The organism is Sphingobium sp. Ant17, assembly GCF_000588875.1.
Classification (GTDB): Bacteria; Pseudomonadota; Alphaproteobacteria; order Sphingomonadales; family Sphingomonadaceae; genus Sphingobium.
On sequence record NZ_JEMV01000029.1, the window covers coordinates 1 to 57,671 of the forward strand.

The 57,671-nt window shown below is 64.2% G+C and carries 45 protein-coding genes and 4 pseudogenes (1 of these 49 running past the window's edge); 26 read left to right on the plus strand and 23 right to left on the minus strand.

Annotation, left to right across the window (positions count from 1 at the left end):
* Positions 1-54 precede the first annotated feature (54 nt).
* Positions 55-2,664, plus strand: coding sequence for a nitrate reductase (locus tag BF95_RS13800; RefSeq protein WP_043151994.1), 2,610 nt, complete (start codon positions 55-57; stop codon positions 2,662-2,664).
* Positions 2,651-3,481: a uroporphyrinogen-III C-methyltransferase gene (cobA, locus tag BF95_RS13805; RefSeq protein ID WP_043151995.1), complete on the plus strand. Its 831-nt coding sequence runs from the start codon at positions 2,651-2,653 to the stop codon at positions 3,479-3,481. The genes BF95_RS13800 and cobA overlap by 14 nt, the downstream gene beginning before the upstream one ends.
* On the opposite strand, the gene BF95_RS31070 is transcribed toward cobA, so the two are convergent.
* The 8 genes from BF95_RS31070 to BF95_RS13840 all read right to left on the minus strand — a co-directional run bounded on the left by BF95_RS31070 (position 3,455) and on the right by BF95_RS13840 (position 10,179).
* Entirely contained in the window at positions 3,455-3,559 is a 105-nt protein-coding gene (locus BF95_RS31070) for a DUF2474 family protein (protein WP_152542727.1), read from the minus strand. The two genes, cobA and BF95_RS31070, sit on opposite strands and share 27 nt — an antisense overlap.
* On the minus strand, positions 3,559-4,557 hold the full coding sequence (gene cydB, locus BF95_RS13810; protein ID WP_043151996.1) for a cytochrome d ubiquinol oxidase subunit II: 999 nt from the start codon (positions 4,555-4,557) through the stop codon (positions 3,559-3,561). Before cydB ends, BF95_RS31070 begins: the two co-directional genes overlap by 1 nt.
* On the minus strand, positions 4,554-5,957 hold the full coding sequence (locus BF95_RS13815) for a cytochrome ubiquinol oxidase subunit I (protein ID WP_043151997.1): 1,404 nt from the start codon (positions 5,955-5,957) through the stop codon (positions 4,554-4,556). Before BF95_RS13815 ends, cydB begins: the two co-directional genes overlap by 4 nt.
* A gap of 63 nt (positions 5,958-6,020) precedes the next feature.
* On the minus strand, positions 6,021-6,812 hold the full coding sequence (locus BF95_RS13820; RefSeq protein WP_043151998.1) for a sulfite exporter TauE/SafE family protein: 792 nt from the start codon (positions 6,810-6,812) through the stop codon (positions 6,021-6,023).
* Positions 6,809-8,389, minus strand: coding sequence for a bifunctional protein tyrosine phosphatase family protein/NAD(P)/FAD-dependent oxidoreductase (locus BF95_RS13825; protein WP_043151999.1), 1,581 nt, complete (start codon positions 8,387-8,389; stop codon positions 6,809-6,811). The genes BF95_RS13820 and BF95_RS13825 overlap by 4 nt, the downstream gene beginning before the upstream one ends.
* A gap of 28 nt (positions 8,390-8,417) precedes the next feature.
* Positions 8,418-8,828: a DUF6691 family protein gene (locus tag BF95_RS13830; RefSeq protein ID WP_200866967.1), complete on the minus strand. Its 411-nt coding sequence runs from the start codon at positions 8,826-8,828 to the stop codon at positions 8,418-8,420.
* Complete coding sequence (locus BF95_RS13835; RefSeq protein ID WP_043152001.1) at positions 8,828-9,265, minus strand: YeeE/YedE family protein; 438 nt, start codon at positions 9,263-9,265, stop codon at positions 8,828-8,830. The genes BF95_RS13830 and BF95_RS13835 overlap by 1 nt, the downstream gene beginning before the upstream one ends.
* Positions 9,262-10,179 carry an MBL fold metallo-hydrolase gene (locus tag BF95_RS13840; protein ID WP_043152027.1) on the minus strand — a complete coding sequence of 306 codons (918 nt, stop codon included), beginning with the start codon at positions 10,177-10,179 and terminating at the stop codon, positions 9,262-9,264. The genes BF95_RS13835 and BF95_RS13840 overlap by 4 nt, the downstream gene beginning before the upstream one ends.
* A gap of 102 nt (positions 10,180-10,281) precedes the next feature.
* Here BF95_RS13840 and BF95_RS13845 point away from each other — a divergent pair, with 102 nt between their 5' ends.
* Together BF95_RS13845 and BF95_RS13850 are read left to right on the plus strand one after the other, a co-directional pair.
* Complete coding sequence (locus BF95_RS13845; RefSeq protein WP_043152002.1) at positions 10,282-10,905, plus strand: peroxiredoxin; 624 nt, start codon at positions 10,282-10,284, stop codon at positions 10,903-10,905.
* Positions 10,902-11,291, plus strand: a complete 390-nt coding sequence (locus BF95_RS13850) for an ArsR/SmtB family transcription factor (protein ID WP_043152003.1) — start codon at positions 10,902-10,904, stop codon at positions 11,289-11,291. Before BF95_RS13845 ends, BF95_RS13850 begins: the two co-directional genes overlap by 4 nt.
* Here the strand turns inward: BF95_RS13850 and BF95_RS13855 are convergent.
* On the minus strand, positions 11,286-13,322 hold the full coding sequence (locus BF95_RS13855; protein WP_043152005.1) for a tetratricopeptide repeat-containing sulfotransferase family protein: 2,037 nt from the start codon (positions 13,320-13,322) through the stop codon (positions 11,286-11,288). The two genes, BF95_RS13850 and BF95_RS13855, sit on opposite strands and share 6 nt — an antisense overlap.
* Positions 13,323-13,692: 370 nt before the next feature.
* Here BF95_RS13855 and BF95_RS13860 point away from each other — a divergent pair, with 370 nt between their 5' ends.
* A complete protein-coding gene (locus BF95_RS13860; RefSeq protein ID WP_051520022.1) occupies positions 13,693-16,416 on the plus strand; it encodes a TonB-dependent receptor in 2,724 nt (907 codons plus the stop codon).
* Positions 16,417-16,485: 69 nt separating this feature from the next.
* Here BF95_RS13860 and BF95_RS29245 read toward each other — a convergent pair whose 3' ends face one another.
* Positions 16,486-16,683 (minus strand): hypothetical protein, encoded by a 198-nt coding sequence (locus tag BF95_RS29245; RefSeq protein ID WP_235209751.1) that lies wholly within the window; start codon positions 16,681-16,683, stop codon positions 16,486-16,488.
* An 84-nt stretch (positions 16,684-16,767) separates the two neighbouring features.
* On the opposite strand from BF95_RS29245, the gene BF95_RS29250 reads away from it, so the two are divergent.
* The gene (locus BF95_RS29250; protein ID WP_235209752.1) at positions 16,768-17,001 is read left to right on the plus strand and encodes a hypothetical protein; all 234 of its coding nucleotides are present in this window, start codon (positions 16,768-16,770) and stop codon (positions 16,999-17,001) included.
* 3 nt (positions 17,002-17,004) lie between these two features.
* Here BF95_RS29250 and mauA read toward each other — a convergent pair.
* The 5 genes and pseudogenes from mauA to BF95_RS13890 all read right to left on the minus strand — a co-directional run bounded on the left by mauA (position 17,005) and on the right by BF95_RS13890 (position 20,711).
* Positions 17,005-17,549, minus strand: a pseudogene (mauA, locus tag BF95_RS13870) (methylamine dehydrogenase (amicyanin) small subunit).
* On the minus strand, positions 17,546-18,172 hold the full coding sequence (locus BF95_RS13875) for a methylamine utilization protein MauD (RefSeq protein ID WP_043152006.1): 627 nt from the start codon (positions 18,170-18,172) through the stop codon (positions 17,546-17,548). Before BF95_RS13875 ends, mauA begins: the two are co-directional and overlap by 4 nt.
* Positions 18,173-18,178: 6 nt before the next feature.
* Positions 18,179-18,709, minus strand: coding sequence for a MauE/DoxX family redox-associated membrane protein (locus tag BF95_RS13880; protein ID WP_043152007.1), 531 nt, complete (start codon positions 18,707-18,709; stop codon positions 18,179-18,181).
* A 2-nt stretch (positions 18,710-18,711) separates the two neighbouring features.
* The gene (locus BF95_RS13885) at positions 18,712-19,890 is read right to left on the minus strand and encodes an amine dehydrogenase large subunit (RefSeq protein ID WP_043152009.1); all 1,179 of its coding nucleotides are present in this window, start codon (positions 19,888-19,890) and stop codon (positions 18,712-18,714) included.
* Between the two features lie 167 nt (positions 19,891-20,057).
* Positions 20,058-20,711, minus strand: a complete 654-nt coding sequence (locus tag BF95_RS13890) for a TetR/AcrR family transcriptional regulator (RefSeq protein ID WP_043152029.1) — start codon at positions 20,709-20,711, stop codon at positions 20,058-20,060.
* A 425-nt stretch (positions 20,712-21,136) separates the two neighbouring features.
* Here BF95_RS13890 and BF95_RS31075 point away from each other — a divergent pair, with 425 nt between their 5' ends.
* From BF95_RS31075 to BF95_RS13900, 3 genes and pseudogenes are all read left to right on the plus strand, one after another.
* Positions 21,137-21,838 carry a PAS domain-containing protein gene (locus BF95_RS31075; RefSeq protein WP_443018368.1) on the plus strand — a complete coding sequence of 234 codons (702 nt, stop codon included), beginning with the start codon at positions 21,137-21,139 and terminating at the stop codon, positions 21,836-21,838.
* Positions 21,751-22,913: pseudogene (locus tag BF95_RS31080) on the plus strand (ATP-binding protein); the annotation flags it as partial. The gene BF95_RS31075 and the pseudogene BF95_RS31080, both read left to right, overlap by 88 nt.
* A gap of 89 nt (positions 22,914-23,002) precedes the next feature.
* Positions 23,003-24,004, plus strand: a complete 1,002-nt coding sequence (locus BF95_RS13900) for a sensor histidine kinase (RefSeq protein ID WP_235209753.1) — start codon at positions 23,003-23,005, stop codon at positions 24,002-24,004.
* A gap of 4 nt (positions 24,005-24,008) precedes the next feature.
* Here the strand turns inward: BF95_RS13900 and BF95_RS13905 are convergent, their stop codons facing one another.
* From BF95_RS13905 to yaaA, 6 genes are all read right to left on the minus strand, one after another.
* Complete coding sequence (locus tag BF95_RS13905) at positions 24,009-25,451, minus strand: TolC family protein (RefSeq protein WP_152542729.1); 1,443 nt, start codon at positions 25,449-25,451, stop codon at positions 24,009-24,011.
* A complete protein-coding gene (locus tag BF95_RS13910) occupies positions 25,441-26,511 on the minus strand; it encodes an efflux RND transporter periplasmic adaptor subunit (RefSeq protein ID WP_043152032.1) in 1,071 nt (356 codons plus the stop codon). The genes BF95_RS13905 and BF95_RS13910 overlap by 11 nt, the downstream gene beginning before the upstream one ends.
* Positions 26,495-27,640, minus strand: coding sequence for an ABC transporter ATP-binding protein (locus BF95_RS13915; protein WP_235209754.1), 1,146 nt, complete (start codon positions 27,638-27,640; stop codon positions 26,495-26,497). Before BF95_RS13915 ends, BF95_RS13910 begins: the two co-directional genes overlap by 17 nt.
* 38 nt (positions 27,641-27,678) lie before the next feature.
* Positions 27,679-28,215: a hypothetical protein gene (locus BF95_RS29260; RefSeq protein ID WP_235209755.1), complete on the minus strand. Its 537-nt coding sequence runs from the start codon at positions 28,213-28,215 to the stop codon at positions 27,679-27,681.
* Positions 28,216-28,526: 311 nt separating this feature from the next.
* Positions 28,527-29,237: an SDR family NAD(P)-dependent oxidoreductase gene (locus BF95_RS13920; protein ID WP_043152010.1), complete on the minus strand. Its 711-nt coding sequence runs from the start codon at positions 29,235-29,237 to the stop codon at positions 28,527-28,529.
* Positions 29,234-29,986, minus strand: a complete 753-nt coding sequence (gene yaaA / locus BF95_RS13925; RefSeq protein WP_043152012.1) for a peroxide stress protein YaaA — start codon at positions 29,984-29,986, stop codon at positions 29,234-29,236. The genes BF95_RS13920 and yaaA overlap by 4 nt, the downstream gene beginning before the upstream one ends.
* A gap of 114 nt (positions 29,987-30,100) precedes the next feature.
* Between yaaA and BF95_RS13930 the strand changes: the two genes are divergently transcribed.
* The 16 genes and pseudogenes from BF95_RS13930 (at position 30,101) to BF95_RS13990 (ending at position 54,481) form a co-directional block, all read left to right on the plus strand.
* A complete protein-coding gene (locus BF95_RS13930; protein WP_051520024.1) occupies positions 30,101-30,709 on the plus strand; it encodes a TetR/AcrR family transcriptional regulator in 609 nt (202 codons plus the stop codon).
* A 363-nt stretch (positions 30,710-31,072) separates the two neighbouring features.
* Positions 31,073-31,468, plus strand: coding sequence for a hypothetical protein (locus BF95_RS13935; RefSeq protein WP_043152013.1), 396 nt, complete (start codon positions 31,073-31,075; stop codon positions 31,466-31,468).
* An 83-nt stretch (positions 31,469-31,551) separates the two neighbouring features.
* Positions 31,552-32,736, plus strand: a complete 1,185-nt coding sequence (locus BF95_RS13940; protein WP_081764161.1) for an efflux RND transporter periplasmic adaptor subunit — start codon at positions 31,552-31,554, stop codon at positions 32,734-32,736.
* A 24-nt stretch (positions 32,737-32,760) separates the two neighbouring features.
* Positions 32,761-35,948, plus strand: a pseudogene (locus BF95_RS13945) (efflux RND transporter permease subunit).
* Between the two features lie 11 nt (positions 35,949-35,959).
* Positions 35,960-37,375: an efflux transporter outer membrane subunit gene (locus BF95_RS13950; RefSeq protein WP_043152014.1), complete on the plus strand. Its 1,416-nt coding sequence runs from the start codon at positions 35,960-35,962 to the stop codon at positions 37,373-37,375.
* Between the two features lie 105 nt (positions 37,376-37,480).
* Positions 37,481-39,574: a maltotransferase domain-containing protein gene (locus BF95_RS28290; RefSeq protein ID WP_200866968.1), complete on the plus strand. Its 2,094-nt coding sequence runs from the start codon at positions 37,481-37,483 to the stop codon at positions 39,572-39,574.
* 7 nt (positions 39,575-39,581) lie between these two features.
* Positions 39,582-40,547 (plus strand): hypothetical protein, encoded by a 966-nt coding sequence (locus BF95_RS28295; RefSeq protein ID WP_200866969.1) that lies wholly within the window; start codon positions 39,582-39,584, stop codon positions 40,545-40,547.
* The gene (gene treS, locus BF95_RS13960) at positions 40,544-43,756 is read left to right on the plus strand and encodes a maltose alpha-D-glucosyltransferase (protein WP_043152015.1); all 3,213 of its coding nucleotides are present in this window, start codon (positions 40,544-40,546) and stop codon (positions 43,754-43,756) included. The genes BF95_RS28295 and treS overlap by 4 nt, the downstream gene beginning before the upstream one ends.
* Positions 43,753-45,939, plus strand: coding sequence for a 1,4-alpha-glucan branching protein GlgB (glgB, locus tag BF95_RS13965; RefSeq protein WP_051520025.1), 2,187 nt, complete (start codon positions 43,753-43,755; stop codon positions 45,937-45,939). Before treS ends, glgB begins: the two co-directional genes overlap by 4 nt.
* Positions 45,936-48,038, plus strand: coding sequence for a glycogen debranching protein GlgX (gene glgX, locus BF95_RS13970; RefSeq protein WP_043152017.1), 2,103 nt, complete (start codon positions 45,936-45,938; stop codon positions 48,036-48,038). Before glgB ends, glgX begins: the two co-directional genes overlap by 4 nt.
* Entirely contained in the window at positions 48,035-49,594 is a 1,560-nt protein-coding gene (gene treZ, locus BF95_RS13975) for a malto-oligosyltrehalose trehalohydrolase (RefSeq protein ID WP_235209756.1), read from the plus strand. The genes glgX and treZ overlap by 4 nt, the downstream gene beginning before the upstream one ends.
* Positions 49,591-49,746, plus strand: a complete 156-nt coding sequence (locus tag BF95_RS29265; protein ID WP_235209757.1) for a DUF3459 domain-containing protein — start codon at positions 49,591-49,593, stop codon at positions 49,744-49,746. The genes treZ and BF95_RS29265 overlap by 4 nt, the downstream gene beginning before the upstream one ends.
* A gap of 293 nt (positions 49,747-50,039) precedes the next feature.
* Positions 50,040-50,549, plus strand: a pseudogene (locus BF95_RS30370) (4-alpha-glucanotransferase); the annotation flags it as partial.
* Positions 50,516-51,751 (plus strand): 4-alpha-glucanotransferase, encoded by a 1,236-nt coding sequence (malQ, locus tag BF95_RS13980; protein ID WP_268747176.1) that lies wholly within the window; start codon positions 50,516-50,518, stop codon positions 51,749-51,751. The pseudogene BF95_RS30370 and the gene malQ, both read left to right, overlap by 34 nt.
* Positions 51,748-54,189, plus strand: coding sequence for a malto-oligosyltrehalose synthase (treY, locus tag BF95_RS13985; RefSeq protein WP_043152018.1), 2,442 nt, complete (start codon positions 51,748-51,750; stop codon positions 54,187-54,189). Before malQ ends, treY begins: the two co-directional genes overlap by 4 nt.
* Before the next feature lie 16 nt (positions 54,190-54,205).
* Positions 54,206-54,481, plus strand: coding sequence for a DUF2934 domain-containing protein (locus tag BF95_RS13990; protein ID WP_043152019.1), 276 nt, complete (start codon positions 54,206-54,208; stop codon positions 54,479-54,481).
* Positions 54,482-54,513: 32 nt separating this feature from the next.
* Here BF95_RS13990 and BF95_RS13995 read toward each other — a convergent pair whose 3' ends face one another.
* Complete coding sequence (locus BF95_RS13995; protein ID WP_043152021.1) at positions 54,514-56,109, minus strand: alpha-N-arabinofuranosidase; 1,596 nt, start codon at positions 56,107-56,109, stop codon at positions 54,514-54,516.
* A 229-nt stretch (positions 56,110-56,338) separates the two neighbouring features.
* Between BF95_RS13995 and rsgA the strand changes: the two genes are divergently transcribed.
* Complete coding sequence (rsgA, locus tag BF95_RS14000; protein ID WP_327195463.1) at positions 56,339-57,364, plus strand: ribosome small subunit-dependent GTPase A; 1,026 nt, start codon at positions 56,339-56,341, stop codon at positions 57,362-57,364.
* Positions 57,365-57,388: 24 nt separating this feature from the next.
* Here the strand turns inward: rsgA and BF95_RS14005 are convergent, their stop codons facing one another.
* Positions 57,389-57,671, minus strand: partial view of an SDR family oxidoreductase gene (locus tag BF95_RS14005; protein ID WP_043152022.1) — the final stretch only. It continues 782 nt past the right edge of the window; 283 of the gene's 1,065 nt are visible here — the last part of the coding sequence; its start codon lies off the right edge, out of view — the gene reads right to left on this strand; the stop codon is at positions 57,389-57,391.

Here is a 57,671-nt window from a genome sequence, read left to right on the forward strand (position 1 = left end):
ATGCTTGGGGCACGCACCCACCCCCAACCCCTCCCTTGGAAGGGAGGGGTTATAATGTCGGCATCCATCCGCACGACCTGCGCCTATTGCGGTGTCGGTTGCGGTATCTCCGCGACGCCGACCGGGCCGCGTGCCGTAACGATTGCGGGGGATGCGGCGCATCCGGCCAATGGCGGCAAGCTCTGTTCCAAGGGTACGCATCTGGGTGAGACGGTCGGGCTGGAAGGGCGGTTGCTCCATCCGATGATCGGCGACAAGCGAGCCAGCTGGGACAAGGCGCTCGACTTAGTGGCGAAGCGCTTTCGCGAGACGATCGCCAAGCACGGGCCGGACAGCGTCGCCTTCTACGTCTCCGGCCAGTTGCTGACCGAAGATTATTATGTCGCCAACAAGTTGATGAAGGGCTTTATCGGGTCGGCCAATATCGACACCAACAGCCGCCTGTGCATGTCGAGCGCGGTGGCGGGGCACATGCGCGCGTTCGGCGAGGATGTCGTGCCAGCCAGCTATGACGATCTGGATGAGGCGGACCTGATCGTGCTCGTTGGGTCCAACACCGCCTGGTGCCATCCGATCGTCTATCAGCGGATACAGGCGACGCGGGCCACGCGCGGCACGAAGTTGGTCGTGATCGATCCGCGCCGCACCGAAAGCTGCGAAGGGGCGGACCTGCATCTGCCGCTCAAGCCCGGCAGCGACGTGGCGCTGATGAACGGGTTGCTCGCCTGGATGGATCAGGCCGGATTGCTGGATGCGGACTTTCTGCGCGATAGCGTTGCTGCGCCCGATGGCTTCTGGGAGGCGATCCGTACTGGCCATGACCTGTGGACCACGGCGAAGGCGTGCGACCTGCCGCCCACCGAATTGCAGCAATTTTACGAGATGTTCGCCGCGACCCCGCGCACGGTTACGCTGTTCAGCCAGGGGATCAACCAGTCGATCCGGGGTACGGATCAGGTGAATGCGATCATCAACGTCCACCTCGCCACCGGCCGCATCGGCAAGCCCGGTGCCGCGCCATTTTCGATCACGGGCCAGCCCAATGCCATGGGCGGGCGCGAGGTTGGCGGGCTGGCGACGACGCTGGCGGCGCATATGGATTTCGCGCCCGACAATGTCGCGCGGGTCGGGCGTTTCTGGGCCGCGCCGAACGTGGCGACCAAGCCGGGGCTGAAGGCTGTCGACCTGTTCCGCGCGATCGACGAAGGACGGATCAAGGCGCTGTGGGTGATGGCCACCAATCCCGCTGTCTCGATGCCCGATGCGGGGCGTGTGCGCGCGGCGCTGGAAGCCTGCCCGTTCGTGGTCGTGTCGGACGTGATGGCGACCACCGATACCGCCGTCCATGCTCATGTGCGGTTGCCCGCCGCTGCCTGGGGCGAGAAGGACGGGACCGTCACCAATAGCGACCGCACGATCAGCCGCCAGCGGGCGCTGCTCCCGCTGCCCGGCGAAACGAAACCGGACTGGTGGATCGTCACGCAGGTTGCGCGGCGGATGGGGTGGCGCAATGCCTTCGCCTATGATCGGCCCGCCGACATCTGGCGCGAACATGCGCGACTGACCGCCTATCAGAATGATGGGGCGCGGCTACTCAATTTGCGTGCGCAGGCGACGATCGGCAATGAGGCCTATGAGGCGTTGGCGCCGTTCCGCTGGGGCGGCATGCCTTTTGCAGACGGGCGGTTTCCAACACCCGATGGCAAGGCGCGGCTGGTGCCGGTGACGCAGATGGCGTTGCAAGGACCGCTGCGCGACTGGCCGATGACATTGAACACCGGCCGCTATCGCGATCAATGGCATACGATGACGCGCACGGGCCTGTCGCCGAAACTGGCGCGGCATCGCGAGGAGCCTTTGGTCGAGTTGCATCCGCGCGACGCGACCGCTCTAGGTATTGCCGATGGCGATCTCGCGCGGGTGTCGACGGCGCAGGGCGAGAGCCTGTTCCGCGCGCGGATCAGCGGCGGGCAGCGCCCCGGTGAAGTGTTCACACCGATCCACTGGACCGACCAGCAATCGACCGGGGGCCGCACCGGCCTGTTGCCGCGCCCGCTGGTCGATCCCCATTCGGGGCAGCCGGGTTTCAAGTCCACCCCTGTCCGGGTCGAGAGGATCGCGACCGAGTGGAAAGGCTTTCTCATCCTGCGCGGGGCCGAGTCGGTGCGCGTGCCGTGCCTGTGGGCGACGCGGATCACCGTACCGGGTGGCGCGCTCTATGAAGTGGCGGGCAATGGCGATCCGGCGCGGCTGGAAGCCTGCCTGCCCAAAGGCGAAAGGGTCGAGGCGATCGACCAGACGCGTGGCACCCGCCGCGTGGCGATCATCCGCGAGGGGAAACTCGCGGGCGTGCTGATCATCACCCGCAGTGGCCTTTTACCGACGCGCGACTGGCTGATCGGGCAACTCGCGGTCGAGGCCGTGGGCGCGTCCGTGCTGGCTGCGCGAGGGCCGGGCAGCCAGCCCGACAAGGGCGCGGTGGTGTGCGTCTGCTTCGACATCGGCCTCAACCAGATCGTCGCGGCGATCCGTGACCAGCAGTTGGTCGATGTGTCCGCCATCGGCACGGCGATCGGCGCGGGGACCAATTGCGGGTCATGCCGTCCCGCACTCGCCAATATTCTCGTCCAGACTTCGCAGGAGACGTTGCATGCAGCCGAATGACCTGATCGCGCCGGGTGAGGTCTGGCTGGTGGGCGCGGGGCCGGGCGACCCGGATTTGCTGACGCGCAAGGCGGAAAAGCTGATCGGCGCGGCGGGCATCGTCTTCTACGATGCGCTGGTCGGGCCGGGCGTGTTGGACCTTATCCCCGCTGGGGTCGAGCGGGTGAGCGTGGGCAAACGATCCGGGCGGCACAGCAAACAGCAGGAGAGCATCAACGACCTGCTGCTGGCCGCAGCCCGCGCAGGCAAGCGTGTCGTGCGGCTGAAAGGGGGCGATCCGTCGATCTTCGGCCGGTCGGCGGAAGAGATGGCGCATCTGGGCGAAGGTGGCGTACGGGTACGGATCTGCCCCGGTATCACGACGGCCAGCGCGGCGGCGGCGAGCGGCCATGCTTCGCTTACCCTGCGCGGCAAGGCACGCGGGCTGACGCTGGTGACGGCGCATTGGAAGGCGGGGGAAGCGTTGAAGCTGGACTGGGACGCGCTGGCGCAACCGGGCGGGACGATCGGCATCTATATGGGCCGGGCGGCGGCAGGCGAGATTGCCCGCAACCTGATCGCGGCGGGGCGCGACCCGGAAACGCCGGTGATGGTGGCGGTCAATGTCTCGCTGCCGAACGAAAGGCTGATCCGGGGCAGGCTGTCCATGCTGGCCTTCCTGGTTCAGACGATCAGCGATGAAGACCCGACCCTGCTATTGATCGGCGAGGCGGTCGCCAGCGCGAAGTCTCAGGCCGATCTTCAGAGCCCGCCACGCTCTTGCGCGCTGGAGCGCGGCCTGGTCGCAGGGTCAGAGCAACCAGTGGCGCAAGCCTAAGGACAGCAGCCCAAGGGCCGCGATGCTCGCGGCCCAGATACCGATGAACCAGCCGATTTGGCTTAGCTGTTTACGCATCAATGATAGCCATCGCTGCCGACCTTGCCCCGGAACACCCAATAGGCCCAGGCGGTATAGGCGAGGATGATCGGGACCAGTACCGCGCCGCCCACCAGCATGAAGAGTTGGCTGCGATAGGGGGCGGCCGCTTCCCAGATGGTGACGCGTTCCGGGATGACATAGGGCCAGATCGAAATGCCAAGGCCGAGCAGGCACAGGCCAAACAGGGCGAGTGCCCAGAGGAAGGGTTGGGCATCCTTGCGCTGGGACAGGCTGCGGTAGAAGAGCGCGGTGACGATGACCGTCGCCAGCGGCACCTGCGCGGTAGCGAGAACGCCCGGCCAAGCGAGCCAGCGGCTTTGATAGCTGCCCTCCAGCGTCAGCGTGGCGAGGCTGACCGCGGCGATCAGGATCAGCAGTGCAATGCCCAGCCGCCCGGCATAGGTCACCGCCTGGCGCTGTAGGCCGCCCTCGGTCTTCCAGTTGAGCCAGCACGCACCGAGCAGCGCATAGCCGACCATCAGCCCAAAGCCGGTGAGTAGCGAGAAGGGTGAGAGCCATTCCCACCAGCCGCCCGAATAAGCGCGGCCTTCGACGCTGATCCCCTGCAGCAAGGCACCCAATGCAATCCCTTGCGCAAAAGTCGCGACGGCGGACCCGCCGGTGAAGGCGCGGTCCCACCAGGCGCGATGCGCCGGATCGCGCCAGCGAAACTCGAACGCGACGCCGCGCAGCACGAGGCCGAGCAGCATCGCGATCAGCGGGGCATAAAGGGCGGGCAGGATGATGGCATAGGCCAGCGGAAAGGCCGCAAGCAGGCCACCGCCGCCCAGCACCAGCCAGGTTTCATTGCCATCCCATACCGGCGCGATGCTGTTCATCGCGGTGTCGCGATCCTTGCCCACCTTGAACAGAGGGAAGAGCAGGCCGATGCCGAGGTCGAACCCGTCCATCACGACATAGGCGATGATCGCAAAGCCGATGATGGCGGCCCAGATGACGGTCAGGTCGATCATGCGTCGCCTCCTTCGATAGCGGGTGCAGGCGTGATGCCTGCGGTGCGGATCGGCGCGCCATCCAGCATGCTTTCATGCGCTTCGGGCGGCTTCTTCATCAGGTGCAGCAGATACCAGATGCCCATGCCGAAGACGCTGAAATAGACGATGACGAAGGCGAGCAGCGACGCGGCGACGGCGGGCGCATCCAGTGGCGAGGCGCTTTGCGCAGTGCGCAGCAGGCCATAGACGGTGAAGGGCTGCCGCCCGACCTCGGTCACGATCCACCCTGCCAGCACAGCGACGAATCCGGATGGCCCCATCACCAGCGCGGCGCGATGCAGCCATGGCCAGTCATGCAGTTTGCCGCGCCAGCGCGCGATCAGGCTCCACAGGCCCAGCCCCAGCATCGCAAAGCCGATGCCGACCATGACGCGAAATGCCCAGAAAACGATCCCGACCGGCGGCTGGTCCGCTTGCGGAACGGTGTCGAGGCCCTTCATCGGCGCATTGAGGTCATGCTTGAGGATCAGCGACGACGCCTTGGGAATGGACACAGCATAATCGACCCGCTTGTTGGCGCTGTCGGGGATGCCGAACAGGATGAGCGGCGCGCCATCCGGATGGCTGTCATAATGGCCTTCCATCGCCATCACCTTGGCTGGCTGATGCTCAAGCGTGTTGAGGCCGTGCATGTCGCCTGCGAAAATCTGGATCGGTGCGACGATCGCCGCCATCCACATCGCCATGGAGAACATGGTGCGTGCGCCGGGGTTGGTCCGGTCCTTGAGCAGATGCCAGGCACCGACGCCGCCGACCGCAAAGGCGGTGGTCAGATAGGCGGCCAATACCGTGTGGACCAGGCGATAGGGGAAGCTCGGGTTGAAGATGATCGCCAACCAGCTGGGGCCGGGCAGGAACTGGCCGTTCGCGCCGATCTCATAGCCGGTCGGCGTCTGCATCCAGCTATTGACCGACAGGATCCAGAAGGCGGAGATGAAGGTGCCGATGGCGACCGCGCAGGTGGCGGTGAAGTGCAACTTGCGCCCGACCTTGTTGATGCCGAACAGCATGACGCCCAGGAACCCGGCTTCCAGGAAGAAGGCGGTCAGCACTTCATAGGCCATGAGCGGCCCGATGACCGGCCCCGCCTTGTCGGAGAAGACCGACCAGTTGGTGCCGAACTGATAGGACATGACGATGCCCGACACGACGCCCATGGCAAAGACGACGGCGAAGATTTTGAGCCAGTAGCGGAAGAGATTGGCATAGACGCCCTTGCCGGTGGCGAGCCACAGCCCCTCCAGCACCATCAGGAAACTGGCGAGGCCGATCGAAAAGGCCGGGAAGAGGAAATGGAAGCTGATCGTGAAAGCGAATTGTGCGCGGGCGAGGATCAGGGCGTCTAAGGAGTCGAACATGGGGCATGTCCTTTCGCCCGATCTTATACCAGATGGGCAGGGATAAAGAGATAGGTCAGATTGTCAGAGGCCGGGCAGGAAGGCAGCGGCGCTGCGCCAGAGCATGTAGAGGGCAACGACGAAGATCAGGACCGCAAAGACGGTGGTCAGCCGCCCGGTCTTGGCTCCCAGCCGTTCAGCGAGCCGCGTGCCGCCGATGCCGCCGACGACCCCGCCCGCCACGAACACGGCGGCGAGCGGCCAGTCGATCAGCCCGGAAAAGGCATAGTTGGCGGCCGTGGTGAGGCCGAACGCCGTGACGGCGACGAGCGAGGTGCCCACCGCCATCAGCATCGGCATGCCGGTTGAAGCGACCAATCCCGGCACGATTAGGAAGCCGCCGCCGATGCCGAAAAAGCCGGAAAACAAGCCCGACCCAAGGCCATAGCCCACCACCTTGGGCGCTTTTTCGCGATTGCATTCCGCGCCCGGATTGCCCGCATCGCCGCGCCCCTTGAGCATCAGCACGCCGACCAGCAGCATGACCAGCGCGAACAGGGCCAGCAATTTTTCACCATCCACCATCTTGCCAAAGGTCGATCCGGCGAGCGCGCCGACGATGCCCGCCGCGGCATAGATGCCGCCGCAGCGCCATTTGACATGATGGGCACGAGCATGGCTGGCGAGGCCCGTCGCGGCATTGATGGCGACCGCGAGCGCGCTGGTGCCGATAGCGACATGGGGGTTGGGCACGCCGACCAGATAGACCATCAACGGCACGGCCAGAATGGACCCGCCACCGCCGACCAGGCCCAGCACGAAGCCGACCAGGCTGCCCGACAGGCCGCCGAGCAGATATTGGGTCAGGTCCATCATGACTGCGACCCGATGGGCTCGGGCTTTACCATCCACTCGCGCCCCTTGAGCATTCCATGCCAATAGACCGGCGGCAGGATCGTGTCCTTGAGCAGCCAGGACAGGCGCGACGGGCGGGTGCCGTCGATCAGCCAGTTGGGGAAGCTGGGCATTAATTTGCCGCCATAGCCGAATTCGGCCAGCACGATCTTGCCGGCCTCGACGGTCAGCGGGCAACTGCCATAGCCGTCATAGGCGGCGACCGGGGGATGGCCATCAAGCGCGGCCAGCGCGTTCACCGCGACGACAGGCGCCTGCTTGCGCGCGGCAGCGGCGGTCTTGGCATTGGACGCAGAACAGGCATCGCCCAGCGCGAAAATATCGGGGTAGCGTGGATGGCGCAAAGTCGCCTCGTCGACAGCGACGAAACCGGAGGGCGTGGCGAGCATACTGTTGCGGATGAAATCGGGCGCGACCTGCGGGGGGACGACATGGATCATGTCATAGCGTTCCGCCACGCGCCTGACGCCATCGCCGTCCGCTTGCTCGAAAATGGCGGTCTTGGCCGGGCCATCAATCTCCACCAGCTTCGACCCGAAGTTGAGGTGAATGCCGTAGCGATCGACATAGTCCATCAGCGCCGGAACATAGGCGGCGACCCCGAACAAGACTGGCCCGGCAGTGTGGAACTGCACATCGGTCTGCGCCAGCACCCCGGCCTTTTCCCAGCGGTGGCAGGACAGATACATCGCCTTTTGCGGCGCGCCCGCGCATTTGATCGGCATTGGCGGCTGGGTGAACAGCGCGCGTCCGCCTTTGAACGCCTTGGCCAGGCGATGGGTATAGGGGGCCAGATCGTAGCGATAATTGGACGTGACGCCATCATGGCCGAGCGCATCGACAAGGCCCGGTATGGCGTTCCAGTCGAGCTTGATGCCGGGGCAGACGATCAACACGCCATAGCCGATCCGCCGCCCGTCATCGAGCCGCACCTGTTTGTCATCGGGCAGGAAACTACTGGCCGATCCTTTGATCCAGGTGGCCCCGGTCGGAATCAGGTGCGCCTCGCTGCGCCGGGTAAAGCCGCTGTCGAACACGCCCGCGCCCACCATCGTCCAGCCGGGCTGATAATAATGATCGTCACTTGGTTCGATGATGGCGAGGCGGATGCCCCGGCGGCGCTTGAGGATGCTGGCGGCGGTAGCGATCCCGGCGCTGCCGCCGCCGATGATCAGGATATCATAAGGGGCGGCGTCATGTCCGGTGACCAGCGCGTCCGCCATCGCCGCCAGCTTTTCGGCGCGCGCGCCTGACCGGCAATAGCCCAGCACCGGGCCGGGGAGCGTATCGAGCGCGTGGCGCATCGCCTGGGCATCGGCGTCGGTCATCGCGCCGGGGGTCACCGGGATATGCGCGAAGGCGAGGCCAGCGGCTCTGGCGACGGCACCGATGTCCGCAGCGGTCGGTTGGCCATCCTCCTCGCCATCGGGGCGGTTGCAGATGATCGCGCGAAAGCCCTCGCGCGCGGCCTGTTCGACATCGTGCGGCGTCAGTTGCGGGGCAGTGCCGAAGGTTGGGGAAAGCCGCTTGATATCCATGATGAACCTCCTTGGTCCGGCGTGCCGGTTATGGTCTTGACGTGACGCGGTGCAGCGCCATGCCGCCCAGCATGGCCAGCACGAACGGAGCGACCGCCGCCGGGGCAAGCGCCAGGCTGGCGAGGGCGGGGCCGGGGCACAGGCCGCCTATGCCCCAGCCGATGCCGAACAGGATCGCGCCGAGCGCGAGCTTGCCGTCGATCCTGCGGGTTTCGGGCAGGTTGAACTGCTGATCGGCGATGGGGCGCTCGATCCGCTTCTGCACCAGCCAGGCAAGCGCCATCGGGATCATCGCGCCGCCCATGACGAAGGCCAGCGTCGGATCCCATGGTCCCAACAGGTCGAGGAAGGCGCGCACCCGCATCGGATCGGCCATGCCCGACAGGGCAAGGCCCGCGCCGAACAGCGAACCGGACAATAGAGCCAGGATGATCCGCATCACAAAAGTCCCGCCAAACGCAGGATCGCCACGGTGGCAAAACCGCTGCCCATGAACAAAGCGGTGGCGGTGAGCGAGCGGCGCGACAGGCGCGACACGCCACATACGCCATGGCCGCTGGTGCAGCCTGACCCCAGGCGCGTGCCATAGCCGACGATCAGGCCCGCGACGATCAGCAGGCCGGGCGCGGGATAGCTGGCCGGGACGCCGCCCGACAGCAGCGCCACGACCAGCGCACCCAATGGCAGGCCAAGGATGAAGGCGATGGCGACGCTGCGCGGCGCACCGCCCTGCGTGAAGCCCACGGCCCTTGCCGCAAGGCCGCTGACGCCCGCGATCCGGCCGAGGCCGAGCAGCATGATCGCCGCCGCCACGCCGATCATCAGCCCGCCGATGAGGCCCGCCACCGGCTGAGCATCGGGAAAGCCCGGGATCATAGCTGGTTCACCGGGATCTTGAGATAGGCAACGCCATTATCCTCTGCGACCGGCAGATGGCCCGCGCGCATATTGACCTGAACCGAGGGCAGGATCAGGCGCGGCATGGCCAGCGTGGCGTCGCGCGCCTCACGCATGGCGACGAATTCGTCTTCGGTTATGCCGTCATGGGCGTGGATATTGGCCCGGCGCTCTTCCGCCACGGTCGTTTCCCAGACATAATGGTCGCGGCCTTCGGGCAAATAGTCGTGACACAGGAAGAGCCGGGTTTCGGGCGGCAGTTCCAGCAACCGGCGCATCGACCGGAACAAGGTGCGCGCGTCGCCGCCGGGGAAATCGGCGCGGGCGGTGCCATAATCGGGCATGAACATGGTATCGCCCACGAACACCGCATCGCCGATCACATAGGCGACGCAGGCCGGAGTATGGCCCGGCACATGCAGCACCGTGACCGACAGGCTGCCGATCGCGAAACTGTCGCCATCGGCCCACAAATGGTCGAAGTCCGATCCGTCACGCGGGAATTCCGCGCCGACGTTGAACAGCTTGCCGAACATATGCTGCACTTCGCAGATATGCGCGCCGATCGCGATCTTCCCGCCCAGCTTCTGCTGGAGATAGGGGGCGGCCGAGAGATGATCGGCATGGGCATGGGTTTCCAGATGCCAATCGACGGTCAGTCCTTCGGCCTCGACATAGGCGATCACCGGATCGGCGGACTCGACATTCGTGCGGCCGGAGGCGGGGTCATAGGTCATCACGCTGTCGATCACGGCGGCGCGGCGCGTCTGCGCATCATGCACGACATAGGTCACGGTGAAGGTCGGCGGATCGAAGAAAGCCTTGATCACGGGCACGCCGTCACGAGCGGCGAGGATTTGCGCCTGGGCCTTGGTCAATATGGGGTCGGACATGCGACTCTCCTTAAGTTTCATATTTACATGAACCATGTATATGTATAATCGGAGGTCGTCAAGGGGTTGCCTCGACCGCGCCAGGATTGCAGGAACGCAGCGATGAACGAAGCTATGATAGATGGTCGCCCCCCGGTCCGTATCGGCGACATGGCCCCCGATTTCCGCGCCCGATCGACCAAGGGCGATTTTCAACTGTCGGCCCTGCGTGGCCAATGGGTGATCTTCTTTTCGCACCCCGCCGATTTCACGCCGGTATGCAGCACAGAGTTTGCCGCGCTGGCACGGCGGCAGGCGGATTTCGATGCGCTCGATTGCAAGCTGGTCGGCTTGTCGGTGGACAGCCTTTACGCCCATATCGCCTGGGTTCGCGCGCTGCGCGACTTGTTCGGTGTGGCGATCGACTTTCCGATCATCGAAGACCCCAGCATGGCGATCGGGCGCGCTTATGGCATGATCGATGACGCCGCCGTCGATAGCATGGCGATGCGCTCGACCTTCTTCATCGATCCCCAAGGCGTTATTCGCGCAACCACCTGCTATCCGCATAATGTCGGTCGCTCGGTGGACGAGATGCTGCGCTTGTTGCGCGCGCTACAGCGTGTGGATGGGGCAAGCAGCCTGACGCCTGAGGGCTGGACGGAAGGTCAGCCGCTGCTGCTGCCCGCCGCCGACGGGACCGATGCGGCGCCCGACTGGTTCTGTCGGTTCGAGCCATCCGCATGAGCGCCCTCTATGGCGATCGCGATGCCGCGGCGACGGCGGCTGAAAAGATCAAGGTGTTCGCCCAGCCGCAACGGTTGATGATCCTGTCCTGCCTGTTGCGCGGCGAACGCAATGTGGGCGAGATCGCCGAGATCACCGGCATCGGCCAGCCAGCGCTCAGCCAGCAATTGGCCGAATTGCGCCGCGCCGACCTGGTCCAGAATCGCAAGGAAGCCAAGCAGGTGTGGTATAGGCTCGCCGACGATGGCGTCGCCCTGTGCGTGCGCACGATCGAGGCGATGTTCGGAGGCGTCGGCACCGCCGAGGCGCTGGTCCCTGTGCCGTTGCAAGTGCTGGAACCGAGCACCCCCACCCAGGGTGTCGCAGGATTCGCGCGGATTCTATAGCGGCTGCGGCGCGCGATAGGTCGTGACCAGCGGCCCCAGCGCATCGGCCAAGGGGCCAAGCCAGGGTTCGAACCGCCGCCAATGATCGACGCCATCGGCATAGATGGGCTGGCGCACCTGTTCGGAACTGGCGGTCCGCACCGCGCGGTCGCTGCGCCAGAAGTCCAGGCATTGTGCTTCGAACGGCAGGCACAGATAGGCCAGCAGCCGATCGACCTCACCCGGCATATCGGCAACCATCTGTTCGTAGATCAGGCGATGCACGCGCCCCGGCGCGGCCGCGTCATAAGCCGCCATCAGCGCCACATAGTCGCGATAATAGCGGCCGATGTCGGTCAGATCATAAGTGAAGGCCTGGCCCCGCGCGAAATGCTGCTTCCAGCCCGACAGGCAGCACCCCATCGGATGGCGGCGCGCGTCGATGATCTTCGCGTTGGGCAGGATGAGGTGGATCAGGCCGACATGCTGCCAATTATTGGGCATTTTGTCGATGAAATGCGGCTTGGCGCTATGGCGATGGACGCGCGTGCCGTCGATATACTCCTCACCCAGGCGCAGCCGGTCGGCAGGCGTCAGCGCGGCGACCATGGCGGCGAAGTCGGGAAATTCGCCGTCATCCACCCGCGATTGCAGGCGGCTGGCGATGACCATCATGTCGGGCAGTTCCATCGTGCCTTCGACTTGGCTGTGGCAGGAGAGGATCTGCTCGATCAGCGTGGAGCCGGAACGGGGCAGGCCGACGATGAAGATCGGGTCGGGTGCGGGGCAACCGCCTGCGCCGCGTGCGGCGATGAAGGACGCGGTGAAGGTCTGGGCCGTGGCGCGCACTTCGGCGGAAAATTCGTCGGCATCATGGCGCACCATCGTGCGGCGCAGGCGATTGCCCGCGTCATAATGGCGGAAGGCGGCGGCATAATCGGCCGCATCTTCGAACGCCTTGCCGAGCGAGAAATGGAGGTGGAACAAGTCCTCCTGCCCGTCCGCCACGTCGGGTTTCAAGGATGCAAGCGCCTGTTCCATCGCTGCAATGTCCTGCGCATCGAACTTGACGGTCTTGAGGTTGGCGAGGCTCCACCAGGCTTCGCCCATGGTCGGGCGATAGCGAACCGCCTTGCGATAGGCGTGGACGGCATCGGCCTGTTTGCCCAGCGTCTTCAAGGCATGGCCGAGATTCTGCCACACCTGCGGCTGGTCGGGCTGCTCCGCGAGCAGGCGTTCGTAAATGGCCCGCGCGCCATCCTGATCGCCCAGCCGCACAAGGACCGACGCCTTGATCAGGGCATAGCCGGGATTTTTGAGTGGGGACGCACCCAATATCTCGGCATGCGCGAGCGCTTCGGGCAAGCGGTTATTCTGGAGCAGCAGCCGGATCAGGAAGTCGCGCGCTAGGTCGAAGCCGGGGGCCAGCGTGACGGCGCGCTCTACCAGCGCCAGCGCCCGGCTCATGTCGCCGCGCCGCCAGCAGACTTCGCCCAGCAGGCGACTGGCGGCGGCGTCATCGGGCAGGCGGTCGAGCCTGGACGTCAGGATCGCTTCGGCTTCGTCCAACCGGGCTTCGTTCATCGCGATCGCGGCTTCCAACAGATCGCGATCGCGCGACGAAGCGTGGATGCCCGACAGGTCGGCGCGCCAGGCATCCGTCTCGCGGCCCACCGTGCGCAACAGCCGGGCCAGCAGGAACCAGCCGCCCGCGACCGATGGCTGTTGCCGGGTCAGCGCTTCCAGCGCGGCGATGGCCTGGACGGTGTCGCCCGCCGCATCGGCGGCCTGGGCCAATTCCCATAGCACGGCCGGGATGCGCGGATACAGGCGACCAAGGGCGGCGAGGCGGGGCAGGGCGTCTTCGGGGCGGTCCAGCCGCCGCAACGCCTGGCAGGCGAGCAGTTCCGCCTGCGGCAGGCCGCCGGTTCGGGCGAGGAGGGCTTGCGCCTGCGTCAGCGCGAGATCGGGACGCGTCTCGACCAAATCAGCAAGCTGTGTCAGCGCGGATTCGATGGTGCCCGTTGCGGCAGCGGCAGACCCGTTTCCCATAGCACCCCGAAAATTGTGCGATTGCACAAAATGCTATGCCGATTGCAACGCGCCGTCGAGTGGGTGCGTCATAAAAGTTCAAAAAAGACGATTTCACCCGCTTGACAGCGCCCGTCTGGATGGCAGTATCCAATTTAGGACAGTCGTTCGAATTGCTGCGTGAGCGAACTGTTTCATAAAATAAGGCTTGTTCGGCGCGGTCGATAGTCGGCCGCGACCCTGAAAGATGCGTCTTTCGGGCAGGGGKTTTTTTGCGTGTCTTCGGCGCGGCGAAGGCGTGCGTGCGTGATGCTTAATCAAGGTTGAGACCCGGTTGCCGGGCGCTGGAATGGGAGAGGCGGGGACGCAACGCATATAAGGGGGGACTATCATGGCCATCATATTGGGCTCGCGACGGGTGCGCATGCTGTGCGCGCTTGGGGCGACCACATGCCTGACGCAATTGGCGCTTGCCGCGCCAGCCTTTGCCCAGATGGAAGCACCGGCACAAGCCGCTGGCGCCGATGCCGCCGATCCATCATCGGGTCTGAGCGAAATCGTCGTGACCGCGACACGCAGCGCGCAGAGCATCCAGAAAGTGCCGATTTCCATGCTGGCGCTGGGTGCCGAGACGCTGGCGGAGCGCCAGGTGAAGGGCTTGAGCGATTTCGCCGCCCTGTTGCCCTCCGTATCCTTCGAAGGCATCGGGCCGGGCCGCAATACCGCGTTTTTCCGCGGCATCGTGCCTGCGGGCGGTGCCTATGCGTCGGTCGGCTATTATCTCGATGATATCCCGATAACTGGCACGCAAGTGCCCGATATTCATGCCTATGATCTGGAACGGGTCGAGGCGCTGGCGGGGCCGCAGGGCACGCTTTATGGCGCGGGGTCACTGGCGGGCACCATACGCCTGATCACCAACAAGCCCAAGCTCGACAAATTCGAATTCGGCTATGACGTCGAAGCCAATAAATATGGCAAGGGCGATTTTGGCGGGCAGCTGGAATCCTACATCAACGTGCCGCTGAGCGATACGATGGCGGTGCGCGCCATGGGCTATTATCGCCGCGATGGCGGCTATATCGACAATACACCCAATAACGGCCTGCTCAATAATGGCGCGCCGGCGGTCTATACGCTGGGCGACAATAATCCGGCGACCTTCTTCAATCTCGACAATTCAGACATCGCCAAGGATGATTATAACACGATCAAGGAATTTGGCGGTCGCCTGCAACTGCTGTGGGAGCCGGTCGATGGCTGGGCGATCACGCCGGAAATCACGGCGCAAAAGCAGGTCGCCAATGGCTATTTCGGTTTCGACCCGCGCGTCGGCGACCTGGAAGTCCATGATTATGACAAGACCCGCAACGATGACCGCTGGTATCAGGCGGCGCTGAGCATCCATGGTCATATCGGCGACTGGGACATTGTTTCAGCGACGGGCTATTTCAAACGCCGGACCCGGACGCTCAACGATTATACCTATTATACCGTCACCTATGATGGCTTTGGCGCAGGCTATGAGAGCTATCTGCAGTTTTTTCGACAATTGCACCGGGTCGGGCGCGGCGCAGCAATGTTCGCTGATCGACCGACGCAATATTATCATGCGGACACGCACCGCAACAAGTTCACGCAGGAATTGCGGATAACGACACCCAAGGAATGGCCGATCGATGTGACGATCGGCGCCTTCTACCAGCGGCAGAAGAACGAGACCAACACCTCTTACGCGATCCGCGGACTGGATACGATCACCGGCTACACCCAAACCGGTGGCGGCGATGTGCCGGGTGGGCTGATCGGTGTGCCGGGCATGTACGGGATCGATTATGACGAAGACGGCAATCCCTTCTTCGATACGAGCAATGTTATCAATGCCAATGGCAATCCATTGGGCACGATGATTTTGGGCACGCAGGCGGTCAAGGGGGACGCCTTCTATTTCGTTGAGCAAAACCAGGTCTATAATGATACGGCGATCTTCGCCGAGGGGCATTACAACATCACCCCGACGCTCAAGATCACCGGTGGCATCCGCTATTTCTGGACCGATTATGCGGTCAAGGGCTTTGCGGGCGTGGCGGGGTCGGCGGCGAATACCATCACCTCCATCTATGTTCCAACAGGCGAAATGGGCTGCCCGACGCCGCTCCCGGCAGAGCGCCTGCAATGCCTCAACACCAATTTCCGCGCGGACGACCAGACCGGGCGCTACAAAGAGGATGGCGAGACGCATAAGGTGGCGCTCGACTGGCAATTTCAGCCGGACAAGATGGTCTATGCCAATTACTCGACGGGCTTCCGCCCCGGCGGCTTCAACCGGCCCTTGCGTATTCGTAACTTCGGTCCGGTGGACGTCGCCCCGTTCAAGTCCGAAACGCTCACCAATTTCGAACTGGGCGTCAAGACAACGTGGAACAACATGTTCCGTTTCAATGCCGCCGTCTATTATGAAAAATGGAATAATATCCAATATGGCGTCGTCGTGTCCGGTGCGCAGGGGGCCGGCATGACCGGCAATGCGGGCAAGGCGGTGGTCAAGGGCGTCGAATATGATGCGGATCTGAAGCTTGGCAAGGTAACGATCTCGACCTCCGGTGCCTATAATGATGGCAAGCTGAAGGGCAATTTTTGCAATTTCGCGCTGGATCGCGACACGGCAAGCATATCCCAATTATCGACCTGCACATTGGGCGAGTTCGTGCCGGACTCCGATCCTCCCACGCCCCAGGTCGCCGCTGCCGATGGCACGCGCCTGCCGCGTCAGCCCAAATTCAAGGGCACGACGTCAATCCGCTACGACACCTATATGGGCGATTATGCCGCCTATATTCAGGGCGCAGCGCTCTATCAGACCGGCGCGACGCAGGATCTGAACGTCGCCAGCAATGCGCTGCTCGGCAATACCAAGGGCTTTGTCAGCTTCGATTTTTCAGGGGGCATCAAGAAGGATAGCTGGAGCCTGACCCTGTTCATCCAGAATGCCTTCGACAAGCGCGGGGAACTGACGAAGAACACCTTCTGCTCGATCGACTTCTGTTCCGGCTCGGCGCGGACCTTTACGATCAAGCCGCAATTTTTCGGCATGCGCTTCGGGCAGAAATTCTGACGGGCCTTATCATCGCATGACAATGCCGCCGGGTCAGCGATCCGGCGGCAGTATTTTTGGCGGAATGTCTTAGCGCTTCTGGCCGGGATAGAGCAGGCGCATGGCGCTGGGCGCGCCGCATTGCTTGATCGCGACTTCGACATAGCGGGCGCGCTCGGCCTTGAGCGAGGCGGAAGAGAGGGCGAATTTCCGCTCACGCGCGACCTCTTGCGCCGAGAATGGCTTGGCCCCGGCGGGCACGCTGGGACCGCCGAGGCCAAACACCATGAAATTGACGAGGTCGGCCAGCTGCTGATTATCGGTAATGCGGCTGTGCGCAATGTTGGGCAGGCGGATGAGGTAGGCGCGCGATTGCGGCGTACAGAGGAACCAGCCGACCCGGCCGCGCAGTTCGGGCAGTTGCGCCGGGGCCGCGCTGCCCTGAATCCCATGGCAACCGCCGCAATGTTCGGCATAGTCGGAGCGCGCCAGATCCGGGTCGTGATCGCGTCGGGCAACGGCCCCATCGGCGGCAGCGCGGCGCGGCCGATGCCGACCACACCGAGCAGCAAAAGCGATCCCGTCAAAAGCCTGCGCAAATCCTAGCCCTCAGCTGGCCGCGCCCACCATCACCGCCGTCGAACAATGATATTCCATGCTGCTGGTGCCAAAGCACCAGATGACGTCATTGTTGAGCTGCGGCATGTAAAGCTGGGTTTCGCGGTCGGTATTGTCGCAGCCGCACTGGCCGCAGGCGGGTTTGCCGCAACAGTCGCGATAAGCGATCAGATAGGCTTGCCATCGTCCGGGTTGATGCAGGTGCCGACCCAGGACACGGGCGACGGTTCAGCGCCGGGCGGGCAGCTATGCAGCCCGCCGCCGCAACAGGTGCAGAGCGCGCCATCGATGGCGCAATAACGCCAATAGTCGCACTTCGTATCGTCCTTGGTCTGCGCGTTGCGGGCAAAGCCGGTCTTGGCTTCGGGCGACCGATCGGGCTTGGCTGCCTCCGCGCGGCTGACGGGCAAGAGCGGGAAAACGGGCGCGGCCACCAGCGCCGCCCCCAGGCGCGAGAGCATGGAGCGGCGCGAGCTGCCCCCGGCGAGCCGCCGCAGCAGTTTTTCGCCCATGGCGTCGGCGTTGAACCTCTTCATGTCACTGCCCCCTTTGGCCGTTCAGGCGCCTGTGCCTTCAACGATCCGATATAATCCTGCACCGTCTTGATCCCCATTTCATGCGCGACGACCAGGCTTTCCAGATGCTCGCGGCTATTGACCAGCCCCTTGGACAGGATCGTGCCCTCGGCATCGAGCAGCACCGCAAAGGGGAGCTTGGCGACGCCGAACGCCTGACCGACATCGGGGCCGTTGACGAACATATAGGATTCCAGCCCGTGCTGCGCGATCATGGCGCGCTGCACGGCGGCATCGTCATCGCCGACGAAGGTCAGCGTGACACGCTCGTCGCGGGCAAAGGATTTGGCCATCGGAATGACGGCCTTGCAAAGCGGGCATTGCGCCGACACGAACATCAGCAGCCGCAACGGCACGTCATGGGCATGACCGCCGACCGTCACCGGCACGCCGTCGATCGACCGCGCCTCGATCTTGATCGTGGCGTCGCCCACCGCCGGGCCGCCGCTGGTGGTCAGCGCACCTGCGGGGGCTACGCGAATATGCAGCACGCCCACCTGCCGCGCGAGGGCGAGCAGCGCCACGCCAAGCCCCAGGATCACGACCCAGGACAGGATTTGCGAGATGATGAGCGATGTCAGCATGGATGCTTATCTCCGGTAGGCGGCGGGCGACGCGATCAAAGCCCCGATGGCGGTATAGAGTGGATAGGCAAGTGCGATGGCGAGACCGCCCGCAATGGCGGTGCCGATGTCGATGGCGGACAGGGTCGGCGCAGGCCACAGGCGCGGCGCGAGCAGGAACGCCAGCACGAGATTGCGCGCGACCAGCGGCCAGCCGATCGAATGGCGCAGTTGCGACCGCCCGCACCCGCAATCGATATGGCTGCGCCCCCGCGTGATGTTGATCGCCATCGCCAGCGCGAACAGAGCGAGCAAGGCCATGGCGAGCACGACGGGGAGGGAGGTGAAGCCCAGGACCAGCGCACACCCGATCAGCAGTTCCGCAACCGGCAGCAGCAGCGCGGCGGGTGCGACCAAAGCCGGGGGCAGCAGCCGATAATTGGCGATCACGCCCGGTAGCATCGCGCGGTGCCGCAGCTTTTCAACGCCGGACAGCAGCAGGATCAGGCCAATGCCGATCGACGCCGCAAGGCCGATGATCGCGAGGCCCAGTTCCATGGTCAGGATGGGTCCGCGACCGTGATGGTGCTGCCACCGGCCCGTTCGATCTTATGCTTTTCTTCCCCGGTCGCAAGGTCGATGACGATGGCGCTGGCCTCCTCGCCATTCATGAACAGCAGCGGCTGGTCGGTCTGCGACACCTCGATATTGTTCATCGGCTCCTTGAGCGCGCGGCGCTTGACGACCTTTTGCGTGGCGAGATCGACCTCCCACACTTCGGTGCCCGATGCCTTGTGCGTCCAATATTCCCCCATATGCATCAGCACGAACAAATGGCCCGACGGCCGATGCAGCGCCATCGGCTGCCTTCCACCCGGATACCAGTTGAGTTCCAGCGGCTTGGTTTCGCCGGGGCGAATGCCCGCTGCCGCCTGGATCGAAAAGGGCGCAGCAATGGTCGGGGTCGCGCCCAGCTTCGCCTGGAAGATCTGGCCGGTATAAGTGAGGAAGGTCGTTTCCTTCTTGCGCTTGTCATAGGTGAAATTGTCGAAGATCGGATCGTCCGTGGCCGAAAAGAACGGCGCGCTATGGGTGATATCCGCCTTGGTCCCCTTGATCGCCACCGTGGCGAGCGACCCGTCCGAACAGAGCGCGGAAAAGCCGACGCCGGGATTGGGCATCAGGCTGGCGCAACCCGGCAGTTCGATCGCCGTCACGAATTTGCGCTTTGCCAGGTCGACGATATTGACCCCGGAGGCAGGGCTGAAATCATAGATATAGGCCGTCTTGCCATCGTCGCTGATGATGAAATTATTCTTGCGCGAGCCGATCAGGATGCGGCCGGGCAGGGGGATTTCGGTGACGAGGTTCAGCGTCTGGCTGTCATAGACCGACACCATATCCTGCCGCGTGCCGCGATCCCCCTTCGACCAGATGGTTTCGGAGACATAATAATATTTGCCGAATGGATCGATCGCGAAGTCGGCCAGGCGTCGGGTTTCGACCATGCCCTTCATCTTGCCGGTTTCCCCGTCGAAGATGCTCGTGCCTGCCATGTCCCATCCGCCATCGACGAAGAACCAGGTCGGCTTGGGCGGCGGGATGGTCATCACGTCGGACGTTTCCGCTTCCGGCACGGCGTCGGTCTCGGCGGCGGGCGCTGCCTGTGCGGCGGTCGCGAACAGCGTCCAACATAGCGCGGTGGCAGCGAATATTGCCCTGGTGGCGGTCCTCGACATCTGGCCTGATCCCCCTGTGTGCGGCGAGCGGACCTGCGGACTCATGCTGTCCAAGCCCCCCAGCGCTGGATCAAAGTCTGGACAGATGTCCGGGATCGGTCAAGCGCTTAACGGGGTCATTGGCGAATTTATTTCTGCACCGCAACAAAGCGCGCGCACCACCGAGATCACGCCGGTTCGGCGACCAATCCTGCAATATCGCGCGATGTCACCGTCTTGGCGAGGTGTATGAATGACGTAGCGGCAAGCGCGGTGAAAGCAGGCATCTTGCCCGCCCAGGGCTTATTATGCCCCAGGAACGGCGTCGATCCTTCCATCGACGCGCTGATGAACAGGGCCACGCTATGCACGTCGTCGGGGGACAGAGCGGGATTGAGTTGGGCGACATATTCGCCGATCGCGCCATGTACGCGCTGATAAAAGGCGCGGACGCGATCGGCGACGAATTCGCTATGATTGGCCAGCGCCCATAATTCGGTGAACAAATGGGTGGTACGCTTGGTCTGAATATCGTCGAGGCACAGGAGGATGATTCGTTTTAGCCGCTCTTCGGCGGTCAGGCCTGGCTTGCGCACTGTCTGGTCGAGTGCCGCGCCATAGGAGTCGACCAGATCGTCGAGCATGACCTGGATCAGCATTTCCTTGCGCGGGAAATGATAGCTGACATTGCCGACCTTCATGTCGCACCGGGCGGCGATCCGGCGCAAGGTGAAGGCGTCTGCCCCCTCGTCGATCAGCACGTCGAGCGCGGCCTTGAGGATTTGATCGACCGTTTCTGTGCCACGGACATAGATGCCGGGCCGGGGGGGAGCGAGTATCATATCTGTGTCTGCCTTCCCCCGTCTTACCATCGCTTTGAAAACGCCGCCACCTTTTGCCGCCATGCCGACGCAAATGGCTGAAAGATGCTGGAAAAAACAGTGCCTTTAGAGGCAGGGACGGAACCGTCGCCGCTCGCATCGGTTCGCAAAGATCAGATGATTGAGAAGACCAACGGATCGCCCAGATTATGAATGATAGCGCTGCCACGACGGACTGCGGACAGGACATGCACTTCCTGTCGGGCGGCGGGATGACGGGCGCGCTTGTCCGCGCAACTGACTGGTCGGCGACGCCGCTCGGCGCGCCCCAAAGCTGGCCCCAGCCTTTGAAGACGCTGGTCGCGCTCATGCTGTCGGCCGATCAACCGATGTTCATCGGCTGGGGCGATGATCATATTCTGCTCTACAATGATCGCTATGCGCCGATGCTGGCCGACCGGCATCCGGCTGCGCTTGGACGCCCCTTTCTCGACGTTTGGCCTGAGATTCGCAGCAACATTGCGCCGCTCTTCGCCAAGGTGTCAGCGGGTGAACCCGTTCATATGGACGATATCGAACTCATGCTCGATCGTCCGGGTCGGCCAAGGGAAGCGCATTTCGCCTTTTCCTACACGCCGGTGCGCGATGCGGCCGGCGCGGTCATCGGCTTGTTCTGCGCCTGCGTTGAAACGACCGAACAGATTTTGGCGGAACGCGCCCGGCGCGAAGCCGAAGCATCGGAGCGCAACCGGCTATGGGTACTGTCCGAAGATATGCTGGCCCGCGCCGATTTCGCAGGGCGCATGGCGGCTGTCAATCCAGCCTGGACCCGTGTGCTGGGCTGGCCCGAGGCGCATCTGCTGGCTACGCCCTATGTCGATTTCATGCATCCCGATGATGTGGGCGTGACGCTCGACGCCATCGAGGCCATGAATAAGACGGGCCATCCAACGCGCTTTCAAAACCGGATCGCGACCATGGAGGGGGCCTGGACGCCGATCGGCTGGACCGTATCGCCCGAACCAGACGGTATGAATTTTATTGCGATCGGCCGTGACCTGAGCGACGACAAGCGCGCGAAAACGAACTGCTGCAAACGCAGGAGGCCTTGCGTCAGTCGCAAAAGCTGGAATCCATGGGCCAGTTGACGGGTGGCGTCGCCCACGACTTCAATAATCTGCTCACGCCGATCATCGGGTCGCTCGACCTTTTGATGCGCCGGGGCCTTGGCAATGATCGGGAACGGCGCCTGATCGACGGCGCGCTGCAGTCGGCCGAGCGCGCCAAGACGCTGGTACAGCGGCTGCTGGCCTTTGCTAGGCGGCAACCGCTGCAGCCAAGGGCGGTTGCGCTTGATGATCTGGTCGAAGGTATGGCCGGGCTGGTGAGCAGCACGATCGGCCCGAAAATCTATCTGCGGATCGCCATCGCCGACAGTCTGCCGCCTGCCAAAGCCGATGCGAACCAGTTGGAGATGGCGATCCTGAACCTTAGCGTGAACGCCCGCGATGCCATGCCTGCTGGCGGCGATCTGACGATTTCGGCGAGCTGTACCAGCGTGCGGGGCCAACATCCCGCCGGTCTGCGTCTGGGCCATTATATCCGGCTGTCGGTTGCGGACACAGGCGTCGGCATGGACGAAGCAACGCAGGCGCGGGCGATCGAACCCTTCTTCTCGACCAAGGGCATAGGCAAGGGCACCGGCCTTGGCCTGTCCATGGCGCATGGCCTGGCGGCGCAACTGGGTGGCGGGCTGACCATCAGGAGTGCGCTCGGCAAGGGGACCACGGTCGATCTGTGGTTGCCGATCAGCCCGGATATGGTCGGGGACGACGACAAGGTGCTGATGCTGCCCCGTGCGCCGATGGCGCGCGGCACGGCGTTGCTGGTCGATGACGAGGATCTGGTGCGGATGAGCACTGCGACATGCTGAATGATCTGGGTTATGACGTGGTCGAAGCCGGATCGGCCGAAGAAGCCTTGCAACTGATCGAAGGCGGCGTGGTGCCCGCCATATTGGTGACCGACCATCTGATGCCGGGCATGAATGGGGAGGAACTGGCGCGCAGCCTACGGACCCGCCTACCCGAAATACCCGTGCTGATCGTGTCGGGCTATGCCGAGGCGGAGGGGATCGCGCCCGATCTGCCGCGCCTCACCAAACCATTCCGCAACGCGGAACTGGCCGACCGGCTCGAACGCATTCACCCACTGCAACCCTGATCGTTAAACCTGCATCTTATGGGATTATTTCCCCGCTGCATTTTCGCTGTGGTAGGGGTGCAGGCGCGTAGAGTGATCGGGGAATGTAATTGGTTCAAGAGATACCCAAGGCGCATGAATGGCAACCCGAACAGTTGCGTCGTGCCAATATTGCCGCCGGGGTCGCTCTGTGGGCCTGGAATGTCGACACCGACGCCTTCACGATGGACGATCTGGGCTTCAATTTATGGGGGGTACCGCAGGGCGAAAAGGTGACGTTCGAAAAGCTGTCGGCGCGCATCCATCCTGCAGACCGGGACCGGGTCCGCTCCGCCTTCAACGCGACACGCGCGATTCTTGGCTCCTATGAGATAGATTTCCGCATATTGATTGGCGACGAAGTGCGGTGGATCGCCGCGCGCGGGCAGGGGGAGGATGACGGCATCGTCGGGCGGACGATGTTCGGCATCTTCCTGGACGTGACCGGCCGCAAGCAGGCCGAAGAGGGGCATGAACTGCTGGCTGGCGAAATGAGCCACCGGGTCAAGAATCTTCTCGCCATAGCGTCCGGCCTGACCGCCATTTCGTCGCGCGCCGCCGCCAGCACGGAGGATATGGCGCGCGAACTGACCGAGCGGTTGACAGCGCTCGGCCGTGCCCATGATCTGGTGCGGCCGCTACCCAATGGACAGGGGGATGCCGCACTGCTGGGCGATCTTCTGTCCGTCCTGCTGGCCCCCTATGATGATATGGGCGCGTTCAAGGGCCGCATCCGGGTGGCCGTCGAGCGGATGGGCGTCGGCGAAAATGCCGCGACGGGACTGGCCCTCGTTCTTCACGAACTGGCCACCAATTCGATGAAATATGGGGCCTTGTCCTCTCAGTCCGGCACGCTGGACGTTTCCAGCATGAACGAAGGCGAGGATGTCATCCTGACCTGGCTGGAACATGGCGGACCCGAAGTGCGTGAGCCGGATGGCGAAGGCGGCTTTGGCAGCAAATTGGTCCAGCGCAGCGTGAGCGGAAATTTGGGCGGCACCATCGATTATGAATGGCCGCAATCCGGCCTGATCGTCACCCTGCGCGTCAATCGGGCGCGGCTAACGACCTGACGGATTATAATCCCAATGCGTCGGTGTCCGCGCTGGCGGCGGCCAGGTCGGCATGGGCGATCAACTGGCGATAGGCCGCATCCAGTTTGCGTAATGCCGCGTCGGCGGCCGCTTCCTCGCGGATATTGACCAGGAAAAAGTCGCTCGCGCCCATTTCGAACCGGCGGCGTTCGGCCTGCGCCATGTCCTGCGCACGCGCCTGTTCATCGCCCGCCAGCACCAATAGCCGCTCGGTCGCATCGACGGCGACGCCGATCGTGTCGATTTCCGCGATGATCTGTTCTCTCAGCCCCTGGCCGCGCAGCATCGCCGCCTCGATTTCCGCCTGGGTCTGGAGGATGCGGCCCTGCGCCGCGCGCCGCTGGAGCGGCACGGTGAAGGTCAGTCCTATACGCGTATCCGTGCCGTCGCGCGACCGACCACCTTCGCCGATCGGCCCGATGTCGCGCGACGCTTCGGCGTTGAGGTCGAGGCGCGGCAGCAGCGCATTCTGGTCCAGCGCAAGCCGATCGCGCGCCACCTGCATCCGCACGTCGATCGTGCGCAGGTCCGGCCGCATCGACAGCGCCGATTTGGGATCCACCGGCAGGGGCAGGGGTTCGGGCAGGTCGGACGGCAGTTGCGCAGGCGACGGTATGACGGGTCGCCCATCGACGTCGCGCCAATAGAGGGACAGGTTGTTGGCGGCAATCGCGAGCGCTTGTTCCGCCTGCACCACCAATGTCTGCCGCCGCAGGATATTCTGCTGGTTTTCGGTCAGGATGATGCGCGGACGCAGCCCCAGCGTGACCTGTCGGTCCAGACCCTTTTGCCGATCCTGCGCCAGCGCCAGCAGGTTGCGCACGATGTCCAGCCGCTCGCCCGCGACAACCCATTGATTATAGGCGTCCAGCGCCCGCCGCTGCACGCCGATCGCAATGAACAGACGATCGGCATCGGCCAGCGCGATGTCGGCTTCAGCCTGCGTCCGGTTGAACCGCCGATCGTCGATGGCCCGGTCGCGCAGCAGCGCCAGCACGACGCCTGCCTTTATCTCGCCGAACTGGTTGGTGTAGCTTTTGTCCTCATAAATGGGGAAGCGTCCGTCGGATATGCGATAGCCACCATAGACATTGCCACCCCATTGTTCGAGCGGTTGCGTCAGCTTCGATTCGGCATAGCGGCTATCATAATAGCCGGTCAGGCGGGTGTCGGCGGCGGCCGAGAAGACCGTGTCGAATGCGCCTTCGGCCGACAGGCGCTTGCCCTGCGCGCCGCGCACACGCGCCAGCGCTTCGAGCACCTGCGGCGCGTGCTGCCGCGAGGACGCCAGCACATCCTCCAAGCGCAGCGGGCCGGACTGCGGCGCGACGACGGCGCGCGTGGGCAACGGTGCGATATCCTGCGCGAAGGCAGGCGCAGCCGACGCCATCAGCACGACAAGGGCGAACAGACGCTTACTTGGCATTGGCATTGGCATTGGCGTCGGTCGCATTCGTCGCCGAAGCGTCAGGCACATTGCCGGGCCGCTGGAACTGCAGCGGGAAGTCGTTGAGCTGACGCCACAGTTCAAAGCCGATACTGACGGTATCCATCAATACCCAGCCGCGCACCTTGGCACCCAAGCGGACATAGGGTTCCTGCGGCCATGGCGGCCGGTCCGCAGCGGGTTCGATGATCACGCGGAACAGGCCATTGGCTGATGCCGACACGTCGATGGCGCGCACCTTGCCATCGAACATGCCCTGCGCGACGGAGGGCCAACCGCTGAACTGGATGGCGGGCCAGCCTTCAAATTCCAGCCGAACCCGACGGCCAAGGTGGATCAGCGGCACGTCGCGGCCATCGACATAGAGTTCGACGACACGCTGGGACTCTTCGGGGGCAAAGGTAGCGACGATGTCGCCGGCGCTGACCATGGTCGCATTATCGCCGCCCTGGATCCGCAAAACGCGCCCGTCGCGCGGCGCGCGGATCGTCTGCACCGACTGGCGATTGAGGCTGACGTCCACGCGGGTGAGGTCCGCTTTGGCCTGTGCGACCTTCGCGGCATAGTCGCTGACCTTGATCTGCGCGAGTTCATAGTCGCGCCGGGGCGCCAGTCCTTCGCGATACAGGGTTTCCATGCGCGCGACATCCAGTTGCGCGACGCGCATCGCTTGCTGGGCCGCAACGATTTCGACATCGGCCTGCGCCCGTTCCGCGCGCAGGCGGTCGAGCAGATTGGGATCATTGTCGCTGATCCGCGCGATCGGATCGCCGCGCTTCACCAAACTGCCGTCGGTGACATACCATTGTTCGATCCGGCCGGGCACGAGCGCGGTGATATTCTGCACCCGGTCGCGCGGATCGAGCGCGATGACGGCACCGGTTCCCGGCGCGGTCTGCACCCAGGGCACGAAGATCATGAATAGGATGCAGCCAACAATCGTAACCATCAGCATCCACGCCAGCACGCGGGTCACGCGCGGCGGGCGGATGCTTGCCAGGGTTTTGAAGTGGGAGAGGTGATTAGCGCGAAACGGCATCGCCAGCCTCCTTGCCAGCGCCATTGCGCAGCGCATCCAAACTGTCTCGGTCGCCGACCAGCCGTTGTTCCTTGCGGCCCAGCCACAGCCAGCCGTCCAGCGTGATGTCGTGCGGGCGGCTGGAGAAATAGAGAATGGTCACCGGTTTGCCTTTCAGCATGGCGAAGGCAGCTTCGAGATGATCGACCGGCACCATGTCGTAAAGGGCGGACAAGACGAGGATACGTGGCTGGGCGAGCAGGGCGCTCGCCAGCTTCAACTGCATGATTTCGACCAGCGCCAAAGGCCAGCCCGTCGAGGAAAGGCGCGTATCCATGCCATCGGGGAGAGACGCGATCCGTGTGTCGAGGCCCACCGCGCGCAGCGCATCCATAATGCCTGCGGAGTCGTCCTGAGCCCGCGAGAGGGAGAGATAATCGCGGATCGAACTTTCCACGATCGTCGGACGATTAAGGACGATCACGTCGCTGCGAAGTTGATACATATCGAGCGAGGTTATGTCCGCGCCACCCAAGGTGATGATGCCACTGGTCGGCCTGATATGCCGTTTCAACAGCGTTGCCAGCAGGCGGTCCATATCGGGATCGGCCGCACCGATCAGGCGGCTGCCACCGGGAATGACGATGTCGATTTCCGCCTCGTCCCGGCCGATCGGCGCGCGGACGGAATGCAGCACGAGCGCGCCATGGGCTGGCCTCGCCGCACCCGGCTTGAGTTCGGGCACCTGTTCCTGCGGAATGGCAAGGATCAACGAGAGTTCCTCGACCCCGGCGACAAGGTCGTAAAAGCCATCAAGATACGGCCCCAACTGCGCGGCTCCATAGAAGATGCTCGACAGGATCAGTTCGGCCGCGACCAACTGGCCGATCGACAATTGCCCCTGAATGACCAGCCAGCCACCCAAAGCCAGCAGTCCGGCACTGGCCGCCGCATAGAGGATCAGCAGCGCGACGCTCTGCGGAAAGGCATAGCGGAAATGCGCCTTATGCTCTTTCACATAGGCTGCGGTCGCCTCCTCCGATCGGTCCATGGCGAAATGGAGATGGCGGCTCGATTTATAATAGCCGTTCGATCCGCCCACGCTTTCGAGCCAATGGGCGGCCTCATATTTCCGATAGCTAAGCGCCACGGACGTCCGCATCGCGCCGCGATACCATAAGCGCCAGATCAGCCAGACCGCAAAGATGAAGCCGACGTTGAACGCCAGGAAGAAGGGTGATAGAATGCCGTCACCACAAAACCGACACTCGCCTGGAGGAGGATGGAGAATCCGCCGATCAGCAGGGACGGGATCGCTTTTTGGACCGTCATCAATTCGAAAAAGCGATTGAACAGGTCGCCGCGTCGTTCGTCCTGGAAAAAGGGATTTTGCGCATAGACCGCGCGCAACGTGATGTCCGCTACCAGCCGGGCGAAAAACCGGCGACGGAACATTTCCATCAGATGCATGCGCAGGGCACCGAGCATCGCTGATATCATCAGCAATCCGAACAGGATCGCCGCGAGCGTGAACAAGGGAGCGGGCAGCGCCGTATTCGCGACCGAATTGATCAGCATCTGCACCGATATCGGCGTTGCCAGCGACAACAGGCCAATGCCGACGCCATAAACGAGCGTCAGTCTGATGAAGGCTTTGTCAGGACCGATGATCGGTCCTGCCCAAGCGAAGAAGTCGCGCAATCGCACATCGACCGGAGCCGCCATATTCGAATGTCCCACCGCGTAACGCTGTTATCCAAAAGTCCGATGACGCCGAACGGCTCCGCACACTGACTGCGAGCACAATAAAACCATCCATGGCGATACCGTGGATGGCTGTGCTCCGCTCCTAATGACGATTCGTATCTTTGTCATCCTGCCTCGTCGTGGTGGGAGGATGCGATCCGGCCCACCACGCTGAGCGCTTGGCAACTAACTAGCGGGGCTCCGTCTCGGATCAAATCGCTAGTTGCGAAAATTACGATGGAATGATCCTGCCGAAACATCGGTTTACTATACAGCAATAGTCCTCGCTGTCAGAACGGCACTTCTTCGCCCTGAAAATCGAACAGATTTCCACTGTCGGGCACCTTCAACCCTTCGATAACGTCCAGCAATTGCAATGCGGCGCGCTCTGGATCGGAGAGCTGGCCTTTGGGAACATTGCCCTGGAACGGGCGCGACGATGCGGTGTCGACCGTACCGGGGTGCAAGGTGACGACGATTGCGCGATCATTGCGGCGGCGCTCCTCGATCGCAAGGTTGCGCACCAGCATGTTGAGCGCGGCTTTCGATGCGCGATAGCCGTGCCACCCGCCGAGGCGATTATCGCTGATCGATCCCACCCGCGCCGACAGGGCGGCAAAAACGGTGCGCCCGACCTTCGGCATGATCGGCAGGAAATGTTTCGCCACGATCGTCGGGCCGATGGCGTTGACGGCATAAAGCTGCGCCAGCCAGTCCGGGTCGAGATCGGACAGCGCCTTTTCGGGCTGCTGGTCGCCCCGATGGAGCAGGCCGGTCGCGACGATGACGAGGCTGGGCGCAGGGCCTTGGGCGACATGCGCGGCCGCCGCCGCGATGCTGGCCTCATCGCCCAGGTCCAGATGATAGTCGCCATGCCGGGATCGCGCGAACCCATGCACGACATCGAACAGGCCTTCATCGATCAGCGCGGCTTCCAGCGCGCCGCCGATGCCGCCCGACGCGCCGATGATGACGGCTGCGCTTTTGCCGCCCCCGCTCATGACCGGGTAAAGCGCCAGCGATCGGCGTCGCTCTCATCGGCGTCGAAGCGATAGCCGTCGCTGTCGAAGCCGCGCATCGCATCTACGTCCGTGACATGATGTTCGCACAACCAGCGCGCCATCATGCCGCGCGCCCGCTTCGCATTGAAACTGATGAACCGGGGGCCATTGGGACCGGGTTCGCGAAAATCGACCTCGATCACCCGCACACCCGGCAGCTTGTCCTTCACCGCCGCAAAATATTCCTGGCTGGCAAGGTTGAGGATGACGCCCGATCCTTCCTCGGCAAGCTGGGTCAGCAGCAATTGCGCGATACGATCGCCCCACCAGTCGGTCAGCGATTTGTGACGCGGTGCCCAGCGCGTGCCCATTTCCAGCCGATAGGGCCGGATCGCGTCGAGCGGGCGCAGCAGGCCATAGAGACCCGACAACAGGCGCAGATGATCCTGCGCGAAGGCAACACCCACCTCATCCAGCGTGTCCACGTCAAAGCCGGTATAGACGTCGCCCGCAAAGGCGAACAGCGCCGGTCGTTCCGGCAGATCGGCGAAGTCGCGGAAACGGTCGGCATTGAGTTTGGCGAGGCGCGGGGAGATATGCATCAGTTCCGACAGCCGCTTTTGCGTCAGATTGGCGGCCGACCGCGCGAGGCTTTGCGCTTCCTCGGCAAAATGCGGCATTGACGCCTCGATCGGCGGGAGCGCGCGCTCGAAATCGAGCGTCTTGGCGGGGGAGAGAAGGGCGATCATCGTTGGCGGCGGTAGCGTCCGCTGCCGCATGCGTCAAACCACTGCGCGCCCGTCTTGCGCAAAGCAGGCCGTTCTCTGGACCTTTGCGCTTCGCCACACTATATACCGATCGGTATGGAACAGGTTGCAACCACGTCTCGCGGTCGCCCGCGTGAATTTGACCCGGCGCAGGCCTTGGCCGCCGCGCTGCAGGTCTTCTGGCGGCGCGGCTATGAAGGGGCGTCGATCTCGGAACTGACCGAGGCGATGGGGATCACCCGTCCCAGCCTCTATGCCTGTTTCGGCAATAAGGAAGGCCTGTTCCGGCAAGCGCTCGACCTCTATGAGACCGAGAAGCTCTGCTATGTGAAGACGGCGCTGGAAGCCCCTACGGCGCGCGGCGTGGCCGAGCGGCTGCTGCGCGGTTCGCTCGCCATGCAATGTAGCGATACCGAGCCGCAGGGCTGCCTGGGTGTCATCAGCACGGTCGCCGGCGTAACCGAAGCGGACTGCATCCGCGATGAAGTCCTCAAGCGTCGCGCTTCGTCGAACGCCGCCTTGCTCGCGCGTTTCGTGCAAGCCAAGGAAGAAGGCGACCTGCCAGATGGCGTCGAGCCGGATGCATTATCCTGTTATCTTTCAACCTTGATGCAGGGCATGGCGGTTCAGGCTTCCGGCGGCGCATCGCGCGAAACGCTGGAAAGGCTGGTGCAAACCACCCTTGCCATGTGGCCGGGCCGGTAAGGCATCCATCCCCGACAGCCTGTTTCATTCACCCGTGATAAATAATTACCGATCGGTATGTTATTCCGATTGACGCGGCGCAACATGCCATTATATACCGCTAAGTATGAAATGAACCACTGAGCCGACAGGCTTCAGGGAGGGAATTATGCGCTGTCCCATCATCAGAGGCGGTCCCTGACCGACTTATAGCGGTAGCCCAATAGGGCACCGTACCCCCACCGATAATCCAATTCAAAAGCCCCACGCGCATGCGTGTGGGTTTCAGCCCTTGCTCATCTGCCGGACGCTCGATTGGCGTCCGGTCGGTGCGATCGGCTGCGCTCTTTTCATCACTGGTGCCGTCCAGGGAGGACGTAACACATGGCTTTTATAGATTTCGCCCAGCCCATGGCTGGAGCGCCCCTATCCGCATGCCTGTCGAATACGGACACGGCCGAACCAGCCGCGCTCGACCCGCTGGAATGGCAGGTCGTGGCACTGGCCCAATCCGACCGGCTCTCCACCCTGCGCCTGCCCGGCAGCTGGGACAAATGGAGCGCCCTCATTTTCGGCCCGCGCCCAAGCCCCGTGCTGGCCAGCGAACGGCTGGAGGCGCTGCGTCGCCTGTCGGTCGAGGCCTGGCATCGCGGCTATGCCGTCACCCCTTCCGCCCTTGCCGATGCGCAGGAGGCCGGTTTCACCGCCGACCAGCTCGAACTGCTGCTCGCCACCATCAGCGCGGGCCGCAGCGCCCGTGGACGAAAGGTTCGCCCATGAACATGCTCGCCCCCATCCATGCCGACACGGCCAGCGACGTTTCGCCGCCCAAGTAGCGGCGCCTGTCCCGGCGCAGCGGCGCGATGGCCACGATCGCGCTGGTTCTCGTCGCCGGTGCAGCCTGGAAATGGCTGGACCAACCCGACGCGCAGGCCGCCGCCACGCCGATCGCCACCGTCGGTATCTCTGCGCCGCTCGCGCGCGAAGTGACGCAGTGGGACGAATATGTCGGCCGCTTCGCTCCCAGCCAGACAGTCGAAATACGGCCGCGCGTGGCGGGCGCCGTCACGGCGATTCACTTCCGCGACGGGGATATCGTGCGCAAGGGCCAGTTGCTCTTCACGATCGACCAACGTCCGTTCCGCGCCGCGCTGGCCGAAGCGCAAGCCAATGTAGCCGCCGCCCGTAGCACCTTGGCGCTCGCCCGTTCGGACTATGCCCGTGTCCAGCGGCTGACCGGCGACGAAGCGATTTCCGCGAGCGAAGTCGACGCCCTGCGCGCCCGTCTTCAGTCCGCACAGGCCGCACTGGCCGCTGCTGAGGCGCGCGCCCGCCAGCGTTCGCTCGACATGGAATTTACCCAGGTCCGCGCCCCGATCGGCGGCCGCGTGTCCGACCGGCGCATCGACATCGGCAATCTGGTGGCCGGTGGCGACGGCGCCAGCGCGACTTTGCTGACGACGATCAATGCGCTCGATCCGATCTACTTCACCTTCGACGCATCCGAGGCGCTGTTCCTCAAGGCACAGCGTGACCGGGCGGATGGCGATGGCGCGACCGCCGTCGAAGTCCGCCTGCAGGATGAAACCGACTATAAGTGGAAGGGGAAGTTGGACTTCACCGACAACGGCCTCGACCCGCGTTCGGGCACGATCCGGGTCCGCGCGACCTTTGCCAATCCGGGCATGTTCCTCGCCCCCGGCCTGTTCGGCAATATGCGGCTTGCCAGCGGCGGCACGACCCGTGCCTTGCTGGTGCCCGACGCGGCAATCCAGTCCGATCAGGCGCGCAAGACCGTGATGGTCGTGGGCAAGGATGACAGCGTCGCCGTAAAGCCGGTCGAACTCGGCCCTGTGGTGGATGGCCTGCGGATCATCCGGTCCGGCCTGACGCCGCAGGACCGCGTCATCGTCGGCAATGTCCAGGCGGCGATGCCCGGCACCAAGGTCGCGGTACGCGCCGCACCCATCAAGCCGCAGCCGACGCCAGTGACGCCCGTCGATCCGGCCGCCGCACCCGCGGCTGCCCAGGCGACCTTTGCGCGCTAAACCCATTTCCCAAGGATAACGCCCATGCGTTTCTCCCGCTTCTTCATCGACCGGCCGATCTTTGCGGCCGTGATCGCCGTGATCATCACGGTGGTCGGCGCGCTGGCCTTCATCGGGCTGCCCGTCGCTCAATATCCCGACATCGTGCCGCCGACCGTCACGGTCAGCGCGCAATATCCCGGCGCATCGGCCGAAACGGTGGCCCAGACCATCGCCGCGCCGATCGAACAGGAAATCAACGGCGTCGACGACATGCTCTATGTCAGCAGCCAGTCGACCGGTGACGGCAAAGTCACGATCACCGTTACCTTCAAGATCGGCACCGATCTGGATGCCGCGCAGGTGCTGGTGCAGAACCGCGTTGCGGTCGCTGTCCCGCGCCTGCCCGAAGAGGTGCAGCGCTTAGGCGTCGTCACGCGCAAAACATCGCCCGACTTCCTGATGGTCGTCAATCTCCAGTCGCCCGACGGATCGCTCGACCGCAATTACCTCTCCAACTACGCCCTGACGCAGGTGCGGGATCGCCTCGCGCGGCTCGACGGCGTGGGCGACGTGCAATTGTTCGGCGCGCGCGACTATGCGATGCGCGTGTGGATCGATCCCGGTCGCGCCGCCGCGCTCAACCTGACGGCGGGCGAGATCGTCGCCGCCCTGCGCGCGCAAAATGTGCAGGTGTCGGCGGGGGCCATCGGCCAGCCGCCCTATGACAGCGGCGAAGCCTTTCAGCTGGGCGTCGAAATGCAGGGCCGCCTGAGCGAGCCGCAGCAATTTGCCGACATCGTCATCCGCACGGATGCCGATGGCCATCAGGTCCGCGTCGCCGACGTCGCCCGTGTCGAATTGGGCGCGCAGGATTATGGCATCAACACCTATTTGTCCGGCAAGCCGACGGTCGTCATCGCGGTCATGCAGCGCCCCGGCTCCAACGCGCTCGACGCGGCGGAGAAGGTCAAGGCGGAAATGGACAGTCTGTCCCAGCGCTTTCCCAAGGGGCTGGAATATAGCGTCATCTACAATCCGACCGAATTTATCAGCCAGTCGATCGACGCGGTGTATGATACGCTGTTCGAGGCGGTGATCCTGGTCGTCCTCGTCATCCTCATCTTCCTCCAGAATTGGCGCGCGGCGGTCATCCCGATCATCGCCATCCCGGTCTCGCTGATCGGCACCGCGACGATGCTGGCGGCAGTCGGCTATTCGCTCAACAATCTCTCGCTCTTTGGCCTTGTCCTGGCGATCGGCATCGTCGTCGATGACGCCATCGTTGTGGTCGAAAATGTCGAACGCAATATTGAGGAAGGCATGTCTCCGCTGGAGGCGGCACGCTTCTCGATGGACGAAGTGGCGGGCGCGCTGGTCGCGATCGTTCTGGTGCTGTGCGCGGTGTTCGTGCCGACGCTGTTCATCACCGGAATCTCTGGCGCTTTCTACCAGCAGTTCGCCGTCACCATCTCGACCGCGACGGTGATTTCGCTGCTGCTTTCGCTCACCCTCTCGCCCGCCGCCGCAGCCCTGTTGCTCAAGCCCAAACATGGGCATGACGCACCAGCAGCGGACGCCCCGCGCTGGAAGCGGTGGCCGCAAAAGGCCGCCGACGCCTTCAATCGCGGCTTTGAACGGATGAGCGACCGCTATGCCAGCCTCACCCGCTTCCTGGTCGCCCGGCCCAAGAAGATGCTGCTCACCTATGCAGGCCTGATCGCGGCGACCATCGCGCTCTTTTGGGTCACCCCCAGCGGCTTCATCCCCGCGCAGGATCAGGCTATTTCCTGGCCGTGGTCCAGCTTCCGCCCGGCGCGTCGCTCGAGCGCACCGACAAGGTGACGCGCGAGGTCGCGGAGAAAATCCTGCCGATCAAGGGGTTGCGCGGCGCGGTGATGTTCGCTGGCTTCCATGGTCCATCGCAGACCGCCGCGCCCAATTCCGCGGCGATCTACTTCCCCTTCACCAGCTTTGCCGAACGCAAGGAAGTGGGCGCCACCTATGCCGGGATCATGGAGCAGGCCGGAAAGGCGATCGGCGACTATGACAAGGCGCGCATCATTCTCGTGCCGCCGCCCGTCATCCAGGGCATCGGCTCGGCCGGTGGCTATCGCACGATGATCGAGGATCGCGAGGGGCGCGGCTATGACGCGCTGAACAAGGTCGCGACCGACTATATCGGCAAGGCCAATACGACCCCCGGCCTCGCCCAAGTCTATACCCTGTTCGACGTCGCCACCCCGCGCATCTTCGCCGATGTGGACCGGCGCAAGGCCGACTTGCTGGGCGTGCCGCCGGAACGGGTATTCGAAGCGATGCAGGTTTATCTGGGTTCTGCCTTCGTCAACGACTTCAACTTGCTGGGCCGCACCTATCGCGTCACGGCACAGGCGGATCAGGCGTTTCGCGGATCGACGGCAGACATCGCCAATCTCAAGACCCGGTCCAATTCGGGTGCCATGGTGCCGCTCGGTTCCCTGTCCACCTTCCAGGATAAGACCGGCCCCTATCGCGTCGTCCGCTATAATCTGCTGCCTGCGGTAGAGGTCGATGGCGATACCGCGCCGGGCTATTCCTCCGGCCAGTCGCTGAGCACCATCGAAAAGCTGGGTGAAACGGCGCTCCCCGCCGGCTATGCGCAGGAATGGACGGGCATCGCCTATCAGCAGGCGACGGCGGGCAATACGGCGGGCCTGGTGTTCGGGATGGCGGTCTTCTTCGTCTTCCTGGTGCTGGCCGCGCAATATGAAAGCCTGACGCTGCCATTGGCGATCATCCTGATTGTGCCGATGTGCCTGTTGGCCGCGATGCTGGGCGTCAACCTGCGGGGGATGGACAATAATATCCTGACCCAAATCGGCCTGGTCGTGCTGATCGCGCTGGCTGCCAAGAACGCTATTCTGGTGGTCGAGTTCGCGAAGCAGGCCGAGGAACAGCAGGGCCTCTCGCCCGTCGAGGCGGCGGTGCAGGCCGCGCGCACCCGGCTGCGGCCGATCCTGATGACCAGCTTCGCCTTCATCCTGGGCGCAGTGCCGCTGGTGATCGCGCAAGGGGCCGGTGCCGAGCTTCGCCAGGCCTTGGGCACGGCGGTCTTCTTCGGCATGGCCGGGGTCACGGCCTTCGGTCTGCTCTTCACCCCCACTTTCTATGTCGTCTGCCGCGCGCTTGGCGACCGCTTCACCCGTCGCGGGCGGAACGGCCAAGCTCCCGCGCTGCAACCGGCCGAATAGGATATCCTACCATGACCAAATCCCTGTTCGCTGCCCTGTTGGCAGCTACTGCCCTCACGGCCTGCGCCGCTGGTCCCGACTATCGGCCGCCGGTCACGCCCCCCACCGCCGCCGCGCCGTTTATCGGCACGGCAACCCCCGCCGTCAGCGCGGCGGAGGCGCAGGGCGACTGGTGGCGGCTCTATGAAGACCCGCTGCTCGATCGACTGGTCGGCGACGCGCTGAGCGCCAACACTGACATCCGCGTCGCCGTGGCGCGGCTGGAGCGGGCGCGCTCCACCCTGCGCGGCGCGCGCTCGGATCGGCTGCCTTCGACGGGCCTCGACGGCACCGTCACCTATGGCCGGACGGCAGCGGCGCAGAGCTTCCCCGGCATCGACCGGGAGAATCGCACCGTCGATGCGGGGTTCAGCGTCGGCTATGAGGTCGATCTGTTCGGCCGGGTAAAGCGCTCGATCGAGACGGCGCGCGGCGACCTGGGCGCGGCCGAGGCGGATGCCGACGCCGTCCGCGTGGCGGTCGTCGCTGATACGGTGCGCGCCTATGTCGATGCCACCTCTTCGGCCGAGCGGTTGGCCGTGGCGCAGCGCACGGTCGACCTGCTCGATCGCTCGATCCGCATTACCGGCGCGCGTTTCGACGCAGGCCGCTCGGATCGGCTCGATGTGATCCGGGTGACAGCCTTGCGCGACCAGCAAAAGGCGCTGGTGCCGAGCCTTGCCGCCGACCGGGATGCTGCCCTGTTCCGCCTCGCAACGCTGACCGGGCGCACGCCGCAGGATTTGCCCGCCGATATCCGCGCCAGCGTCACCACGCCGCATTTGGCCCAGCCGATTCCGGTGGGCGACGGTCGCGCATTGCTGGCCCGGCGGCCCGATGTCCGCGCCGCCGAACGCCGCCTCGCCGCCGACACGGCGCGGATCGGGGTGGCGACGGCGGACCTCTATCCGCGCATTTCGCTGGGTGGCGCGATCGGCACGACCGCCATCGGCGGCGGCGACATATTGGGCGGCGGCCCGCTGCGCTGGGTGCTGGGACCGCTCATCAACTGGGCCTTCCCCAATCAGGAAGCGATCCGCGCCCGCATCGGGGCGGCGCGCGCCGACAGCGCCGCAACGCTCGCGACCTTCGACGGCACGGTGCTGCGCGCGCTGGAGGAAACCGAAACCGCACTGTCCATCTATGCCCATGCGATGGAACGCCGCGACACGTTGCAGGCCGCACGCAACGCCGCCGATCGCGCCGCCCGCATCAGCCTCGCGCGCCAGCGGGAAGGGCAGATCGATTTCCTGACCGTCCTCGACGCGCAGCGCACGCTCGCGGCTGCCGAAGCGGACCTCGCCTTGGCCGACCGCTCGGTCGCCTTCGCCCAGGTCGATCTGTTCCGTGCCTTGGGCGGCGGCTGGCAACCGCAGACGGTTGGGTAGATTGGCGTCGGCTCGCCGGGCCGAACCCGAAACTCCGTAATTAGCAGGGAACGTCTTCGCGGGACGGGTGGTTACCCTTGTGTCCCGCCCAACCGGAGATTGCCCTTGCCCTTACCCACGCCCTGCATCCTTTCAGCCCATTCCGACCCACATGCGGAGGTTGATCGAATCGATGCAGGAGCGCTGACCGCAGGCGCAGCGGCGGGGTTTGGTGCTCTGTTGTGGCCGATGGCGCAGGGCTGTTTTGGCACAATCGATGACCTGCCTAATGGGCTCCCGCAACAGTGCGCCGACGCTGGTTTAGCGCTGCTGCTCGACATCGACATCGCCCGTTTTCCGATCGATCATCCTTTGGTGGTGGAGCAACCCGCACTGTTCGCGCTGCGCCGGATCGCCGACCGCGAAGGACCGGTCGATCCGCGCGTGGCGATGCCGGCGTCGGGCGAAGCGCGCGCGCGCTTGCGGACCGAAGGGGCTATCGAAGCGCTCATGCCGACGATCGCAGATCGATTGATCGCGCTGCTTGATGGCGGCGTGCAGGGGTTTCGATTCCTGCAGTCTGATCGCATCGCGCCCGCCTTTTTAACTGCGTTGATCGCGCGGCTACGCGCACGCAAGAGCGATGCGCTGGCGATTGCCCATGCGCCGGAACTGCCGCGCGCGACTGCGCAGGCGCTACGGGGCACAGGTCTTGATGGCCTGGTTTCCGCGTTTGGCGGCTGGGACTTGCGGTCCACCAATCTGGTCGAAGAGCGGCACGATGTTGGCGCGATCGCAGCGTTGCTCGCCGAGCCAAAGGCTGCGCAGCTGACCCACGACCATATGACGCGCAGCCTCATCGCGGCGGCCGCCATGTCGGATGGCCTGATCCTGCCGCTGGACGTGATGGTCCGCTATCCCGACCTTGCGAAGCGAGCGGTAGATGTCGTGCGGCAGGCTGCGCCCTTTGCGGGCGAGATGCGGCGGTTGAACGGCGCGGGCAGACCTGTGACCGTGTTTCTCCGCGCCGACACCGGCGATATCCGCGACTGTAGCGCAGCGATGCTGGTGCTGATCAACACCACCGACCGGGCGCAGCCTGCGCCTGCATCGACGGCGCTGCTGTCGACCGCGGGTGCCGCGTTCGCGCCGTTCGGCGACGATATGGTGGCCGAGCTTCAACCTGGGGAGGTACGCATAATGACCGCAGATCGCGCAAAGCCCATTCTTATGGGACCGGTGTCCGGCGGCGCGATCGCCGCGGCGCAAATGCCACGCTTGGTTGTCGAAGATGTTTCGCCGACCGTCGCGGGCGGCTTTCCGGTCAAGCGGGTCGTTGGCGAGGCAGTGAATGTCGAAGCGACCGTCTTTGCTGACGGGCACGAACAACTGGCGGTCGAACTGCTGTGGCGGCCCGCCGATGCTAGCGACTGGACGGCCGTGGCGATGGAGGAATTGCCGAACCTGCGCTGGCAGGCCAGCTTTGCGATGACGCGCATGGGGCGGCATGAGTTCGTCATCGAAGCGTGGCTCGATCGGTTCGGCGGCTTTACCCGCGATTTTCGCAAGAAACTCGACGCAGGCGTAGCGACGGCGGTCGATCGTGCCGAAGGGCGGCTCCTGGTCGAGCAAGCCCGTGACCGATCGAAAGGCATGGCAAAGAAAGACTTGGCGAAATTCGCCACGCAGTTGAAGCGTGATGACGACGCTGCCTTGCTGCTGTCCGACGAACTGGCGGCCGCGATGGCGCAAGCCGATGATCGCCCGCACCGGCTGCGCTCTCCCGTCCAGCCGGTCGATGCCGAGCGGCTGACCGCGCGCTTTTCGAGTTGGTACGAACTGTTCCCACGCTCGCAATCGACTGTGCCGGGGCAGCATGGCACGTTCGACGATGTGATCCCGCGCTTGCCCGCGATCCGCGACATGGGCTTCGACACGCTCTATTTTCCGCCCATCCACCCGATCGGCACCGCCAATCGCAAGGGGCCGAACAATACGCTGACACCCGCGCCGGGCGATCCGGGCAGCCCCTATGCGATCGGCGCGCCCGAAGGCGGGCATGACGCCATCCATCCCGAATTGGGGAGTCTTGAGGATTTCTTGCGGCTGGTCGATGCGGCGCGCGATCACGGCCTGGAAATCGCACTCGACTTCGCGATTCAATGTTCGCCCGATCATCCTGGCTCAAGGAGCATCCGGCTGGTTCGCCTGGCGGCCTGACGGGTCGATGAAATATGCCGAAAATCCGCCAAAGAAATATCAGGATATCGTCAACGTCGAATTCTACGCCAAGGACGCGGTGCCGGGGCTATGGACCGCGCTGCGCGACGTGGTCCTGTTGTGGATCGAACGCGGGGTAAAGACCTTCCGCGTCGACAATCCGCACACCAAGACATTGCCGTTTTGGGAGTGGATGATCGGCGATGTCCGCGCGCGGCATCCCGACGCGATCTTCCTCGCCGAGGCCTTTACCAAGCCCGCTATGATGTACCGGCTGGCCAAGGTGGGCTTTTCGCAAAGCTACACCTATTTCACCTGGCGCGACGAGAAGGCCGAACTGACCGATTACATCACCGAGTTGACGACCACCGCGCCCAAGGAATTTTACCGGCCGCATTTCTTCGTCAACACGCCCGACATCAACCCGCTGTTCCTGCAGACTTCGGGCCGTCCGGGCTTCCGCATCCGTGCGGTGCTGGCGGCGACCTTATCGGGGCTGTTCGGCGTCTATTCGGGCTTCGAACTGTGCGAGGCCGCGCCCGTGCCGGGCAAGGAAGAATATCTCGATTCCGAGAAATATGAGATTCGCCAGCGCGACTGGACCGCGCCGGGCAATATCATCGCCGACATCACGATGCTTAACCGCCTGCGCCGCGCTTACCCCGCGTTGCAGACGCATCTGAACACGCGCTTTTACGCCGTGCAGAACGACCGGATCATCTATTACGCCAAGCCTGCGCCCGATGGGGCCGACATGATCCTGGTGATGGTCAGCCTCGACCCGCACCATGCGCAGGAAGCCGCCTTTGAAGTACCGCTCTGGGAGTTCGGCCTGTCCGACACCGCCAGCATCGCGGTCGAGGATCTCGCCGAGGGCCATCGTTTCGACTGGCATGGCAAGACCCAGCATATCCGCCTCGAACCCGACCTACCTTATCGCATTTGGCGCATCGCGCCGGGAGAACCCGTATGACCGCGCTCGACCAGGATCCCCTCTGGTACAAGGACGCCGTCATCTATCAGGTGCACGTCAAGTCCTTCTTCGATTCCAATAATGATGGCATCGGCGATTTCGCCGGGCTGATGGCGAAGCTGGATTATATCGCTGAACTCGGCGTCACCGCGATCTGGCTGCTGCCCTTCTACCCCAGCCCGCGCCGCGACGATGGCTATGACATCGGCGAATATCGCGAGGTCAGCCCCGATTACGGGACGATGGACGACGCCCGCGCGTTTATCGAGGCGGCGCATGCGCGCGGGATGCGCGTGATCACCGAATTGGTGATCAACCACACCTCGGACCAGCACCCCTGGTTTCAGGCAGCGCGCAAGGCACCTGCGGGTAGCCCGGAGCGCGATTTCTATGTCTGGTCGGACAGCGACAAACTCTATTCGGGCACACGCATCATCTTTTGCGACACCGAAAAGTCGAACTGGACCTGGGACGACGAGGCGCAGGCCTATTTCTGGCATCGCTTCTATTCGCACCAGCCCGACCTCAATTTCGACAATCCCAAAGTGCTCGAAGAAGTGCTGTCGGTGATGCATTTCTGGCTCGACGCCGGGGTCGACGGGCTGCGGCTCGACGCCATCCCCTATCTGATCGAGCGCGACGGCACGTCGAACGAGAATCTGCCCGAAACACATGAAGTGCTGAAGAAAATCCGCGCCGATCTCGACGCGCATTATCCTGACCGGATGCTGCTGGCCGAGGCCAATATGTGGCCCGAAGATACCCAGCAATATTTCGGCGACACCAACGATCAGGGCTATGGCGACGAATGCCATATGTCGTTCCACTTTCCGCTGATGCCGCGCATGTACATGGCAGTGGCGCAGGAGGATCGCTTCCCGATCACCGACATCATGCGCCAGACGCCCGACATTCCCGACAACTGCCAATGGGCGATCTTCCTGCGCAACCATGACGAACTGACGCTTGAAATGGTGACCGATCAGGAGCGGGATTACCTGTGGAACACCTATGCCGCCGACAAGCGCGCGCGGATCAACCTCGGCATCCGTCGCCGCCTCGCGCCGCTGATGGAACGCGATCGTCGCCGGATCGAGCTGATGAACGCGCTGCTGCTGACGATGCCGGGCACACCGGTGCTCTATTATGGTGACGAGATCGGGATGGGCGACAATGTCTATCTCGGCGATCGCGACGGGGTGCGCACGCCGATGCAATGGTCGTCGGATCGCAATGGCGGCTTCTCGCGCGCCGATCCCGCCAGCCTGACGCTGCCCGCGATCATGGACCCGCTCTATGGGTTCCAGGCCGTGAGTGTCGAGGCGCAGGAGCGCGACCAGCATTCGATGCTCAACTGGGTCAAGCGGATGCTGGCGGTGCGCCGCGAGCATCAGGCGTTCGGGCGCGGCACGCAGCGTTTCCTGCGCCCCGCCAACCGCAAGATCCTGGCCTATCTGCGCGAATTGGACGGCGAAGTGGTGTTGTGCGTCGCTAACCTGGGCCGCACGGCGCAGGCGGTCGAACTCGACCTGCATGAATTCGTCGGCCGCACTCCGGTCGAAATGTCGGGTGGCGCAACCTTCCCGGCGATCGGCCAACTGCCCTATCTGCTGACGCTGCCTCCCTATGGCTTCCTGTGGTTCAAACTGGCCAATGACGAGGCGGCACCCGACTGGTCGAGCGCGGCCCCGGCCGCCGACGTCGAACGCTATACCTTCGTACTGCGCCCGGACCTTGCAGGCGTGACGCAGGGCCGCAACGCGCAGGTGCTGGAGGGCGAAATCCTGCCAGCCTATGTCCCGCATCGCCGCTGGTTCGGCGAGAAGGACGAGACGATCGGGCAGGTGCGCGTCGCGCGGACGATCGCGATGCCGCAGGCGAGCGATCTGGTGCTGACCATCATCGAGGTCACCACGGACGCAGGTACGCAGACCTATACGCTGCCGCTGGGTATCGCCTGGGAAGGCGAGCAATATGGCCCATTTGCCTCGAACCTGGCGATCGGCCGGGTGCGGCGCGAACGGCGCGTGGGGTTGTTGACCGATGGCTTCGCGGTCGCCGAATTTGCCGAAGCGGTGATCGGCGCGCTCAAGCGCGGCGATGCCGTGGCGGTCGATGGCGGGACGCTGCGCTTCACCGCCACGGACGCGCTCGACATCGAGCCTGATGCCGTGCCCGAATGGATCGGCGCCGAACAATCGAACAGCACGATGGTGCTTGGCGAACGCGCGGTCCTGAAATTGTTGCGCAAGGTGCAGCCGGGCGTCCATCCCGATGCCGAGATGGTGCGCTATCTCGCCGCCAAGGGCTTTGAGAATGTGCCCGCGATCCTGGGTGAGGTTTGGCTCGATGAGGGCGACACTTCTACCCTGCTGATGCTGGTCCAGCGCTTCGTCTATAATCAGGGCGATGGCTGGGCATGGACGCTGAGCATGCTCGACCGGCTGGCGACCGATGCCGACTGGAGTTCGTCGAACTACGAGAATTTCGCGTGCAATATCGGGTGCCGTGTCGCGGAAATGCACGGTGTATTGGCAGCGCCGAGCGACGACGCGGCCTTCGCGCCTGAAGCGATGACGCTGGCCGATGCCGATCGGCTGTCGGGTCGGATCGAGGGACAGGTCGATAAGGCGCTGGGGTCGCTTGGAACGGCGACGCTCAGTGAGGCTGAGGCCGAAGCTGCCGCCTATCTGCGCGACAATCGGTCGGCGCTGATGGACCGCATCAAGGCAGTCGCGCGACAGGCCGAGGGTCGCACCCGCACCCGTATCCATGGCGATCTGCATCTGGGCCAGATGCTGGTGACCGGCAGCGACGTGATGCTGATCGACTTTGAAGGCGAACCCGTGCGCTCGCTCGATGAGCGCCGCGCCAAGGATTTGCCGGAGCGCGACATCGCCGGCGTCCTGCGGTCGTTCGATTATGCCGCCGCCGTCGCCGAGCGCGCCCGCCCAGCCATGACCGACACCGACGAAGCCCGCACCGATGCGCGCTACGAGGATTTCCGTCGCAGCGCCTGCCAGGCGTTCATCGACGGCTATCAGGGCGTGTCGCAGGCGATCGACACACCGCTGCTCGACCTGATGATCCTCGAAAAGGCCGCCTATGAAGTCGCCTATGAGGCGGCCAATCGGCCCGCCTGGATCGGCGTGCCGATCGCCGGTCTGGCGCGCGCCGCCCAAAGCCTGCTGCAGGAGACATCGGCATGAACGCGCGCCATGAATTGCTGGGGGCGACAGCCGCCTTGCTCGAAAGTCGATTGGACGACCCGTTCGCGATGCTGGGCGCGCATGATGGCGAAGTACGGACATTCCAGCCCGGTGCCCAAGCGGTGACGCTGATCGCGCGCGATGACAGCCGCGCGATCGGCGCGCTCGACGAGCTTGCCCCCGGCTTGTTCGTTGGTCGGCTGGACAAAGATGTCCCCTATGCGCTGCGCATCGCCTGGCCGGGCGGCGCGGTGCAGGAAACCGAAGACCCTTATGGCTTTGGACTGGTGCTGGGCGATCTCGATTTGCATCTGTTCAACGAGGGACGGCATCTTGACCTCGCGCGCGTCATGGGCGCGCATCCCAAAATGATCGACGGCATCGACGGCGTTGCCTTTTCGGTCTGGGCACCCAATGCCCGCCGGGCATCGGTGGTGGGCGACTTCAACGGCTGGGACGGACGACGGCACCCCATGCGGCTGCGCCTGGGGGCTGGCGTATGGGAATTGTTCGTGCCACGCATCGGTGCTGGCACCCATTATAAGTTCGAGATCGCCGGAGCCGATGGCAGCATCGTGCAAAAGGCCGACCCGTTGGCGCGCCAGACCGAAATGCCACCCGCGACCGGATCGATCGTCGCGCCAGCGCCGGACTATGTCTGGTCCGATGCCGACTGGCTCGCCGAGCGCGCCGCGCGCCATGCGCCCGATGCGCCGATCTCGATCTACGAGGTGCATCCCGCCTCCTGGCTGCGGCCGGGTGACGATCCCACAGGCACGCTCGACTGGCAGGCGCTGGGCGATCGGCTGATCCCCTATGTTGTCGATATGGGCTTTACCCATGTCGAATTGCTGCCGATCATGGAACATCCCTTCGGCGGGTCATGGGGCTATCAGCCGCTGTCGCAATTCGCGCCCTCGGCGCGCTTCGGGCGGCCCGACCAGTTTGCAGGCTTCGTGGATGCCTGCCATCGCTCCGGCATCGGCGTGATCCTCGATTGGGTGCCCGCGCATTTCCCGACCGATGCGCATGGCCTCGCGCATTTCGACGGGACGCCGCTCTATGAACATGCCGATCCGCGCGAGGGGTTCCATCAGGATTGGAACACGCTGATCTATAATCTGGGTCGGCGCGAAGTGTCGGGCTTCCTGCTCGCTTCGGCCTTCTGGTGGCTCGAAACCTTCCATGTCGATGGGCTGCGCGTCGATGCGGTCGCGTCGATGCTGTACCGCGATTACAGCCGTGACGCTGGCGAATGGGTGCCCAACATCCATGGTGGGCGGGAGAATCTCGAATCGGTCGAATTCCTCAAGCGGATGAACAGCGTCGTTGCCGAACGCTTCCCCGGCGTGATGACGATCGCCGAGGAATCGACCGCGTGGCCCGGCGTGTCGGCCCCAGTGCCGCAGGGCGGCTTGGGCTTTTCCTATAAATGGAACATGGGCTGGATGCACGATACGCTCCAATATGTGGAGCGCGACCCACTCTATCGCCGCTGGCATCATGGCGAACTGACCTTCGGGATGGTCTATGCCTATTCCGAAAAATTCGTGTTGCCGATCAGCCATGACGAGGTCGTCCATGGCAAGGGATCGCTGATCGGCAAGATGCCCGGCGATCGCTGGCGGCAATTCGCCAATCTCCGCGCCTATTTCAGCTTCATGTGGACGCATCCGGGCAAGAAACTGCTCTTCATGGGCTGCGAGATCGCACAGGATATCGAATGGAACCATGACACCCAGGTCTCATGGGATCTGCTCGACCAGCCCGAGCATGCTTCGATGCAGCGGCTGCTGCGCGACCTGAACCACCTCTATACGAAGGAACCGGCCCTGCATGCGCGGGATGCCGATCCGTCGGGCTTCCAGTGGATTGTCGGGGCCGATGCCGAACGCAGCATCCTCGTCTATGCCCGCCATGGCGCGCCGGGCGCCGCGCCGGTGGTGGTGGTCATCAACATGAGCCCCGATCCGCAGCATGACTATTGCATCGGCCTGCCGCGCGCGGGGCAGTGGCGCGAAATACTCAATAGCGATGCCGACATGTATGGCGGCGGGAACATCGGCAATGGCGGAATGGTTCATGCCTCCGCCGATCCGGCCGATGGCCAGCCCGCCAGCGCTGTCATCGTCGTCCCGCCGCTTGCCGGTTTGGTGCTCCGTTTCGAAGGAACCGACAGTTGAACTCACTTCCCGACCGGCTCGAATCCGGGTCAGCCTATCCTCTTGGTGCATCGTTTGACGGCTTGGGCGTCAACTTTGCGGTATTCTCGGCCCATGCCGAGAAAATCGAACTCTGTGTCTTCGATGAAACCGGGCGGCGGGAACTGCGCCGCTACGAACTGCCCGAATGGACCGATGAAGTCTGGCACGGCTACCTGCCCGATGCGGGGCCTGGGCTGCTCTATGGCTATCGCGCGCATGGCCGTTATGCGCCGGAAGAGGGGCACAGGTTCAATGCGAACAAGCTACTGCTTGATCCCTACGCGCGCAAATTGTCGGGGCCGGTGCGCTGGACCGACGCGCTGCACGGCTATCAGGTGCGCTCGAAGCGCGAGGATCTGAGCTTCGACCGCCGCGACAGCGCGCTCGCCATGCCCAAGGCGGTGGTGGTCGATGATCATTTCGACTGGTCGCGCGATGTGAAGCCCAACACGCCCTGGTCCGAAACGGTGATTTACGAAGCGCACGTCAAGGGCCTGACCAAGCTGTTCGACCTGGTGCCACCGCGCGAGCGGGGCACCTATGCGGCGCTCGGCCATCCCAAGGTGATCGAGCATTTGAAGCGCATCGGCGTGACCGCGCTCGAACTGATGCCGATCCATGCCTTCACCCAGGATCGCTTCCTGCAGGAAAAGGGGCTGCGCAACTATTGGGGCTATAATACGCTCGGCTTCTTCGCGCCTGAACAAAGCTATTTCGCGACGGATACGCAGGACGAACTGCGCCGCGCGGTCCGCCGCCTCCATGCCGCGGGGATCGAGGTGATCCTCGATGTCGTCTATAACCACACCTGCGAAGGCTCCGAGCGCGGGCCGACTTTGTCGTGGCGTGGGCTCGACAATGCGACCTATTACCGGCTGCTGCCCGATAATCTGCGCTATTCGATCAACGACACCGGCACCGGCAACACGCTGAACCTGTCCAAGGCGCGGGTGATCCAGATGGTGGCCGACAGCCTGCGCTATTGGGCGACCAGTTTCGGGATCGACGGCTTCCGTTTCGATCTGGGGCTGACGCTGGGGCGGGAGGATCATGGTTTCGATCCAGGCGCGGCCTTCTTCGACGTGCTGCGACAGGATCCGGTGCTGGGACGGCTGAAGCTGATGACCGAGCCGTGGGACATCGGCCCCGGCGGCTATCAACTCGGAAACTTCCCGCCCTCCTTCGCGGAATGGAACGACAAATATCGCGATACCGTGCGCAAATTCTGGCGCGGCGACCCGTCGCAACGGGGCGATCTGGCAGCGCGGCTGGCGGGGTCGGGCGACCTGTTCGACCGGCGCGCCCGGCGTCCCTGGGCCAGCATCAACCTGATCGGCGCGCATGATGGCTTCACCCTGGCCGACACCGTCGCCTATGAACAGCGCCACAATGAAGCCAATGGCGAGGATAATCGCGACGGCCATTCGGAAAATTATTCGCGCAACTGGGGCGCGGAGGGGCCAACCGACGATCCCGACATCAACCATGCCCGGGCGCGGGTTATGCGCTCGATGCTGACGACGCTGCTCACTTCGCTCGGCACGCCGATGCTGGTGGCGGGCGACGAGTTCGGCCGGACTCAGAACGGCAATAACAACGCCTATTGCCAGGATAATGAGATTAGCTGGCTCGATTGGGACCAGGCGCGCTCGCCCGAAGGTGAGGCGCTGATCGATTTCACCGCGCGGCTGGCCGCGCTGCGTCGGCGCTATCCGATGCTGCGCGCGGGCAATTTCCTCTATGGCGATGGATCGCCGGGGCAGGGCATTGACGATCTGGCCTGGTGGGATGAACGCGGCGAGCAACTTTCGCCGGAAGATTGGGACAATCCCGACGGCCGCGCGCTCGTGATGCGCCGGTCGATCCGGCTGGACAGCGGCGAAATCGAGTCGGTTACATTGCTGCTTAACGCCTCACCCGAACCGATCCTGTTCAAGCTGCCGCCCCCCGATGGGCAGCGCATGGTGATGATCGACAGCGCCAAGCCCGAACAGGAGCCGTCCGAAGTCATGGATGGCGAATATGAGGTCGGCCCGCAGGGGGCCGCGCTGCTGACATGGAAGATGGCCGCCGAATGACCCATTGGGGACCAGTCCTACTGACGCCCGAGCGCACACGCTTCCGCCTTTGGGCACCCGATCGCGATGCGGTGACGCTGGAGATCGACGGGGCCGCGCCGGTGGCGATGGCGCGTGAGGCCGATGGCTGGTTCGCGGTCGAGGCGGCGGCGGGGGCGGGGACGCGCTATCGCTTCCGGCTCGACGCCGATCTGGCGGTGCCAGACCCTGCCTCGCGCGGCCAGTCGGGGGGCGTCCATGGCTGGAGCGTCGTTGTCGATCCCGGCACCTATCGTTGGCAGACCGACGATTGGCGCGGTCGACCGTGGGAAGAGGCGGTCATATGGGAAGTGCATGTGGGAACGCTCGGCGGCTTTGCGGGCGTGGCGGAAACGCTGCCCGCGCTCGCTGACCTTGGCATCACCGCGATCGAACTGATGCCGGCCAATGCCTTCGGCGGCACCCGCAATTGGGGTTATGACGGCGTATTACCGTTCGCGCCTGCGGAAAGCTATGGCACGCCCGATGACCTCAAAGCGCTGATCGATCGCGCCCATGGCCTGGGGCTGATGGTGTTCCTCGACGTGGTCTATAATCATTTCGGGCCGGACGGAAATTATCTGGGGGCTTACGCGGCGGGCTTTTTCGACGCCGAGGTGCATACGCCATGGGGCGGGGCGGTCGCGGTCGAAACGCCTGCGGTTCATGCCTTCTTCCGCGAAAATGCGTCGATGTGGCTGAACGACTATCGCTTCGACGGGCTGCGGTTCGACGCAGTACATGCGATCGGCAATGCGGATTTTCTGGACGAGTTGGCAGGCGAATTACGCGCGGTGACCGGCCCAGACCGGCATGTCCATCTGGTGCTGGAGAATGAACATAACGATGCCGACCGCCTGACCCCCGCGCGCTACGACGCGCAATGGAATGATGATTTCCACAATGTCCTGCATGTGTTGCTGACCGGCGAGACCAGCGGCTATTATGCCGACTTCGCCGAGCGTCCCGCCGAGCGGCTGGCGCGCTGCTTGGGCGAGGGCTTCATCTATCAGGGCGAAGGATCGCCCAACCATGACGGCAAGCCCCGGGGGACGCCGAGCGCGCACCTGCCGCCGACGGCCTTCGTGTCGTTCCTGCAAAATCACGACCAGATCGGCAACCGCGCCATGGGTGAGCGGCTGACGCTGCTGGCCGATCCCGCCAAGCTGCGCGCGGCGACCGCGCTGCTGCTGCTGTCGCCGCAAATACCCTTGCTGTTCATGGGCGATGAGCATGGCAGCCAATCGCCTTTCCTGTTCTTCACCGATTTCCATGATGACCTGGCCGATGCCGTGCGTGAAGGGCGTCGTCGCGAGTTCGCCCAGTTTGCGGCCTTCGCCGATCCGGCGGCGCGCGCGCGGATACCCGATCCCAATGCCGAAGCCACGTTCGCGCAATCGCGCGCCATGCCGGGGCCATCGGCGGACGCGTGGCGGGCGCTCTATGCGCAATTGCTGGCGCTGCGGCGCGATGTGATCGTGCCGCGCCTCAAGGGCGCGCAGGCGATCGGGGCCGAGGCGGTCGCGAGGGCGCGGTGACCGCCCGCTGGCGCATGGGCGACGGGGCCACGCTGACCCTCGCCATCAATCTGGCGGATCAGCCAGCGGCCTTTCCAGAGATGGCCGATCCGCTGTTCGCGCTGGGCGAAGCCGGATCACCAGGCAGCTTTGGCGCGTGGATCGACCGATGAGCCTGCTCCATGATCTGGCGCAAGCCGCTGGCCTGCAGATCGACTGGGAAGATGCCATGGGCGCGCCGCAGCGCGTGTCGGATGCGTCGCTGATCGCGATCCTCGCGGCGCTCGGCTACCCCGCCGGCAGCGACGCCGCGATGGCCGACAGCCTGGCGCGGATCGCGCAGGACCACGACAGCGCCTGCGGCTTCGTATCTGCGGTAGTGGGCGAACCGTTGCTGCTTCCGACTGCCTGTGGCGAAGCGGGGCCTGCCACACTGATCCTTGAAGACGGCACCCGCCGGGACATCATGGTCGAGGCCACCAATGCGGGCCTGCGCGTCCCCGCGATCGATATAATAGGCTATCACCGCCTGATCCTTGGCGCGCGGGACATCCGCGTTGCCATCGCCCCGCCGCGCTGTTTCTCGATCGAGGACGCCGTCGGCGACCGCCGCCTCTGGGGACCGGCGGTGCAGATCGCAGCGCTGCGCGACGATAGCGACAGCGCCTTTGGTGATTTCGGCACTTTGGCTCGAACCGCGCGCGCCTTTGCCGCGCGCGGCGCCGACGCGATCGCCATTAGTCCCGTGCATGCGCTGTTCCCCGCCGACGCCAGCCGGTTCAGCCCCTATGCGCCTTCGACCCGGCTGTTCCTGAATGTCCTCTACGCGGATCCGGCCCTGGTCGGTGCCGAGGCTGCAGCGTCGGAAACCGGTGACCTGATCGACTGGAAGAACGCCATCCCCGACCGGCTGCGGATGCTACGCCAGGCCTATGACCGCCGATCCGAAGCGGTGCGCGCCGATGTGGCGGCTTATGCGGCGAAGGGTGGCGAAGACCTCGAACGCCATGCCCGCTTCGACGCACTCCACGCCCATTTCTTCGCGGAAACGGGCGCGCAGGCTGGCGCGACTGGCCCGCCGACTATCACGATCCCCATGGCGCGGCGGTCACCCGCTTTTCTGCCGAACATGCCGATGCGGTCGGCTTCTATTTGTTCCTCCAATGGCTCGCAAAGCGCAGCCTGGACGAAGCCCAGCGCGCCGCGATCGACAGCGGCATGGCGCTGGGGCTGATCGCCGATCTGGCGGTCGGCATGGATTCGGGCGGCAGCCACGCCTGGAGCCGTCCCGACGATCTGCTCACCGGCCTGTCGATCGGCGCGCCACCCGATTTGCTGGGACCGGACGGGCAAAGCTGGGGCATCACCGGCTTTTCGCCGCTGGCATTGCAGCGAACCGGCTTTGAACCCTTCATCGCGACGCTGCGCGCGGCGCTCGATCATGCCGGTGGCATCCGCATCGACCATGCGCTGGGGTTGCGGCGCTTATGGGTCGTGCCCGAAGGCGCATCACCGACCGAAGGCGCTTATCTGGCCATGCCCGTCGATGACCTGTTCCGCCTGATCGCGCTCGAATCACATCGCGCGCGCGCCGTGGTGATCGGCGAGGATTTGGGCACCGTGCCTGAAGGCTTCCGCCCGGCAATGGACGCCATGGCCATGCTCGGCATGCGCGTCCTGTGGTTTGAACGGAACGCGGAGGGCGGTTTCCTGCCCGCCAAAGATTATGCCACCGATGCAGCCGCCATGACGGGCACGCATGATTTGGCCACCGTCGCAGGCTGGTGGCGCGGCCGTGATATCGAATGGCAGTGGCAGCTCGGCCGCACCTCGCGCGCCGCCAATGAGGCCGCTGATCAGGCCGCGCGCGCCGACGAACGCACCAGCTTGTGGGCCGCCCTGGTTGCAGCAGGCGTGGCCGAAGGGCGACAACCCGCCCCCGACGATCCCGGCCGCGTCATCGACGCCGCGCTCGCCTTCATCGGGCGCACACCATCGGTGCTGGCGATCGTACCGATGGAGGACGTCATCGGCGCGGTCGAACAGCCCAATTTGCCCGGCACGATTGACGAACATCCCAATTGGCGTCGCCGCATGCCCGCAGCGACCGGCACGTTACTTGCCCGTCCCGATATTGCCGCGCGCCTCGCCGCCTTCGACACGGAAAGACGATCATGACCCCGCGCGCTACTTACCGCTTCCAATTCCACAAGGCCTTCACCTTCGCCGATGCCGAGGCGCTGGTCCCCTATCTCGCCGATCTCGGCATCAGCCATCTTTACGCCTCGCCGATCACCACCGCGCGGGCGGGATCGACGCATGGTTATGACGTGGTCGATCCGACGACGATCAATCCCGAACTGGGCGGCGAACCGGCCTTTCGCAGTCTGGTCGCGGCGTTGCGCGCGCATGAACTGGGGATCATCATCGACATCGTGCCCAATCATATGGGCGTCGCGGGTGGCGGCAATCCGTGGTGGAACGACGTGCTGGCGCGCGGCCCGGCGAGCGACCATGCGCGGGTGTTCGACATCGACTGGCGGCGCAAGCTGGTGCTGCCGATCCTCGGTGATCCGCTGCCGACCGCGCTGGCGCAGGGCGACATCACGCTGGAGCGCGACGGCGACCTATGGTTCGTGTCGGCCTATGGCGAGCATCGCTTCCCGATCCGCCCGGAAGATCAGGACGGACTGGATGCCTCAGCCGACATCGCCGCGCTGCTCGATCGCCAGCATTATCGACTGGCCTCATGGCGCACCGCCAATGATGATCTCAACTGGCGGCGCTTCTTCACGATCAACGAGCTGGCCGGGGTGCGGATCGAAGACCCCCACGTCTTCGAGGCGGCTCATGCGCTCTATTTCCAGCTTTATGCCGAGGGACTGATCGATGGTGTGCGGGTCGATCATGTCGACGGGTTGACCGATCCGGCGGGCTATTGCCGCCAGTTGCGCACCCGGCTCGATGCGATCGAGCGCCCAAACGACGCCCCCACCGGACCCGCCTATATCGTTGTCGAGAAGATATTGGGGCCGGGCGAACCGCTCGCGACGGATTGGGGCATCGACGGCACCAGCGGCTATGATTTCATGGAGGAAGTCGCCGCCCTGCTGCACGCGCCCGAAGGCGAAGCGCCGCTTGGTGCCTTATGGGAAAGCATCAGCAACCGCAGCGCGCTGTTCGCGCCGGAAGAATTGCAAGCGCGGCAGGACATGCTGTCCTGGCAATTTGAGGGCCAGTTGTCGGCCTGTGTCGCAGCGTTCGCGCCGCTGGCCGAGCCTTTGGGCCTTACGACGGGCATGGTGCGCCGCGCGATCGAGCGGCTGCTGTGGGTGTTCCCGGTCTATCGCACCTATGGCACTGGCGATGCCGCGCCGGCAATCGACGAAACGATCCGTGCCGAGGCGCGCCGCCGGGTCGCGCGGTTCGTGCCGCCAGGCGAAGGACCGGTCATCGACGCAATGCTCGACTGGCTGGCGGGCACCGGGCCGGGCGATGGGACGCAGGTTGCCGATGCGGTGCGCCGCTTCCAGCAATTGTCCGCACCCATCGCGGCCAAGGCGGTCGAGGACACGGCTTTCTATCGCTATGGTCGGCTGCTCTCGCGCAACGATGTCGGCTTCGACGCCGCTTGCTTCGCAATGCCGGTCGCGCAGTTCCACACCGTCGCCGCCGCACGGGGCAGGGACTTCCCCGGCGCAATGCTGGCGACCGCGACCCACGACCACAAGCGCGGCGAAGATGTCCGCGCGCGCCTCGCGGTGCTGAGCGAAATCCCCGATGTCTGGCGCGATCATGTCGCGACGTGGGAGCAGATAGTGCCGGAAGAAGGCGTCGATCCCGCCGATCGCTACATGCTCTACCAGACGCTGTTCGGGGCCTGGCCCGAAGACCTGGACGCCACCGACACCGCAGGCCTCGCCGCGTTTGCCGAGCGCGTGAACGCCTGGCAGGACAAGGCACTGCGCGAGGCCAAGCTGCGCTCGTCCTGGGAAGCACCCGACCAGGCCTATGAGGCCAGCGCGCGCGCGCTGGTCGAACGCCTGCTCGATCCCGCCCAATCGCCTGCGTTCCTTGCCGACATGGCGGCACTGGTGGCGTTCGCGATGCCCGCCGCTCAGGCCAATACGCTTGTGCAGACGGCTTTGCGCTACACCGTGCCGGGCGTCCCCGATCTCTATCAGGGCACCGAATTACTCGACCTCAGCCTGGTCGATCCCGACAATCGCCGCCCGGTCGATTATGATCGTCGGCGGACGATGATCGAGAGGGACGCAAGCGCCAAGTTCGCCCTCATCCGCGATCTGCTGGCGCTCCGCCGCGCGGACCCAGCGCTGTTTGCGCAGGGCAATTACACACCTGTCTCAGCTACTGGCGCGCGCGCGGGCAATATCCTCGCGTTCGAACGGCGTCATGGCAGCTCCCGGCTGATCTGCGCCGTGGCACTGCGTTGCGCCGCCCCATTGGTCGGCACCACCGCGATCGTACCGCCGTCGTCCTGGTGGGGGGACACCCGTTTGCAGATAGGTGAGACCATGGTCGACGCTGCGGATCTGTTCGCGCACGAACCCGTTTATGTCCGTGTCATCGACGCGCAGGACAAGGACCAGGCATGAAGATGAGGAGCATCCGATGAACGACGATCATATCACGCGTGTTCGCAACCACGCCTTTGCCCTGTGGGAAGAGGAGGGGAGGCCAGACGGCAAGCATGAGGAGCATTGGCAGCGCGCCTTGGCGGCCGTCGATGCCGAATCGCAGCCTGCGTCGAAGAAAGCGCCTGCCAAAAGCCGTACCCGCACCACGTCTGCGGACGCCGGGGCGACGCGAGCGCCCCGCAAGACGGCCAGCCCGCGCGACAAATCCCCCGCCAAGCTGGCAAAGCCCCGCACAGCACCGAAATCCTGATCGCTGCGGCGAGCCTTCTTGCTCGCTTAACTTCAGGGTTCGATCAACAGCATCGTCACTGATTTGGCGGGCAGTTCGATCGCGACAGCCCCATTTTCGATCTGCGCGGAAACCTGTCGTGGCGTAACCATATCCGGCGCATCGAAGCTGTTGATCGCGTTCACCGCGCCTGCGGTCAATTGCTGCCCCTTTGCCGTGCCGGGGGTCACGCCCGCGAGCCGGATGCGGACCGGCATCGGGCGGTTCGGATCGACATTGACGAGCGAGAGCCACAGCTTGCCCGTCATATCGCGCACCGCCACCGCGTCGAGTTGCGGCATGCTGATCTCGCCAAACCGATAGGTGCCCGCGTCGAGCGATGTCGGGACGAGGGTCGCGTCCTGGAATGGCAGGTACATTTTGTGGATATGATAGGTGGGCGTCAGGACCATGCGGTCCTTGTCGGTCAGGATCATCGCCTGGAGCACATTGACCATCTGCGCGATATTGGCCCCGCGCACGCGATCGGCATGCCGGGCGAAGATGTTGAAGTTCAACGCCGCCACCATCGCGTCGCGCAGGGAGTTCTGCTGTTGCAGATAGCCTTCGGGACTGTCGGGCAGCTTGGCATACCAAGTGCCCCATTCATCGACGATCAGTGGGACTTTCTTTTCGGGATCATACCGATCCATGATCGCGCCGTGCATCTCGATCAGGTCGTTCATGCGCAGCGTCGACTGCAATATCTCGGCATATTCCTTCTCGCCGAAATTGACGCTGTCATAGGCGGCGGGGAATTTGATGACGGTATAGGAATGGAGCGACAAACCCTCGATATTCCAGGCCCAATCCCGCTCCTTCCACGCCTTCATCACCGCTTCGGTATAGCGGGTGTCCTTGTCGTCCGGGCCAACGGCCACCCGGCGCATCGCCTGGGGATTGTCTGTGCCCTGTTGCGCCGGATTATAGTTGCGGGAGAAGCGAGAGAAGCGCTTGAGTTCATCGACATAGGTTTCTGCGCGCATCGACCCGCCGCAGCCCCAATTTTCATTGCCGATGCCAAGATAGCGAATCTTCCACGGTTCCTTACGGCCGTTGGCGGCGCGCATCTGGCCTGCCGTATTGCGCGTGTCGGCGGTCATATAGGCAACCCACTCGGCCGCTTCCTGATAGGTGCCCGACCCCAGATTGATCGACACATAGGCCTCTGACCCGATCTGATCGATGAAATCGAAATATTCATGGGTGCCAAAGGCGTTATTCTCGATCGATCCGCCCCAATTGGCATTGACTGTAACTGGGCGCTTCTTGGGGTCGCCGATGCCGTCGCGCCAATGATATTCGTCGGCAAAGCAACCGCCGGGCCAGCGGACATTGGGCACCTTTATGGCGCGCAGCGCCTCGACCACATCCGTGCGGATGCCCCGGACGTTGGGGATGGAGGAATTTTTACCAACCCACACACCACCATAGATACCCGTGCCCAGATGCTCGGCAAACTGGCCAAAGATGTCGCGGTCGATCTTCGGCCCGCGCTGGTCGGCTTGCACCGTCACGGAGGCGGGGCTTTGCTGCGCCATCGCGGCCCATGGCAGCAACGCGACTGAAGCCGCCAAAGCCGTCAGAAATGTCAGACCTGTCCGCTGCATCCTCGCCCCCAAATTTTGAAGTTTCGCTCCCTGTATTGCAAAACATAAATACTCATACAAGTGCGCTTTGCACGAGCTAGGACGCTGCGAAAGCGATCTCGCGCCCGGCGGCCCAATCTGTTGTTCTCAAGACGGGCTATTGGGCCTACCAGAAAGCATAGCGCCAAAGCCCCGACAGCTTCGGACAAGATGGCGAAACCGCCGCAATCGTAATGGACATGGGAACATCGTGGACGATATTCTGGACGATCTTGGCTGGCGGCCATTCTTCAAGGCCCAGATTTCCGACGATGACGATCGCGCATGTCATCCGGTTCGGGTCATGGCCGTTCATCGGGGCAAGACCGTGGTCGCAGGGGCAGGGGCCATCGATCATGTCGTCCCCGTAATCGGCGAATCCGGCACGGCCGAGGATCATCCCACCGTGGGCGACTGGCTGCTGGTCGAACCGGAGACGGCGCAGATCCGACGCATTCTGCAGCGCGAAAATCTGTTCAAAAGGCGCGCACCGGGGCCGGATCAGAAGACCCAGTTGATCGCCGCCAATGTCGATACGCTCTTCATCGTGGCGTCCTGCAACCAGGATTTCAGCGTCGCCCGGCTCGAACGCTATCTGATCCTGGCGCGCGAGGTCGGCGTCGAACCCATCGTGGTCCTGACCAAGACGGACCTCACGGACAGGCTGGATATGTTCGTAGCGGAAGCGCGTGATTTGCAGCCGGGCCTCGTGGTCGAAGCCGTCGATGCGCGCGATCGGGACAGCGTCGCCCGGCTGGCCGCCTGGTGTGGCAAGGGGCAGACGGTCGCTCTGCTCGGTTCCTCGGGAGTCGGCAAATCGACCCTCGTCAATACGCTGCGAGGATCCACCAGTATCGCCACGCAGGCGATACGACAGGCCGACGATACGGGCCGTCACACGACGACGGTGCGGGAAATGCATCGGCTGGACCAGGGCGGCTGGCTGCTCGACACGCCCGGCATGCGGGAATTGCAGCTGACCCAGGCGGCATCGGGCCTCGCTGATGTTTTCGATGATATCGTCACGGCTGCGCAGGATTGCCGTTTCAACAATTGCGCGCATCTGACCGAACCGAATTGTGCCGTGCAGGCCGCCATCGCCGATGGCAGAATCACGGCCACACGCCTCGATCGCTGGCGCAAACTGGTGGCGGAGGAGGCCTATAACAGCGCCGACCCCGCCGAACGCCGCGCGCTCGATCGCATTTCCGGGACGGTCGCCGGCAAACGCCAATAGCGCTCACCGGCATCCCGCCATGGCTTAAGGGATCAGCTTGTCCGCGCGCAGCCGCTCGAACAGGGCGACAAACGCATCGTCGGACGGCTGATAGGCCAGAAAGCCCATCCGGCGGCTCTTGGACATGTCGGTAACCACTTCGATCGGCCGACCAAGGTCGGCATCGGTGTGCCACGGCGACGCCAGCCGATTAAGATCCGGCTCCACCAGCCCCTCCCGCTCGGCAATGGCGCGCCATAAGGGTGCGTCCTGCGCCATCTGCTGTTCCAGCGGCTGGACGCTGCCGTCGAACGGCGCGGGGTCGAGC

Excerpts from the sequence above, each read along its gene's own strand:
- treY (WP_043152018.1), top strand. The coding sequence starts at position 51,748 with ATGACCCCGCGCGCTACTTACCGCTTCCAATTCCACAAGGCCTTCACC.
- treS (WP_043152015.1), top strand. The coding sequence starts at position 40,544 with ATGACCGCGCTCGACCAGGATCCCCTCTGGTACAAGGACGCCGTCATC.
- yaaA (WP_043152012.1), bottom strand. The coding sequence starts at position 29,986 with ATGATCGCCCTTCTCTCCCCCGCCAAGACGCTCGATTTCGAGCGCGCG.
- cydB (WP_043151996.1), bottom strand. The coding sequence starts at position 4,557 with ATGATCGACCTGACCGTCATCTGGGCCGCCATCATCGGCTTTGCGATC.
- BF95_RS13995 (WP_043152021.1), bottom strand. The coding sequence starts at position 56,109 with ATGCAGCGGACAGGTCTGACATTTCTGACGGCTTTGGCGGCTTCAGTC.
- BF95_RS13860 (WP_051520022.1), top strand. The coding sequence starts at position 13,693 with ATGGCCATCATATTGGGCTCGCGACGGGTGCGCATGCTGTGCGCGCTT.
- BF95_RS13950 (WP_043152014.1), top strand. The coding sequence starts at position 35,960 with ATGACCAAATCCCTGTTCGCTGCCCTGTTGGCAGCTACTGCCCTCACG.
- BF95_RS29245 (WP_235209751.1), bottom strand. The coding sequence starts at position 16,683 with ATGGTGTTTGGCCTCGGCGGTCCCAGCGTGCCCGCCGGGGCCAAGCCA.
- cobA (WP_043151995.1), top strand. The coding sequence starts at position 2,651 with ATGCAGCCGAATGACCTGATCGCGCCGGGTGAGGTCTGGCTGGTGGGC.
- BF95_RS13840 (WP_043152027.1), bottom strand. The coding sequence starts at position 10,179 with ATGTCCGACCCCATATTGACCAAGGCCCAGGCGCAAATCCTCGCCGCT.
- BF95_RS13910 (WP_043152032.1), bottom strand. The coding sequence starts at position 26,511 with ATGCCGTTTCGCGCTAATCACCTCTCCCACTTCAAAACCCTGGCAAGC.
- BF95_RS13820 (WP_043151998.1), bottom strand. The coding sequence starts at position 6,812 with ATGATGGACCTGACCCAATATCTGCTCGGCGGCCTGTCGGGCAGCCTG.
- BF95_RS13930 (WP_051520024.1), top strand. The coding sequence starts at position 30,101 with ATGGAACAGGTTGCAACCACGTCTCGCGGTCGCCCGCGTGAATTTGAC.
- BF95_RS29260 (WP_235209755.1), bottom strand. The coding sequence starts at position 28,215 with ATGGCGGCTCCGGTCGATGTGCGATTGCGCGACTTCTTCGCTTGGGCA.
- BF95_RS28295 (WP_200866969.1), top strand. The coding sequence starts at position 39,582 with ATGAAATATGCCGAAAATCCGCCAAAGAAATATCAGGATATCGTCAAC.
- BF95_RS13835 (WP_043152001.1), bottom strand. The coding sequence starts at position 9,265 with ATGATCCCGGGCTTTCCCGATGCTCAGCCGGTGGCGGGCCTCATCGGC.
- BF95_RS13880 (WP_043152007.1), bottom strand. The coding sequence starts at position 18,709 with ATGGAACTGGGCCTCGCGATCATCGGCCTTGCGGCGTCGATCGGCATT.
- BF95_RS13855 (WP_043152005.1), bottom strand. The coding sequence starts at position 13,322 with ATGGGAAACGGGTCTGCCGCTGCCGCAACGGGCACCATCGAATCCGCG.
- BF95_RS13885 (WP_043152009.1), bottom strand. The coding sequence starts at position 19,890 with ATGTCGAGGACCGCCACCAGGGCAATATTCGCTGCCACCGCGCTATGT.
- BF95_RS13905 (WP_152542729.1), bottom strand. The coding sequence starts at position 25,451 with ATGCCAAGTAAGCGTCTGTTCGCCCTTGTCGTGCTGATGGCGTCGGCT.
- BF95_RS13845 (WP_043152002.1), top strand. The coding sequence starts at position 10,282 with ATGAACGAAGCTATGATAGATGGTCGCCCCCCGGTCCGTATCGGCGAC.
- BF95_RS13800 (WP_043151994.1), top strand. The coding sequence starts at position 55 with ATGTCGGCATCCATCCGCACGACCTGCGCCTATTGCGGTGTCGGTTGC.
- BF95_RS13890 (WP_043152029.1), bottom strand. The coding sequence starts at position 20,711 with ATGATACTCGCTCCCCCCCGGCCCGGCATCTATGTCCGTGGCACAGAA.
- BF95_RS31075 (WP_443018368.1), top strand. The coding sequence starts at position 21,137 with ATGCTGGCCGACCGGCATCCGGCTGCGCTTGGACGCCCCTTTCTCGAC.
- BF95_RS13935 (WP_043152013.1), top strand. The coding sequence starts at position 31,073 with ATGGCTTTTATAGATTTCGCCCAGCCCATGGCTGGAGCGCCCCTATCC.
- glgB (WP_051520025.1), top strand. The coding sequence starts at position 43,753 with ATGAACGCGCGCCATGAATTGCTGGGGGCGACAGCCGCCTTGCTCGAA.
- BF95_RS13815 (WP_043151997.1), bottom strand. The coding sequence starts at position 5,957 with ATGTTCGACTCCTTAGACGCCCTGATCCTCGCCCGCGCACAATTCGCT.
- treZ (WP_235209756.1), top strand. The coding sequence starts at position 48,035 with ATGACCCATTGGGGACCAGTCCTACTGACGCCCGAGCGCACACGCTTC.
- BF95_RS13850 (WP_043152003.1), top strand. The coding sequence starts at position 10,902 with ATGAGCGCCCTCTATGGCGATCGCGATGCCGCGGCGACGGCGGCTGAA.
- BF95_RS31070 (WP_152542727.1), bottom strand. The coding sequence starts at position 3,559 with ATGCGTAAACAGCTAAGCCAAATCGGCTGGTTCATCGGTATCTGGGCC.
- BF95_RS13990 (WP_043152019.1), top strand. The coding sequence starts at position 54,206 with ATGAACGACGATCATATCACGCGTGTTCGCAACCACGCCTTTGCCCTG.
- BF95_RS13825 (WP_043151999.1), bottom strand. The coding sequence starts at position 8,389 with ATGGATATCAAGCGGCTTTCCCCAACCTTCGGCACTGCCCCGCAACTG.
- BF95_RS13940 (WP_081764161.1), top strand. The coding sequence starts at position 31,552 with ATGGCCACGATCGCGCTGGTTCTCGTCGCCGGTGCAGCCTGGAAATGG.
- BF95_RS13875 (WP_043152006.1), bottom strand. The coding sequence starts at position 18,172 with ATGCTGACATCGCTCATCATCTCGCAAATCCTGTCCTGGGTCGTGATC.
- BF95_RS13830 (WP_200866967.1), bottom strand. The coding sequence starts at position 8,828 with ATGCGGATCATCCTGGCTCTATTGTCCGGTTCGCTGTTCGGCGCGGGC.
- BF95_RS13920 (WP_043152010.1), bottom strand. The coding sequence starts at position 29,237 with ATGAGCGGGGGCGGCAAAAGCGCAGCCGTCATCATCGGCGCGTCGGGC.